This is a genomic window from Micropepsis pineolensis (assembly GCF_055392125.1).
The window spans coordinates 918984-975353 of the sequence record NZ_AP042408.1; the positions used below are offsets into that span (position 1 = coordinate 918984).

Genomic DNA, 56370 nt, shown 5'->3' on the forward strand with positions numbered 1-56370 from the left:
CTGGCCATTGCCGGGGCGCACCGGGCCGATGTGCACCGCTTTGCGGCGCTGGATGGCTATGCCTATGGTGCGGCCAGGGGGGTGTGGACCGAAGGCACCGCGCAGGCGGCGCTGTTCATGGCCAATGCGGGGAATATGGTCGCCTATCGCCGGTTACTGACGGCGGTCGAGAAGCGCCACGACCGGGCGGGCTTCTATCGGGCCGCCGATAAAAATCTTGCCACCGGTTTTCAGCTTGCCGCTGATCCTTCGGTGCGGCGCGAGTTTTTCCCCATTCCCCATCTGGGTGCTACTGCCTGGGCAGCGCTGGCTGAAATGCGGTTTAATCCGTTCACGCAAAGCACGGTTCCTGCCCCGTAATTTTAAACTGAAGAAGCGTTTTGCGCAAAAACGATCAAGCGCGTCCTGATCGCTCTGTCCTAAGGTCGTGGCCATGAAAGACAAGACATTCGTCTCGTATGAACGACGCCTGCTGGTTGTACTTAACTATATCGGTACGCATCTCGACAACACTTTACCTTTGGACGAATTGGCGAAGATGGCTTGTTTTTCCCCGTATCACTTTCATCGTGTGTTTACGGGCATGATGGGCGAAACACTGAAAGAGTATGTCCGCCGTCTCAGACTGGAGAGGGCGGCGCTTCAGCTCGCTTCTGATGCTGTGCCGGTGACGAACATTGCCTTTGATGCCGGTTACGAAAGTCACGAGGCATTCACGCGTGCTTTCCGGGCGGCATTCGGGCTTAGCCCCAGTGCCTATCGCACGCAGGCCGGTGGCACAGGCATCGAGGCTCCGTCAGGCGTCCATTATGAGAAATGCGGTGTTGTTTCGCATCTTCTCAGCCAAAAGGAACCCGTTATGGACGTTTCCATCAAGCATATTGATCCTGTGCGGATTGCATATGTCTCCCACGTCGGCCCTTACGATGAGGTCGGTCAGGCCTGGGGGGCTCTCTATAAAGCCTTGTTCTTCCGTATGCTGATCGGTGGACGTAAGCCTAAGTGTTTCGGCATCGTCTATGATGATCCGGATGTTACCGACCCGGCGAAAATTCGCTACGACGCCTGCGTTAAAGTCAGTGAAAAATACCGCCCCGGTAAGGGTGTCGGTGCCAGAACGCTTGACGGTGGTGATTACGCCGTCACTGTTCACAAAGGACCGTATAATGAGGTCGGTAAAATGTATGCGGCACTCTACGGTCAATGGCTACCGCATTCTGGTTACGAAATGCGCGATGCTCCAGCGCTGGAATTTTATCTCAACGATCCCCGGAAAACCGCTCGAGAGGATTTACTGACTGAAATATACGCCCCGGTACGCAAATCGACATAGCATTTGTCGCTCGCCAAACGGGCGGAATGGCTTGTTTTTCGCCCTATAACTTTCATACTGTGTTTCGCGGACATAATAGACGAAACGATGAAACGTCGATGCGTGTCAGGGATGTTTTCGCAATCAACCGGAGCCGGTCATGGATGTTTGCATCAAGCATCTTGAACCGATGCGGATCGCTTATGTCACCCATGTCGGCCCCTATGACGAGGTCTGGCAAGCCTGGGGCGTTTTGTATAATGCGTTTTTCGTCCGCATACTTTTTAGTGGGCGTAATCCGAGATGTTTCGGCATCGCCTATGATGACCCGGCGGTGACCGATCCGGCGAAAATTCGCTACGACGCCTGTGTGAAAATCAGCTCCAATTCCCGGCCCGGCAAGGGTATCCGCGCCAGAATGTTCGAGGGTGGCGATTACGCCACCCTGATGCACAAGGGGCCGTATAACGACGTCGGCAAGGTTTATGCGGCGCTCTACGGGCAGTGGCTGCCGGATTCAGGCTACGAAAAACGCGATGGCCCAACGCTGGAATTCTATCTCAACAATCCACGCAAAACGTCACCAGAAGATTTGCTGACAGAAGTGTATGCGCCGATACGTAAGGTGGAAGCCGCGGGCTGATCGTGTATGAAGGCCTGCGGCTTCAAAACGCCAGATCGCGGGTGCCGGTCTGAATCAGTTCGAGCCGCTCGGCGGTTTTGCGTTGCAGCTTCGGATTGGGAATCTGTTTGAGATACGTGGCGATGACCTTGGCGCCAATCTCGCGCGTTTTCGGCGAGGCGAAATCCTCCAGATATTCCTTGAAGGTCATGATGGCGTTGGGCTGACACAGATTCTGGATTTCGCCCACCTTGGCCAGCGACATAAAACGATCCCCGGTGCGTCCGTTGCGGTAACAGGCGGTGCAGAACGACGGCAGGAAACCCGCCTCACAAATTGACTGGATCACTTCGTCCAGCGACCGTTCGTCATTTACCTTGAACTGGGGTGGTTGGGTCGGGTCACGTTTTTTGATCTCGTCATAATAACCGCCGACGCCGGTGCAGGAGCCACCCGACAATTGTGAAATGCCAATGCGCAGGATGTCGTCACGGAATTCCTGACGCTCGCGTGTCGAGATGATCATGCCGGTATAGGGTACCGCCAGGCGGATGATAGCGATCAGCTTTTTGAATTCCTCGTCCGATACCAGATAGGGGAAGCTGTCGAGGTTGATGCCACCGGCGGGGCGAATGCGCGGCACCGAAATGGTGTGTGGACCAACCCCATACTCGGCTTCCAGATGCAAGGCGTGCTGCAACAAGGCCAGCATTTCATATTTATGATCGTATAGCCCGAACAATACACCGGCACCGACATCATCGATGCCGCCTTCCATAGCGCGATCAAACGCCGTGGTGTGCCAGTCGAAATCATGTTTGGGCCCCATCGGGTGGACGCGGGCATAGGTCGGGCGATGATAGGTTTCCTGGAACAGGATATAGGTACCAACCTCAGCCTTGTGCAGCAGGGCGTATTCTTCAATCGTGGTGGCAGCGATATTGATATTGATGCGCCGGATATTGCTTTTCTTGACATCAACGGAATAGACCGCGCTGATCGCATCCAGCACATAGTCTATCGGGCAGTTTTCGGGATCTTCGCCGGCTTCCATGGCGATGCGCTTATGGCCCATCTCCAGGAGAATGCGGGTCTCCTCCTTGATCTCCTCGGCACTAAGTCGGCGGCGCTTGAATGTATGCCCGGCGCCATAGCCACAATAGACACAGCGGTTGATACAATAGTCGCTGACATACAGCGGGGCGAACAGCACCAGACGATTACCATAGATCGCCTGTTTAATGGCGATGGAGGTCTTATAGATTTCCTGGATCAGATCGGGGTCTTCGACATTGAGCAGTACGGCCACCTCGGATAGGTTCAACCCGTCTGCCAGCGCGGCTTTTTTGATGATAGCCTCGGCCTCGTTATTCGAGACGCGTTTCTTGCCTTCTGCAAGGGCAGCCATGATGGCCGCGTCATCGATAAAACTTGCTGTGCTGAAGGCCATATCACTCTCCTGCTAAAGGATGCCGGGGCCGGACCCCGGTTTGCCATGAACCATTCCTATACGAAATTGAGTCCGTGAGAGACTAGTTTTCGCGCAGCTGTGGTGCAAAACACAATATTGCATGGTGGGCAGTAAAAAGGTCGCAGCGCGTTGCGGGGGGGGGCTTGCAGGCGGCGGTGGCGCTTGCGTGGCCGGTGCCGCAGGGACTAAAATCCCCAGCTGAACGAAGGGGGAATCCGTATGCGGAGCGTGCGTTGCGTTTGTATCTGCGCCAGTATTGCCGTCTCGCTGCTGGTAACACGGGCTGCGGCGGCGGATGATCTGTGGGCCATGGCGCTGGGTGCCGATCAGGCCAACCGCGCTGGTTGCTATGATGACGCGATTGCGACCTTGTCGGATATTATGAAACACTATCCCAAAGCTGGCAATATCGATCTGGCTTACGGTCTGATTTGTGAAAGTTATCTGGCTAAGCGCCGCAATACCGTGGCGCAAAGCTATTGCTCGGCAGCCATTTTGCGCAACCCCCATGCCCCGCGCTATTTCGCAGCGCGGGCCTTGGCCAATTATCGTCAGGGCAACTCGCTGGAGGCCCGCCATGACTGTGATGTGGCGCTGGCATTGGGTGGGCAGAAGCCCTGGCTCCTCGGGTTGAAAGCCCGGTTATTGTGGGAGGATGGCGAGATTCCCGCCGCCCGCGCTATGGCGCAGTCGGCGTTGGTGCAGGATGCCCGTGAGGTTAATGCGCGTTTTGTTATCGCCGCTAGCCGCAGATCGGCAGGGGGTAAACCCGACAGCGCCAATGCACCATCGGTCGGGCCGCGGCCACGAGACGTGCTTGCTACCGCTGCGGCACCCGATCTGCCCGACGTCGATCCTCAGCCCCGGCCACGACCGGCGTTACCATCGGCATTGACGCTGAACTGCAAGCATCCCGCAGAGGAGGCCGAACGCCTGATCTGTGCTGATGCCCATTTGCGGCATCAGCAAGCCACCATGATGTTGCGTCTTGATCGCGCCCTTGATGCGGTGGCGGATGAAGCCGCGCTGGCCGACGATCAGCGTCAATGGATCACCGGTCAGCGCAACCTGTGCAGCGACAAACGCTGTCTGGAGGCCGCCTACATCGGGCGCATGGCGATATTATCGCTGCTCAGCTGGGACTGAATGGCACTGGACCAGCCTTGCTCCTCAACCAGGATGCGTGGGTTGCCATGCACTTTGTTTTCAAGCAACTGCGAGGGGGCAATCTCGCTTTGGGCGGCGACCAGCAACATGGTAGGTGCGCCATGCTCGTTGGCAAAGGGAATGATGATGCGGTGGAAATGGGCCTGGCTGCCACCGGGCCATTGCAGAATGCCGATGGCATAGGCGGGATGTCTGGCATGGATCACGGCGTCATAGTCCGCGCGGCGACCTTTGAGGTGCGGATAGGATTCCACTTCGCTTAAGCGTTCGCCCGTCAGGTCCATGCCATAAAACAGCTGCCAGCAATGGCCGCAATAACCGAAGCGATAATCGCGCCCGTCCTCAAGCACATCGACGACATAGTAATAGCCGTAGAGCCAGGACAGTTCATCCTGTTGAAAGGTGTCGCGCTTGGGCATGAAGCCCTGCTTCGTGTGCCGGGTAAAATGCTGCGCCAGTCGCAACAGATTGGGGTGGATGTCTCGGCTGTCACCCACGGCATGGGTGTAGGATTTAACCATCATTTGGACCACCTAAGCGGTTGACGAATTGAATACAATGCGCGCAATACGTGAATAATCCGTAGATGGTGTATGATAGATTTTATATTGCTCTGGTTGTGCTGAATTCGTACAGAAAGGTTAACAAGTTGTCAGTGGACAGGCCAATTTGCTTTTAATGTCATCTGACTGGTAAAATGGAACTGGTTCGCAAGCCGCGCCTTGCAAAAAATGTCTTATTAATCAGCGCAGGTAATAATCGCCGACAGTGATTCTTAAAGTAAGCTTGGCGCGATCGGTCGGAGTGCTATCGGGATGGCGATGGAAATTAAGGGTACCAGCAACGTCGATCGTGCGGTGATGCGCCGTGCTGCGGCCAAATCGGGATCGTCGGGTAGTACCTTCAGCCTTTCTGAGGCTAGCGAGCCTCAGGCGCAGCCGATGTCGGGATCTTCGCCGCTGACGGCACTGGATTCCATTTTAGCGCTGCAGGAGATGGAAGACGCCACGCAAGGCCGTTCGCGTGGTCTGAAGCGGGGGCAGGATCTGCTCGACATGCTGGACCAGATCCGCGATGGGCTGCTTTCTGGCGGTATCCCGCGCGAGACCTTGTCCAAGCTGGCGCAGGCGGTATCGCAGCGTCAGGACGGCTTCGCTGATCCCCAGCTTCAGGGCGTGCTGGACGAGATCGAGCTTCGGGCGCAGGTCGAACTGGCCAAGCTTGAGATGAGCGAAAAATCGGCTTTATAAGCCAGGATGGACAGAATGGGGCACGGCGGAAGGGATGCCTTTCGCCGTGTTGTTGTGTGAGGGGATATGAAACGTCTGTACGGGCTGGATGCGCTTCGCGGCGTGGCGGCGCTGGCGGTTGTGATCTGGCACTGGCAGCATTTCTATGACATCTCCGGGGTGTGGCTGAAGGGCTGGCATTACGAGGCCGAACCCTTCTTTCAAATGCTGTGGCCGCTCTATTTGCAGGGCTGGGCTGCGGTGGATATCTTCTTTGCCCTGTCTGGCTATGTCTTCTTCTGGCTCTATGCCGAAAAGGTTGCGGCGGGCAAAATTCCCGCCACAGCCTTTGCTTGGAAGCGGCTGTCGCGGCTTTATCCGCTGCATATCCTGTCTTTGTTGCTGGTCGTGGTGCTGCAAGCGGCGTTTCATGCCCGGACCGGTGGGCATTTTGTTTTTCCCGCCGACAGCTGGCAGCGTTTTGGTGCCAGTCTGCTGTTAGCGCAGCAATGGCTGCCGCCGACCATCGAGCAGACCTTCAACGGCCCGGCATGGACGGTGTCGGTCGAAGCCGGGCTTTATGTGCTGTTCTTTGTGCTGTGCCGACGGGGCCTTTGCGGCCCGAAAACCGCTTTAAGTGTCGCGGCGGTAGGCGTTGCGCTCTACCCGTGGAACGAATGCATTGCGCGCGGCATGGTCGGGTTCTTTCTGGGCGGGGTGTGCTTTTTCATCGTGCGGTGGGTGATGGCACGAAAAGACGCAGCGCGCTGGGCATGGGGCTGCATCTGGCTTACGCTGTTGTTATGGCTGGCGACGCTGACCGAGGTCGGTCGTCATCCCTTGTACATCTGGGCCGAAGCGCTGACCGATTATCTGGGGGCCGATGATTTTTATGCCGAATACAGTTCAGGCATCTTCCATCAGCTCTATGTTTTCACGGTGGTGCCGGCGAGTATCATCGCGCTGGCGCTGCATGAAAGTGTGCTGAACAGTGGGCGCATCGGGGGGCTTTATCGTTTCCTGTCGCGGTTCGGCGATATTTCCTACGCCACTTATATGCTGCATTTTCCCTTGCAGATCGTCGTGGCGCTGATTGTGCTGCATTCTGGCCTTGGCACCAGTGTATTCGAGCATGATCTGACGCTGATTGCGTTTTATGTCGTGCTGATCGCACTGGGTGCGTTGGTCTGGCGCTATTTCGAGCTGCCGGTCCAGCAATGCCTGCGCCAGTTCCATAAATAAGACGCTTAGTTCGCCAGCCGGTTGGACAGGGTCGAGCCGATTTCCGCCGGGCTGGGGGCAATGACCACGCCAGCAGAACGCAGCGCCTCGATCTTGGCGGCGGCGTCGCCCCGGCCGCCCGAAATGACCGCCCCGGCATGACCCATGCGGCGGCCCTTGGGGGCGGTCGCCCCGGCGATAAAGCCGACCACCGGTTTGCGATGGCGCGAGGCTTTAAGAAAGTCTGCCGCGTCCTCTTCGCCCGCCCCGCCGATTTCCCCGATCAGCACGATGCTTTCGGTTTCCTCGTCGGCCAGAAACATCTCGAGAATATCGACAAAATCGCTGCCTTTGACCGGGTCCCCGCCAATGCCGACACAGCTCGACTGGCCCATGCCGACGGCGGATGTCTGTGCCACCGCTTCATAGGTCAGTGTGCCGGAACGCGAGACGATACCGACCGAGCCGCGTTTGTGGATATAGCCCGGCATTATGCCGATCTTGCATTCGTCCGGTGTGATCACACCGGGGCAGTTAGGCCCGATCAGGCGCGAGCGGGTGCCGGACAGCGCCCGCTTGACCTTGACCATATCCAGCACCGGTATTCCCTCGGTGATGCAGACGATCAGCTCAATCTCGGCATCAATCGCTTCCAAAATGGCGTCGGCGGCCGATGGCGGCGGCACATAGATCATGGTGGCGTTGGCACCGGTGGTCTCGCGGGCTTCGATCACGGTATCGAATACCGGCAGATCAAGATGGCGGCTGCCATCGCGGCCCGGGGCCACCCCGCCCACTAACGTGGTGCCATAGGCAATGGCCTGTTCGGAATGAAAGGTGCCCTGTTTGCCAGTAAAGCCCTGGCAGATCAGGCGGGTGTTGCGGTCTACAAGGATCGACATCGCGTGCTTCCTTCAGCCGTGGGCGGCGGGGCCAACCGCCGCAACGATTTTACGGGCCGCATCGGCCAGATCATCGGCGGCAATCAGCGACAGGCCGGATGCGGCCAGCGTTGCCTTGCCTTTATCGACATTGGTTCCCGCCAGACGCACTACGACAGGCACCTGAAGCTGGATTTCCCTAGCCGCGGCGATAACACCTTCGGCAATGATATCGCATTTCATGATCCCGCCGAAAATGTTGACCAGAATGCCTTTGACCTGATGGTCGGCCAGGATCAGGCGGAAGGCCTTGGTCACCTGTTCGCGGGTGGCCCCGCCGCCGACATCGAGAAAATTGGCAGGTTCCCCGCCATAATGCTTGATGATGTCCATCGTCGCCATGGCAAGGCCGGCACCATTGACCATGCAGCCGATATTGCCGTGTAACTTGATGTAGGACAGTCCGGCGGCGGCAGCTTCGGTTTCGGTGGGTTCTTCTTCGGTCGGATCGCGTAATGCCTGCACTTCGGGGTGGCGGAATAGCGCGTTGTCGTCGAAGGAGATCTTGGCATCGAGCAGGAACAATTCGCCATCCTTGCTCTGGACCAGCGGGTTGATCTCAAGCAGGCTCATATCCTTGGCGATGAAGGCATCGTACAGCCGCTCGACCAGTGTCATGCCCTGATGGGCGGCATAATTTTTCAAACCCAGCACGGCGATGATCTTGCGCCCGATATGCGGGCTGTAGCCGATGGCCGGATCAATCGAGAAGCTGCGTATCCGGCCATGGCCCTGCTTCTCAATATCCATGCCGCCGTCGGGCGAAACCAGAAAGGTGATGCGTGCCGTGCCGCTGTCAATCAGCAATGACAAATACAATTCGCGTTCGATGTCGGTGGTCTGCTCGATATAGACCTGATGCACGATCCGCCCTTCGGCCCCGGTCTGTGCGGTGACAAGTGGCTTGCCGATCATGCGGGCGGTCAGGGTGCCGACCTCGTCGATGGTGCGGGCGATTTTGACCCCGCCCCCTTTGCCGCGGCCACCGGCATGGATCTGGGCTTTGACCACCCAGGCATGACCGCCAAGCTTGCGGGCGGCGGTCATCGCCGCGTCAGCGCTGCTGGCGATTTCGCCGGGAAGAAGGGGAACACCGTATTCGCGTAAAAGTGCTTTGGCTTGATATTCGTGAATATTCATCGCCGGTCCCTTTCCACGCGCGAGTGTGCGGTGCTGACGTAAAAATCACAATATGTGATTTTGAAACAAACCTGATAACAGTCTGTAAACTTTAATCGCGTGGCTGCGGTGTTCCGTGAAAAAAATGATCCGCCTGATTTTGATACAGCTTTGTTTCGGCCCCGCTGGAATTGGGCTTGGGCAATGGCGTGGGCTGCTTCATTATGGCCGTCATCATGTGTCCGTATCTGAGGCCAAACATCGGCCATAATGACCGCGCATAGAGCCGACTGGCAGGAAACCTTATTTCTTAAGCGACAGAGCCATGAATTCGCGCCCAGATGAACATCCGGCCGACGAACCCGCCCCCGAACAAACGGTGGCCCGCGTGGTTCCTCTGTGCACCGGGGCGATCCTCATCGCCTGTGTGTTGGTCTATGTCTGGGAAGAGCGCATTGGTCTGAATATGAGCCAGGCCTTCGATGCTTATGGCTTTATTCCCAAAAGTCTGATGTCGCCCCAGTATGTGCCGCCGGAAGACGCCCATCTGTCGGCCCCGGCCACTGTCATTACCGCCATGTTTCTGCATGGCAGTGTCTGGCACCTGGTTGGCAACATGCTCTATCTGTGGGTTTTCGGCAAAAGCATCGAAGCCGCGATGGGGCACGCCCGCTTTGTGCTGTTCTATCTCGTCTCTGGGGTGGTGGCGGCGATGACCATGGCCTTCATGGACCCCGCGTCGGGCATTCCCATGGTCGGTGCGTCGGGGGCCATTTCCGGTTTGCTCGGGGCCTATCTGCTGCTGCATCCCCGGCGGCAGATCGAAATCTATGTGCCGATCGGCATCATTCTTTATCCGGTGCGGATCGGGGCAATCTGGGTGGCGGGTGCCTGGTTCGCCATGCAGCTCTTAAGCGCTGCGACCATCACCCCCGACAGTCCCGGTGTGACCTGGTGGGCCCATATCGGCGGCTTTCTGGCTGGCATGGCGCTGACGCCGTTCCTGAAATCATCCAGACTGACGCTGCTGGACAGGGGCAAAACGCACTAATCGGCAGGCAGATTATTCGCCGGTCAGGGTGGTCTTGTCGGTGCGCTGCATGCTACCGACCGGGTTATCGACCGGGTCGTTGTTGAGCACGGTATGTTCGAGCAACATGCGGCGCTGGCGATCCTGCTGCTGGCGGATGTCGTATTTCTCGATCAGGGCGCGGTAATCGTCAAATTTCTGCAAATCGTCGGTCAGCCGCTGGGCGCAACGCTCGAACGGTAGGCGCATTTCTTCGGTGCACCACAGATCAAAATCCATCCGTTTGACCGGATAGATGCCCTGTGCGGTGGCAAGACCGGTGATAACCGACAGCGCCATCACACCAACAAGGCTGGCGACAATGCGGGGGGCAATTTGCTTCATCCTGGGGTATCCTTGGCGTTAAAGGGCTTTAAAACCGGCTTCCCCCCGAAAGCCGGTTCATTCTAACAGCAAAGTGTTACTGAGCCCCATCCCCACCATTTTGCTTACGGGCGGCTTCACGGGCCGCCTTGGCGTCGTCAGCGGCCTTTTCGGCGGCGGCTACGGCGGCCGAGGTTTCGCTTTCAAGCTGCGGCAATGTCTTGTCGAGCGAGGCGCGGCAACGGTCGGCGGCAGCCTTTTGCGCTGGTACCGCAGCGTTCAGCATCCAGCAATCATAATCGGTCTGGGTGCGGGCTGCATCGCGCGGGAAGGCGTCACGGCCGTATTCCAGGGCGCGCAGCATCCGGTCGCGAATCTCGTGCGAGGCCGGATCGGTTGCCGGTTCCGGGTCGATAAACTCGTCCTTGGAGGCCATCACGGCCTTGCTGGCAAAACCGTTGGCCAGATCCGCAATCGGCTTTTCAGTTTTGTTCAGCGACCAGGCTGCGTCGTAATCGAACACCTTGTGGGCGGCGGCACCGACATCACCGAAGGAATGTGCCAGAAAGGAATAGTTTTGATAGAGCGCCATGTTAAAGGCCGAACCCTGCGGTTTGACATAGTTCAAATCGTCCAGCGGGGTTGCGTTAAGGCAGCCGCCCAAGGCCAGGCTGGCGCCTAAAAGCAGGGCTAAAATGCCGGCGCGCCGGGGGGAGCAAAACTGTCTGGCTTGGGTCATCCACATTCTCCGAGAAAATTTGTCAACAATGTTCGGCGCGCCTAACGCACCCCCTCTATACCGGTTTGCCTGCGCAAGGTTAAGTGTCAGTTTGGGCGGATAAAATTTCTGAAAATACCGGCTTCGTGTAAACTCGGCTTTAGGACCGGTTCGGTGAAGCTGGTCGGATGTGCATTCTGGCATAGGATAGTGCACGAGAATCAAGGTGTTGGGGGGAGCCGCGATGGCTGACACGCAGGAGGTGATTACCAGAATTCAAGCCGATCAGCGGCGGTTCCGCCGGGTGCGGATCGAGCAGCTGGGCAAATTGTTTTTGCCCACCTTATCGCAGGAGATCACCTGCACGGTGGTCGAGATGTCGCCCGGTGATGCCTGGGTTCAGGTCGGTTTTGCCCTCAGTCAGAATGAGAAGATTGTGCTCTATGCTGATGGTCTTGGCCGTTTTGAAGGGGTGATTGCCCGCGTCGATGGTGGGGATTTGTCGCTGCGCTTCACCAGCTCACCGCAGAAACGTGAACGTACCGCCGAACAGCTGACCTTGTTCATCAACAAGGGGGTGGTGGACGATACCACCCTGCGTCGCCACGAACGCATTGCCGTGGCCGGTATTGTGCGGCTGGTACGCAGCGATGGCCAGCTCACCCCGTGCGAGGCAACCGATTTATCCGTCAGTGGCCTGTCGCTCAAAACCGATTTGCGCCCGCCAGTCGGGGAATTTTTGCTGGTCGGCCCGCTGGCGGCGCGGGTGGCCCGCCATCATGGGGCGGGTATCGGCCTTGAATTTGTCGGTCTGGTTTTCTCCTCGTCTGAGGATGCCAAGGCCAAACTGGGGCTGGGATAAGCGGTTAATTCCATGCGCTATGGGGTGGCCCGATTATGGCAAGATCGGCTCTGACCTTCGACAGCCGAATCGGTTAGGTAGCGCTGCCCGTTTGTGGCCATAAGGGCTTATGTGATTCGGGCGGGTAGGCTTTAAGGTGTTATATGACGATTTCTCCTGAAAATACCGTAGGGCGGGGCGCCACGGCGGTGGTTTTTGATGTCGAGTTTACCGCCTGGGAAGGCTCTATGGCGGCGCGCTGGCTACGCCCCGGTGAATTCAAGGAAATTGTCCAGATCGGTGCGGTGCGGGTGGATGCCGGGTTTATGCCGCTGGAGCGCTTCGATCTTCTGGTGCGGCCGCGGGTGAATCCGGTGTTGTCGACCTACCTTGAAGAGGTGATCGGTATCACCAACGCCGACATCACCGCCCATGGCGTACCGTTTGCCGAAGCCTATCGGCAGTTTACGACCTTTTGTGGCGGGCTGCCGCTGCTGGCTTATGGCCGCGATGATCTGGTGCTGGCACAGAATATCCGCCTCAACGACATCGATGCGAACTTGCCGCCTTACACCAATATCATTGGCTGGGCCCTTGATCAGGGTATTGATGTGCGAAAAGGCCATGGCTGCGATGTTGGCCCAAAGGCCGGGGTGGCGTTTCAGGGCCATCCGCATAACGCACTCGACGATGCGGTGTCGCTGGCGGCGGGGATTGCCGCCGTGATGGCCACGGGGGCGCCATCGCCGCTCGCCCCCAAGCCGCAACACGATCCCGATGCCGACTATATCCTCGATCTGCTCGAGCTGATGCCGCATCCCGAAGGCGGGGCGTTTCGCGAAACCTTCCGCGATGAACCGGGGGCCGATAACCGAGCGCGGTCAACGGCGATCTATTTTCTGCTGCGCGCGGGCGAGGTTTCCCGTCGTCACCGTATTGATGCTGCCGAGGTCTGGCACCATTACGATGGTGCCCCGGTCGAGCTGGTCATCGAGCGTGACACAGGTTCAGAGACCGTCATTCTGGGCAGCGATCTGGCGGCCGGTCAGCGCCCGCAACAGGTCGTGCCCGCTGGCGTCTGGCAAAGCGCCAGATGCCTGGGTGGCTACAGCCTGGTCGGCTGCACGGTGGCCCCGGGGTTCGAGTTCTCGCGTTTTGAGATTGTTGATCGCCCGTAAGAGTGCCGTAAGGGTGACGGAGGTCAGTTCGAAACCGGTGCCTGTAACAGCTTGCCCATGGCAAAGGCGATGGCGCGTGACGAGGCCCGGCCCATAAAAGCCTGTTGCGGATTGAAGGTCACAATCAGCGTGCGTCCGGAAAGCTGGATGGTCGGTTTGTGGCTGGGCTGAAGACGTACCACCGAAACCCGCTGGGCAAAGGCTGCCCGCGCCGCCGGGTTGGCGGCGAGCCGGATGATACCGCGGGCGGTATTTTCCAGCGTATCGTAGACAAGGCTGCGCCAGTTGGCATCGCCGGCATAGGCATTCCAGTCTGCGTTAAACGAAATGCGCACCCCGCTGACATAGGCGATGTGCGAGGCTTCATCGTCTGCCGCGCCCATCAGCTGGGCAAAGGTGACATTCGGTGGTGCGATGCCTTGCGCGTCGCCGGTGCGCATGGCGGGCAGGCCGTCGGGCTTGTTGTCGGTATAGAGGGTCATGGCCCCCCAGCCGGCGACCTGAATGGCGGTCGCCCCGGAATCATAGCGCAGCACCCGCCCGCCCAGCGGGCCGTAATCGGCATACAGCACATAGGTTTCGGGATCGCCCGCTACCCGCATCAGATATTCGCCGTGATAGCGCGCCAGCTGGAAATGCACAGAATCACCGGCGACAAAATCGCCTGACGAGATCGTGCCAAAATGCTGCTGCGACAGCCGGTCGTTCATTTCGGCATATGCCGGCGCAGCCAAGCCTCCGTAGAGGCTGGCACAGCAAAAGCTGGCGCACAGCAATAGGACGAACCTGCGTCTTAGCATTATAGCGAAATCTCTCACTGCAGCGGTTTGACACCACTGCTGTTTCCCACCCTGCTGGCCTCTTGGGGGGCCTCCCATTTTCGGTCATTCCATCCGGCTTAACGGCAAATGACAAGCTGGAAAAGGAATCAGGCATTTTTATGCTCATTTGTGTGGCGGCCGAGCCTTATTGCTGTGTGGCTATGTCTAAGCAGCTGTTTGGAAAATAGCCGCCATGGCTAACGGCTGGTCGCGCCGCCTTGGGGGGCGGGCCGTGGGTGCGCGCTGCGGGCAGGGTGTCAGGGTGATGTCAGGCACCACCGCTTGCGCCAGAATCGGCAGCATGCCGTAGCAGGTCTTTAAGAGAAATGCCGGAAAGTTGGCGGAAATGGGGCTTTGCCTTGGCAGACGCCTTGAATTTGCGCTACATCTGGCAACGAATTTTATTTAGGGCAGGGGCGCTATGGCCAGTCTCGACAGCTACAAAACCCGGCGGACGATGACCGTCGCAGGCAAATCCTATGTCTATTACAGCTTGGCAGCCGCCGAGAAGAACGGGCTTGCCGGGGTATCACGGCTACCTTTCTCGCTTAAAGTTCTGCTCGAAAATCTGCTGCGCAATGAAGACGGGGTTTCCGTCACCGCCGCCGACATCAAGGCGGTGGTTTCCTGGGCGCGTAAGCGGACGTCCAATCACGAGATCGCCTTTCGTCCCGCCCGTGTGCTGATGCAGGATTTCACCGGCGTGCCGGCCGTGGTCGATCTGGCCGCGATGCGCGATGCCATGAAGGTGCTGGGTGGCAAGGCGCAGAAGATCAATCCGCTGATCGATGTCGATCTGGTGATTGACCATTCGGTGATGATCGACCAATTCGGCACCAAATCGGCGCTGAAACAGAATGTCGCCATCGAATATATCCGCAACAAGGAACGCTATGCCTTCCTGCGCTGGGGCCAGCAGGCTTTCAAGGGCTTCCGCGTTGTGCCCCCCGGCACCGGCATCTGCCATCAGGTCAATCTGGAATATCTGTCGCAGGTGGTCTGGACCCGCAAGGAAAAGGACAAAAAGGGCAATCCGGTCACGGTGGCCTATCCCGATACGCTGGTTGGCACCGACAGCCACACCGTGATGGTGGGCGGGCTTTCGGTGCTGGGCTGGGGTGTCGGCGGCATCGAGGCCGAGGCCGCCATGCTGGGCCAGCCGATTTCCATGCTGATCCCCGAAGTGGTCGGCTTCAAGCTGAGCGGGGCGTTGCAGCCCGGGGTGACCGCCACAGATCTGGTGCTGACGGTAACGCAGATTTTGCGCAAATTCGGCGTAGTCGGCAAATTCGTTGAATATTTCGGTGCCGGTCTGGATGCCCTGTCGCTGGAAGATCGCGCCACCATCGCCAATATGGCGCCGGAATATGGCGCGACCTGTGGCTTCTTCCCGGTCGATGCCGAAACCATTGCCTATTTGAAAAAGACTGCGCGCAAGAATGACCGCATTGCGCTGGTCGAAAAATACGCCAAGGCACAAGGGTTGTTCCGCAAGAAGTCCGATCCTGAGCCCAAATTCACCGCTGTGCTGGAGCTGGATCTGTCGACGGTCGAACCGTCGATCGCGGGGCCAGCCCGCCCGCAGGACCGGGTGGCGCTGCCTTTCGTGGCCGATGCTTTTGAAGGCGCGCTGACCAACCTCTATAAAAAGGGTGACGAAGCCGACAAGCGTGTGCCGCTCGAGGGCATGAAAGAAACCCTCGGCCATGGCGATGTGGTGATTGCCGCCATTACCTCCTGCACCAACACCTCGAATCCGTCGGTGATGATCGGCGCTGGTTTGATGGCGAAAAAGGCCGTTGAACGCGGCCTCAAGGTGCGGCCATGGGTGAAGACCTCGCTCGCCCCTGGCAGTCAGGTGGTGACCGAGTATCTCGCCGCTTCGGGACTGGACAGCTATCTCGACAAGCTGGGCTTTAATCTGGCCGGTTATGGCTGCACCACCTGCATCGGCAATTCAGGTCCGCTGCCGGATGCGGTGGCCAAGGCGATTTCAGAAAATGATCTGGCGGTCTGTTCGGTGCTGTCGGGCAACCGCAATTTTGAAGGTCGCGTCCATGCGCAGGTGCGGGCCAATTATCTGGCCTCGCCGCTCTTGGTGGTGGCTTATGCCCTGGCCGGTACGGTCAATGTCGACCTCACCACCGATCCGATCGGTCATGATCGCAAGGGCTATCCGGTCTATATGAAGGATATCTGGCCCAGCCCGCAGGAAATTGCGGCGGTGGTGGGCAAATGCGTCACCGCCAAGGCCTATAAGGCGCGTTACAAGGATGTGTTCAGCGGCGATGCGCTGTGGCGTAAGGTCAAAACCACGGCGGGGGAGACCTATGCCTGGGATGCGGCCTCGACCTATGTCAAGCATCCGCCCTATTTCGAAGGCATGGGCAAGAAGCCGGTGCCGGTGACCGACATTGTCGGGGCGCGGGTGCTGGCGCTGTTTGGCGATTCCATCACCACCGATCACATCTCGCCCGCTGGCGCGATCAAGGTGTCGTCCCCTGCCGGTGTCTATCTCAAGGATAAGGGGATCGAGCCCAAGGATTTCAACTCCTATGGTTCGCGCCGTGGCAATCACGAGATCATGGTGCGGGGCACCTTCGCCAATATCCGCATCAGGAACGAGATGATGGGCGGCAAGGAAGGTGGCAACACCATTCACTATCCTTCGGGCGATGCGCTGCCGATCTATGACGCGGCGATGCGCTATGAAGCCTCTGGCGTGCCGGTGGTGGTGGTTGGCGGCAAGGAATATGGCTGCGGTTCGTCGCGCGACTGGGCCGGCAAGGGGCCCAAGCTGCTCGGCGTGCGGGCGGTGATTGCCGAAAGTTTCGAACGTATTCACCGTTCCAATCTGGTCGGGATGGGCGTGGCGCCGCTGACCTTTACCCCCGGCAAGGGCCGCAGCGACTATAAGCTGACCGGGGCCGAGGTGATCGACATTCCGCTCACCGGTAAGCTGAAACCCCGCATGACGGTGACCGCCACCATCCATTATGCCGATGGCAAAAAGGCCGCGCTGCCGCTGACGCTGCGCATCGATACCGCCGACGAAATGGCCTATTTCCAGAATGGCGGCATTCTACCCTATGTGTTGCGCAATCTGGTGGGCTAAGATATTTCCATTTTTCTTACGGTGATGCACGCCGCGATCCTTATCGGGGCGCGGCGTTTTATTTTCTCTTTTGTGTATCGTATATCTTTACCTGTGCGGCCTTTCTGCCACTATACCCGTATGGCGTGTTACAGTGTTTCGGGGGGCTGGGGATGCGGTGGATTTTTGCGTGGCTGTGTGTTGGCATGGCCGCTTGGGCAGGGGGCGCCGCCCCCTATGAGATTGTCTCTAATCATACGGATATCGAGGTGTTGGCGGACGGCCGCTACACTGAGACGCGCGAAATTCGCTACCGCATCCTGACACAGGACGGCATCAGCAAAATGCATGCGCAGGGAATTTCCTTCACCGAGGGATTTCAGCGCCTGACAGTGAGTGCCGCCTATACTCAGAAAGCTGACGGGCGGCGGATCGATGTCCCCACGCAAAACATACTCAAAGGTCTAGGACAGGCCTCGCAGGAAGGGTTTCAGGATCATCGTCTGATGACGGTTTACTTCCCCAACCTTGAGGTGGGTGACTGTATTGTGCTGTCGACGCTCAAATGGCAAGACAGGCCCTGGTTTGAGGGGGTGTTTGATTTCGCTGCTGTCTTTGACCGATCTGTGGCGCAGAAGGACATCGTTTATTCGATCACGGCACCGGAAAGTATGTCTCTGACTATAGACGATGGCGGCATGACGGCGGGGGCGGTGCTGCGCGGCGCGGGCAAGCTGCGGCGGGAGTGGCGCTATAGTAACGACAGTCCCCTGCTGGTCGAGGATGATGCTGTCGCTCCGACAGATTTCTCCTCGCATCTCTTCGTCAGCAGTTTTGGCGGCTACAAGGCGCTGGCGGCGGCGTATCGTACACGCTCTGCCGACCAAAGTGTACCGAACGCCGAAATAAGGACATTGGCTGATACTCTGACCAAAGGTATTCAGAACAAGCGCGAGCAGGCGCGGATTTTGTACGACTGGGTGTCAACCCATATTGCCTATGTCGGTATTGTGCTGGCGGATGGTGGATACACGCCGCATCCGTCAGTGAGTGTCCTGGCCAATCTGTATGGTGATTGCAAAGACCATGTTGCTTTGCTGGAAGCCTTGCTGGCCGCCAAACATATCGCATCGAGCCCCGTGCTGATCCGTGGTGGCGCGCCAGGCTATCTTGCCTCGCCGGTTGCATCGTCGCAACATTTTGACCATGTCATTACATATCTGCCTGAATTTGATCTGTACGCCGATTCAACAGCCGAATTTTCCCCTTTCGGAACTTTGCCAGACAGTGATGCCGGCAAAACAGCGCTGCGCATTGATACCGGTATATTAGCACGCACTCCGGTCAATCGGTCGCAAAGCTCGACGCTTATGCTGGACGGTATGGCGGCAATCGATAGCACGGGTACGCTGACCAGCCACAGCCGCATGGTGGCAACGGGTAGTCTTGGTATGCAGTTGCGCGCGGCGATGCAGTCGATCCCCTCGACCAAGGAAGACGATATTCTGCGGTTTTATTTTGGTCCGGGGGCCACCGGCTCCATTGAGCGGGGGACCCCACGAAATTTGACTGATCCCTATGAAACTAGCACAATGCTGAAAGTTCCCAATTTTCTATCTTGGTCGGGGCCGACTGGTTTGCCGAGCAGATTTGCTTTTTTGCCGCTCAGTATGCTCGACGTGCTGACCGGCGGCTTGCCGCCAAGCCGCAGCACCGATTATGTCTGCCCCTCTGGCCGTATCCGCGAAAGGGTCACACTCTCGCTGCCGCCACAGGGACGTTTTGTTTCCATTCCGGAGACACAGACTGTGACGGCACCGGATATCACGCTCTTCCTAGCGTATCGAAAGATTGACACCCAAACCGTGGAACGCGACATAGACCTGAAGATAGATCATGGCGAGGCATTTTGTACCAAGGCCTATTACACGGCGCTGCAGCCGGAGCTGGCCAGAATGGTACAGACGCTACGCCGTCAGATCATCGTTCAGGCTGATGGCGGCCCGCTGGCCAATTTCGCTGTGGCCAACAAGGAAAATAAGAAATGAAGCAGACTTGGCATTTGGCCGTTCTGATGGCGTTTTTTTTGCTTCGGGCGTGCTGGCATCGGCTGCGGAGTTGTCGAGTTGTGGTGGGGCCGGGTTTGTGCCTGCCCGCGCAGCCAATGCGCATGTTGCTGGCGATTATCCACCGTTATCTCTGGTCCTGCACGAGGAGGGCACAACGGTACTCGCGTTTGTTATCGACGAAACTGGAGCGGTGACGGAGCCTAGCGTCGCTGTCAGTAGTGGTTCTTTACGTCTTGATGCCGCCGCTCTGGAATCCGTAATGCAAAACTGGCACTACGTGCCCGCCATGAGGGACGGCAAGCCGCTACGCTGTCCGTGGAAGGCCCAGGTGGTATGGGATATTTCCAATAGCAATGCAGACGCCTCACTCGACATGTTGCGCAAGTTTGTCACCGTGATTGAGGCTAAGCCGTCCGATTTTCCGATCGGGGCATGGGATCGCGGCGAGCATGGCGATGCAGGCTTCCGCGTGATGCATATGATCGGACAAAGCGAGCCCGGGATCGAGATGGTGAAACCCTCAGGGTTTGTCGATCTCGACACGGTGTCGCAGGTTATGGTCCGCCAGAAAGTCAAGACGGTGCAGTGCACGCTCAATGGCGCAGAGGCGGCTTGCCAAATGCTTGTCGTGGTGGCCTGGAGACATCCGCCTGCGGTTACGCCGCCACCCGTTTCCCCGGTATCGCCACAGTCCACAGCGCCTAAGCCGTAAGACGGGTTTAGACCAGATTACATATTTGAAACACTCGCGGGTTGTTCTGTGTCGGGATGGGCGCTGTGGGTGTGATTGGTGTCGTGGTCCAAAATGTACGCATTTGAATGATGCGTGGCAGAAATGTCGGCGTGGCGAAAAATGTCAGCGTGCGTCCAGCAGAGTGATGGAATCTTTCCTTCTTGCGCTCTATATCCGCGCGCTTACAGGCAAACGGTATCGATGCGATGCGCATAGGAAAGACGCTGTTGTGGTTGCTGACGGCCACGGCGGTGTCGATGGCAGTAGGGCTGTCGGACACGGCCTTTGCAGCCGAAACCCCACCCTATGAAGTGGTAAAGGATCACGTCGACATCATTTTGGCGGCGGACGGCACCTTTGTTGAAACCCGCGAAGAGATTTACCGGCCTTTGAACGCGGCGGGCGTCAAGCTTTTGCAGCAGCGCCAGCTCACCTATACCCGCGGATATGAAAAGCTCGACATACTCTCGGCGGTGACGCGCCGGGCGGCTCGTGATGGTGTGGTTGCCAATGACCCATCGGCAAAGGATCAGGCTGCCAGCATCAACTTAAGCTATGGCCAGGGCACGCTGCGCAGCTTCTTCGGCAATGATGTAATCACGCTGGTCTATCCCAATTTGGCGGTGGGCGATTGCGTGGTGCTGGTCAGCCGTCTGCAGCAAATTTCGCCGTGGTTTGTTGGTCATTTTGATCTTGGCCGGGTGTTTTCCCGTACGGTGGTGTCGCATGATGTGGTCTATCGGCTTGCGGCACCGGCGGCGATGGATCTGCACATCGACACGGTGGGCTTAGCCGGTGGTGCCGAGGTGACGGAGGGCGATGTCAAACATTGGCTTTGGCAGTTCGACAATTCCAGCCCGGTTCCGGTGCCAACCGACGCGGTGAGCGAGGCAGATTTTGCCCCCCACCTCAACATCAGCACGTTTACCAATTATGCCGGGGTGGCAGCGGCCTATCGTGCGCGTGCGGCAGGCAAGGCTACAGTCAGCCACGATATTGCCGCTTTGGCCACCAGTCTGACCCGTAATACCACCGACCGGCGTGAGCAGGCCCGGCTGCTTTATGACTGGGTTTCAACTCACATCACCTATATCGCGATCGAGCTGGGCGCCGGCGGCTTTACCCCACATTCGGCCGCCGATGTGCTGGAGAACCGTTTCGGCGACTGCAAGGATCATGTCGTGCTGCTCGAGGCATTACTGGCGGCCAAGGGGATCGAGTCATCCCCGGCGCTGATCAAAGCTGGCGAAAACAGCTATCGGCTGGCGGATGCTGCGTCACCGCATGCTTTTGACCATGTCATTACCTATGTGCCGGAATTTGATCTGTTTGCCGATGCTTCCGATGGCGACGCGCCTTTCGGTATTTTGCCGTATGCCGATATGGGTAAGCCGGTGTTGTTGGCCAGCACGGGGCAGGTGCTGCATACGCCGGTGCCCGCAGGGGATTCCGAGGTCCAGATCGACAGCACGGTTGTGATCGATGCCGCCGGTAATGCTACCGGCCATTCCGCCATCAGCGCCGCCGGGGCTTATGGCATCACGCTGCGCCACCTGGTTCGGGCGATGGATCATGATAAACAGACCGCCTGGATGCATCTGCTGGTTGGCCCCGAGGCTGAAGGCAAGATTACCGGCGGCGTGCTGTCGGAATTGCAGGATCCCTATAGCGTAACCGCTGAATACCGTTTGGCACAGGTGCTGCATTTTCCGGGGCCTGCGGATTTGCCAGTCAGTCTGTCGCTGCGGCCGATTTCGTTTGCCGATCTGGCTGGCCGGGGCCAGCCCAGCCGCCGCAGTAACGATTACGTTTGTCCCTCGCTCCGGGCGACCGAAAAGCTGACGCTTGTTTTGCCAGAAGGGGGCAGCTTTTCCTTATTGCCGACACGTGCCACTGTTGACGTGCCGGGCGTTCGTCTTCGGGTCGAATATAGCCAGCCCAATACATCGACCATGGTGCGTGAAACCGCGCTGGTGATTGACCATCCGGCAGCAAGCTGTACACCGGCCTATTATGCCCAGGTGCACGAAGAACAGCAGGATATGGTTGATATTCTGGCCCAGAAAATCCGCTATCGCGGGCCTGCTGTGGGGGCTGTTTCACCCTGACAATGGCATTATTCCAATCAAAACGAAGTGACTGGCGGCCTGTGCGACGCCGCCTTATGGTCGGGCTATGAAACGCGTCTTTTCAGCCATGGCCGTATCGGCATTTCTGATCGCGGGCGGGGCCTGGGCTGGCCCGGCCCGGCCGGTCGTGGTTGAATTGTACACGAGCCAGAGTTGCGGTTCCTGCGTGTCGGCCGATCAGCTGCTGGCGCGTCTGACCAAGCGGCACGACGTGGTCGCGCTGACTTTTGCGGTCAATTATTGGGACATTCTGGGCTGGAAAGACACCATGGCGTCTGACGCGGCGACGCGGCGCCAGAAGGCCTATGCCGCCGTGCTTGGCAAGGGGGGGGTCTATACCCCGCAGATGATTGTCGATGGCACGATTGATGTCGTCGGCAGCCGTCCGGACGATGCGTTTTCGGCCATTGGTGAAGAACTGGTGGCGGTTACCAAATGCGAAGACAAGCATTGCAACCGCAAGCATCCTCCGGTGGCGGGGGATGTGCCCAATGCGGTCGGCATTGATGCCATTCATATGGATGACGGCACCGTGCGCATTGCCCTTGCGGCGGTACCGGCGGGCACGCGCCATTTCGATGCCACGGTGTGGTTCTTTACCTTACGCCGTGCGGTGACGGTCAAAATTGGCGGTGGTGAAAATCAGGGTAAGACGCTGAGCTATCACAATGTGGTGCAGGATATTAAAGCCGCTGGCAAGTGGAACGGCGCGGCTGCGGGCTACACGGTTTCCTATGAGGGGCTTAAGGCTTCCCCGCAGGACGATGTCGCTATCGTGGTGCAACAGGGTGGTTTTGGTCGGGTGATCGGGGCACGATTGCTCGAACCTGCGCATAAATGATGGCGATGAACAGCCAGATTCTTGCCGCCTGCGTGTTGGCTTTAGCCGGGGCGGCGACGCTGGTACTGGCCGCGGGCACCCGCATTGCGGTGCGATTTTATCTGCATCTGGCGGCGGTGCTGTCCGTTGCGCTGGCGCTGGCGGCGCTTTTGTCGATTGCGCCACGGGCGGTCGCCTGGATCGTGTTCCCGGTTATGAGTTTGGCGCTGGCTTTGGCTGCCAAGGCGGGGTTTCGCTATGCGGTCCGCCCCGGTCTTGCCGCCGCTCTGCTGCTTTTTTTCGCCGTGGCCGGAATTTGGGCAGCCTTTGGCGGACCGGTATGGGTTGCCGTTCTGCCGGCGCTGGCGGCGGTGTTTGGCATGCTTGCAATCGCCCGACGGGGCCTGTTGGCGGGCCGTGGGGCGAGCATTTTGCTGGCCGCCGGTGCTGGCGCGCTGGCCGCCGCCTTGTTGGCGGTGACCGCTGAAACCCTGACGGCGGGGCCATATTGGCTGGCCCCCGGGGCTGTGGGGCCCGAGATTTGGGCAAACGCCGCTTTGGGTGAGTCTGTCGGCACAACGCTGATGGCCCCGATTCTTTTTGGTGCCGCGGGGCTGTTGGGCTGCGCGCTGGCGGTGGCGCGGATCTGCGATACCTTGGTTCTGATGCCCCCCAAGCCGGCGCGCCGGGGGGGACGACGCTGAGGGTTGGTGATGGTTTCTTGATGATACTGCGTAAATTTGTTTGTTGTGTACTTTGTAATGTTGTTTTTCGTTACAAAGTTTCAGCCAGAGTCGCTACTGTCTCGTGATTGCTGATTTCCGCGTGTAGAGAAGAACCGTTCATTTCTTTGGCGCATTGTACAAAAGGTTTTGGCTGGGCCGGCCTGGGGTAATTTGCAGTGAAAGACCCGTTGCAGCAGAGCAAAATTATGGGTGATGCCAGACTTCCGACCATTGCCGAGGAAATTGAGACTTTAAAAGTGGCTTTGGCCGCGGCTAAAGCCGCGATTTTTGACTGGTCGCTCGATAGTGATCAGATCCATTGGTCTGGCTCAGTCGATATTCTGCCCAGTCAGTTCGGCGGTGTCGTGGAAACACGGGGTGTCGATTTTCTCGATGCTGTGCTGCCAGCCAGCCGGGCGCGGTTGTCGGGTTTGCTTGAGGCCCATATGGCTGCCGGCTTGCCGCTGCAGACCGAAATCGAGATGGGCTCGGCGATGGGATCGCTGTGGTATGCGCTGTCAGCGGTTCGTATACCGGGCCTCGGCGGCCTCGGCGGGCGTATCACCGGTATGCTGCGCGAAATTACCGAACAAAAACGTCAGTTTCAGCGCCTTGACTATCTGGCGGCGCGGGACGAGCTGACCGGGCTGCTGAACCGCACCTCGCTGCGGGCCGAATTGAGCGAGACCATTGAGGCCGCGCAGAACGGCAACCGGCATTGCGCCTTCATGGTGGTGGCCATCGACTGGCTTGGCATGATCAATGATACCTATGGTTTCGATGCTGCCGACGAGGTCATTGTCGAGGTTAGTCAGCGTTTGCTGCATACCTTGCGTTCGGGCGATGTCATCGGCCGTATGGCTGGCAACAAAATTGGCATTATTCTGAGAAGCTGCGGGGATTTCGAAGTTCCGGTGGTGGCTGATCGCTTACGCAGTGTGGTGCGCGGCAGCCTGATCGAAACCCATAAGGGCACCGTATCGATCACCTGTTCGGTGGGTGCGGTCTGGCTGCCGGGTGGGGCTGCCAATAGCCAGGAAGCCATGCTGAGCGCCGAAGAAGCGCTCGACCGGGCGCGCGATCATGGCCGCGACAGCTATCATCTTTATCGGCCCTCGCCGCAGCGTGACAGTAGTCGCCGCCGCATGATGAGCATGGCCGACGAATTACTGGCGGCGCTGAAAGAGCAGCGGCTGGTGTTTGCCTATCAGCCGATTGTCGATGCCCATAGCCGCGACGTGCTGGAATATGAGTGTTTGCTGCGGATGATCCGCGAGGATGGCACAGTGGTTGCTGCCGGCGAGTTCATTTCGGTGGCCGAACAGCTTGGGCTGGTGCGGCTGATCGACTGGCATGCGCTGGAGATGGTGATCGAGCAGTTGGAGAATTCTTCCAACATCTGCCTCAGCGTCAATGTTTCCGGCACGACGTCGGGCGATACCGCGTGGCTGCAGTCGTTCGTCAATTATGTCAACCTGCATTCCTCGGTCGCCAAACGGCTGGTGGTCGAGCTGACCGAAACCGCCGTGCTGAACGAGTTTGAGGAGAATGCCCGCTTTGTCTCGCAACTGCGCGAACTGGGCTGCCGCGTTGCCATCGACGATTTTGGTGCCGGCTATACTTCGTTCCGTAATCTGCAGAAGATGAAAGTCGATTTCGTCAAGATTGACGGCACCTATATTGCCGGGCTGGTGACCACGCCACAAAATCAGGTTTTTGTCCGCACGCTGGTTGATCTGGCCAAAAGCTTTGATTTGAAAATCGTCGCCGAATGGGTCAGCAGCGAGGCCGAGGCCAAGATGCTGGAAGCGTTCGGGGTCGATTGTTTCCAGGGCTTCTATCTGGGCGAACCGATTCTTGATCCCCAATGGCAGCATTGATCGCGAAACGCTGCGGTGCGTTTTTCGTGTCTGGCTGTGTGGCGTTGATTCCGCCCCGTGGGGTCAGACGGAATCTTTGCTGGTCTGATTGCTGCCCTGTGCCAACAGCGCGGCCATCTGCTTGCGCATCTGCTCAATCTCGTTTTTGAGATTGCCGATTTCCTCAGCCGAGCGGGCCGATTGCTCACGGATAACCATCGGGGTGGTCTGCTTGGCCTGATGGCCAGCACCGCCCTGAAAGGTTTCGGCAGGCTGTAACAGATCAACCGCGCGTTCGATCATCTCGCGGCTTTGGCGGGTTTCAACCTCCAGCGCTTCATAGCTGCCGCCAAGGGCTTCAGCCAGATGATCGCGCATGGAATCGCGGTTACGGGCAAAATTATCGATCGCCAGATCCAGATAACCGGGCACGAACAGCTGCATGCTGTCGCCATAAAAACGGATAATCTGGCGCAGAAAGCGGATCGACAAGAGGTTTTGCCCCTTGGTTTCCTCTTCAAAGATGATCTGTAAGAGAACCGAACGGGTAATATCTTCGTTGGTCCGGGCGTCGTGAACCTCGAACGCGGTACCCTGCTTGACCATTTCGCTTAAGTGATCAAGCGTCACGTAGCTGGAGGTATTAGTGTCGTAAAGCCGCCGGTTTGCGTACTTCTTGATAACGACTGAATAACCGGCCCTTGGTGTATGTTCCGCCACGCTTTTATCCGTCGGGTTGCCAGCGCGCCGTCCCAAAATGGCTTGAAAGAAAAGCCAGACTTCAGGGCGAAGCGTTAAATCTGTTACCTACGATGAAGGCGGGTGTTTTCCCCACTGCAACTGCAAATCGGGTTGCATTTGTCCTTCATCCACTACATCAACATGAGCACTTCTGCCTTGTCCAGCTTTTTTGTGCAGGTGCAGCACGCAGATCAGGCTGAAGCTGCTTATTTTTTGGCCAAGCCTTGAAAGTAATAAGCATTTTAGTTTTTTGCAAAACTGCGGCATTCTGGTGCGGGTGCAGCATAGGGAGTGGGCCGTGGCGATAGAATTGGATGTATCGGGGCTGTCCTGTCGCCGTGGCGGTCGTCTTCTGTTTGCGAATCTGTCGGTTAAGCTGGCGGCAGGGCAGGCTTTGGCCCTGCAAGGGGCCAATGGCGTGGGCAAAACCTCGCTGCTACGCCAGATGGCAGGGTTTCTGCCCTCGGATGGGGCCATTTGTCTGCATGTCGATGGCCAAGCCATTCGCGATGACGAACAGCGCGGCAAATTTATTGGCTGGCTTGGCACCCAGGAGGCAATCAAACCCAGCCAAACGGTGCAGAACCATTTGGCATTTTTCGCCCGTCTGCAGGGTGCCGCGGTGAGCAGCAATACACCCAGAGCGTTTGGTGCCGCGCTACTCGAGCGTTTCGGGCTGCAGGGCGACTGGCTTTGCGGGCGTTTGTCGGCGGGGCAGCGGCGTCGTCTCGGGCTGGCCCGGCTTGTCCTGCTGGCCCGGCCCCTGTGGCTGATGGACGAGCCGCTGGCCTTGCTCGACGCGGCGGGGCAGGCGCTGGCGCAGACCCTGATGGCCGGGCATTTGGCAACTGGCGGCATGGTGATCGCGGCGGGGCATGAGCCGCTGGAGATTCCGTGCCTGCGGTTGCCGTTGGTGGCGGCAGCATGAACGGCTTCGCCCTTCTGGTCCGGCATGAAATCCGGCTCAATTGGGCGGCCGCCGGGCCATGGCTGGCGGTAGGATTCTTTTTATCGGCGGCGGCCCTGATGCCACTGGGCATTGGTTCGGATGTCCGGCTGTTGTCGCGCATTGCTGCCGGGGCATTGTGGGTGCTGGCGGCATTGTCGGCGTTACTTTCGCTCGATCGTTTGTTTGCTGCCGATGCCGAAGATGGCACGCTGGATTTGCTCGCCTTATCGCCCCTGTCGCTCGAGGAGATCGGGGCGGCCAAGATTCTCGCGCACTGGTTATCGACCGGGGTGCCGCTGGTGGTGGTGGCGGCGTTGCCAGCCTTGTTGTTCGATCTGCCCATGCCGGCGACGAAAGTCTTATTGCTGTCCCTGCTGCCGGGGACTTTGGCCATCAGCGCCTTGGGGGCGATTGGTGCGGCGCTGACACTGGCCACCCGTCGTGGTGGCTTGTTGCTACCTCTGATTGTTTTGCCGCTGATGGCGCCAGTGGTGATTTTTGGCGCGGGGGCGGTGCTGGCCGTGCAATCCGGGCTGGATAGTGGGGCATTGTATTTTCTGGCGGCGACCTCGCTACTCGCGGTACTGCTGGCCCCCTTCGCGGTGGGGGCTGGGCTGCGGCTGCATCTGGCGCAATAAACCCAGTAAAAACAGGGCCTGAAAATGTGGCCAGAAAATATGCCCCGGGCTGATCTCTGACGTTCCGTTTACCGATGATTTGCTCTAATTTGCCGCGCCATGGAGTACTCTCATTCGCGTTTTCTCGTCTGGAGCGGACGGCTGCAGCCCATTGTCGGCATCGCGGCGCTGGTCGTGCTGGCCTATGCCTTGTCGCTGGCGTTTGCTGTGCCGCCCGATGCCCGCCAGGGCATGGCGGTGCGGATCCTGTTCGTACATGTGCCCGCCGCCTGGACGGCGATGCTGAGCTTTATCGCGCTGGCGCTCTGCTCTGTCGGGGTGCTGATCGGGCGCGGTCAGCTGGCCGATATTGCGGCCGAGGTGCTGGCACCGCTGGGGGCGCTGTTCACCGCGCTGGGGCTGATCACCGGTTCGCTATGGGGGCGGCCGATGTGGGGCACCTGGTGGGTATGGGACGGGCGGCTGACTTCGTTTTTGCTGCTGTTGCTGATCTATCTTGGGCTGATGGCCTTGCGTGGTGCGCTGGGTGAAACGGAACCCGCTCGTGCCGCCAAACCCTGTGCGGTGCTGGCGATTGTCGGGGCGGTTGATCTGCCGGTGATCTTCTTTTCGGTGCAGTGGTGGACCACGCTGCATCAGGGCTCCAGCATCATCCGCAAGGGCGGGCCGACGATGGCGCCGGTCTTTCTGCATCCGTTTTTGCTGATGGCGCTGGGCTACACCCTGCTACTGGCATGGCTGGTTATCATACGTATGCGGACAGTTTATCTTTCACGCTACCATACCGCGCAGACCGAGGTTTAGACGATGACCGGTGCCGCACTGAGCCATGCGTACGATGGATATATCTGGGCCGCTTACGGCATCAGTGCGGTGGCGCTGGTCCTGTGCGCGGGTCTGTCCTGGTGGTTGTACCGCAGGACATTTCGCCGGATTCAGACTTTGGCAATAAAGTCCTGACATAACGGACCCATGTCGATCAGTACCAGTAATCTTCTTGTCACATCGCAGATGCCGAGCCCGACGTCCGGGCTTGGGCAAAGTGCCAGCCGTGCGTCACAGTCCAGCAGCACCACGGCGAGTGATTCGAGCCAGTCCACGCAGGCAGAGAGTAAGGATTTTCAGCCCCTTGACTTCCCGCAAGCGGCCTCGCCTGAAGTGTCGGCCCTACGCAAGGCCGCGATGAGTGGCAGGACGATTGCCCCCGGTTCCGTGGTCAATATTCTGGTCTGATGGCTGCGCCGCGTCGGGTGCGCTGCGGCAGATATGGAAAAAGCCCTGCCATAAAAGACAGGGCTTACCATTGCGGGAAATCTATAAAATCTTAGCGACGACGCTTGGTCTTGGGCTTTGGCTTCGGATCGGCCGCATAGGCTTCACCAGCCGCAGCAATCAAACCCAGCGCCTTGATGAAGCGGCTGCGTTCTGACGTCGGCAGTGCTTCGAGCAGCGCCTTCTCCGCCCGGTCGGCGGCCTGACGGGTCGAACGCAAGGCCTTGCGCCCTGTGGTGGTCAACGCGATGGCGTTCGCACGAGCATCGGCTTCGGTCCGTTCGCGGGACAGAAGGCCACGTTCCAGCATGCGGCGAACCATCTCCGCCAAAGTGGAACGGTCAATGCCGGTGATTTCGACGAGCGCCGTCTGGCTGGCACCTTCATTGTTTTCGAGTGCCGACAATACGGTGAATTGCTGTTTGGTAAGTTCGCTTGCACCACTCTCATGCGCATAAAGATCGCCATAAAACTGCTGGCAGCGCTTGATGAGATAGGATGGTGCCTCTGCGAGCTCGAACCCCCCGTTCGGCTTACGCTGACCCTTCATACGTCACCTCTGAATATCAAAAGCTTGAACCATCTTCGCTCGACGCGCCCCCGCGGACGTCGGATCGACCGCCCTACTGCGTAAAATTAATCGCATACGGAACAATAGACGGATGCGGTGCGTCCGGCAACGGTGATCTTGCACTCATTTGTCGCCGAATGCGGCATGTACAATCTTTCATCGTGGGGACGAGGGGGGCAATCGCCCGCGCCGCAAGCCTGTCGCAGCGCATAAAAGCCTTTAATTTAAAGGCGATATTAATAATCAGGGCAGGATTTGCGCCACCACCGCCGGTGCTGGGCCTGGGCGAAAATGCCGCTTTAAGAACCTTGCGGCGTTTCGTCCTCGATCTGATTTTTCATCATGTAGGGGGCCTGACTGATGGCAAACACAAAGGTCAGCGCCATGGCCCCGAATAGATGGTAGTTCATCCAGGTGTCACGCGTGAAATTGCGCCAGACCACTTCGTTCAGCAGCGCCATGACCAAAAAGAAGCCACCGAAACGAAAAGCCAGCCCGCGCCACGCCCGATCCTTAAGCGGTACTGTGCCGCCCAGGATCGATTTGACCAGCGGTCGGCCGACCAGCTCGCTGACGATTAACACCAGTGCCAGCAGGCTATAAACAAAGGTCGGCTTCATTTTTATGAAGGTATCGTCCTTCCAGTACAGCGTCAGTCCGCCCAGCGTGCCAACCACAACTGCAGTGAAAAGCGGCACCGGAGCAATTTTCTTTTCCAGCACATAGCAGGCCACCAGCGCCAGTGCGGCCGCGACCATAATCGTGGCGGTGGCGGCGAAAATGCCCGACACCTTGTAGGCCACAAAAAACAGCAACATAGGGGCCCAATCGATAATCAGGCGCAAATTCTTTTTCATTATGCTTCCTCGGTCAGGGCTTTGGCGAAGGCCGCTGCGTCGAAAATCTGTAAATCATCCTGCCCCTCACCGACACCGATAAAGTGGACCGGCAGCTTAAAGCGTTCTGCCAGCGCCACCAAAATGCCGCCCTTGGCGGTGCCATCCAGCTTGGTCATCACCAGACCGGTCAGCGGCACCGTGGCAGAAAACGCTTCAACTTGTGAGATGGCGTTCTGCCCTGTGGTTGCATCCAGCACCAGTAAAGTGGCGTGGGGTGCCCCGCCATCGGTTTTCTTCAGCACGCGAACGATTTTTTCCAGCTCGGCCATCAGCCCGGTTTTATTCTGCAAACGCCCGGCGGTATCGACCAGCACAACATCGGCCCCGGTCTCGCGGGCGTGTTTGACCGCATCAAACGCCAGGCCTGCCGCATCGGCACCGGTCTGGCGCGCAATCACGTCTGCTCCGGCGCGCGTGCCCCAGACCTGCAACTGTTCTGTGGCGGCAGCGCGAAAGGTATCGCCGGCAGCCAGCACGACCTTGTGGCCTTCACGGGTCAGTCGGGTGGCGATCTTACCGATGGTCGTGGTTTTACCGGTGCCGTTGACGCCGGCGATCAGCACAACAAAGGGTTTCTTCGTCGGATCAGGCCGAAAGGGCACGGCAATGGGCCGCAGGATTTTTTCGATCTCTGCCGCCAGCAGGTTGCGCAGTTCGCTGGTCGAGATGTCGCTGTCATAGCGCTCCTTCGCAATGGCAGCGGCAATGGCGGCTGCCGGGGCGGGGCCCAGATCGGCGCGGATCAGCGCATCTTCCAGCGCCGTGATGGTTTCTGCGTCGAGTTTTTTTCGTGTCAGCAGGCCATTTAAGCCCAGCGCATCGGCACTTTTGCTCAAACCCCGTTTTAACCGGGAAAAAAAACCGTGTTCCTCATCACTCATGACTGGATATCCGCGTGCAAATGACCATTCCCCGCCTTAACGATGCGTCCGCTGACAATCGCACCGGCTTCCAGCGGTTTTGTGAAGACTACCGGCAGAAAGCTGCGTGTGCGACCCAGTCCCGGCTTTTCGACCAGAATTTCCTGCTCGCTGCCGACATGGCGCTCCAGCGTGGTTGCTAAGGCTGCCTCGCCCTTGCTGCGCAAGAGCCGGGCGCGGTCTTTGACCAGAGCGCGGGGCAGTTGTGGCATCTTGGCCGCCGGGGTGCCGGTGCGGGCGCTGTATGGGAAGACGTGCAGCAGGGATAGTCCGGCATCGTCGATCAGTTTGAGCGAGTTTTCAAACATCGCATCGGTTTCGGTGGGAAAGCCTGCGATCAGATCGGCGCCAAAAATAACATCGGGACGCGCTTTGCGGACATCGTCACAGAACCGCACCGTATCAGCGCGGCTGTGACGGCGCTTCATGCGTTTTAAAATCATGTCATCGCCGGATTGGGCCGATAGGTGAAAGTGCGGCATCAGGCGCTCTTCTCCGGCAATCACGGCCATCAGGGTTTCGTCGGCTTCAATGGAATCGATCGAGGATAGCCGTAAGCGCTTTAAGTCGGGCAGGCGCTTCAGCAAGGTGCGCACCAGAAGACCAAGGCTCGGCGTGTCGGACAAATCCGCGCCATAGGACGTCAGATCAACCCCGGTCAGCACAATCTCGCCATAGCCGTTTTCGATCAGCCCGCGGGCCTCGGCAACGATGGCGTCCAGCGGAACGCTGCGCGACGGGCCGCGGCCAAAGGGAATGATGCAGAAGGTGCAGCGATGATCGCAACCATTCTGTACCTGTAAAAAGGCGCGGGATTTGCCGTCGAAGCCGGGGACAAAATGCGGCTCGGCGGTGTCGATGGTCATGATGTCGCCAACCCGGGTGCGGTCGTTGGCACCCCGGGCGTAATTGGCCGCGTTCATCTTCTCGGCATTGCCCAGCACCAGATCGACTTCGGTCATGGCGGCATAGGTATCGGGGATGATTTGCGCGGCGCAGCCGGTGACGATGATGCGTTTGTCCGGCTGTTCGCGTTTGATTTTGCGGATCGCCTGATGGGACTGGCGCACCGCCTCGGCCGTCACCGCGCAGGTGTTAACGACAATGGCGTCTTCGATGCCAGCGGTTTTGAGACGCTGCTTGATCGCTTCGGATTCATAGGCGTTGAGCCGGCAGCCGAAGGTGACAATATCCGCTTCGCTCACGCAGTCAGCCCATTGAGTGAGATGTCACCGGCAAACACCTGTGTTGCCGGACCGGTCATGATGACATGGCCATCGGTGACAGACAGTTCCAGTTCACCACCATCCAGCTGCACCCGCACATCAGCGCCAGTCAGGCCGCGCCGGAAGGCGGCAAAGGCGGTGGCGCAGGCACCCGATCCGCAAGCCTCGGTGATCCCGGCGCCTCGTTCCCAGACCCGCATCCGCAAATGGTCGGGACCGATCAGGCTGACAAATTCGACATTGGTGCGCTTGGGGAAAAGGGGGTGGGTTTCGATCCGCGCGCCAATGGTGGCAACATCGGCGGCTTCGGCATCATCGACAAACAAAACACAGTGCGGATTACCCATCGAGACCGCGGCCGCTTCCCATTTGTCCCCCGCGACATCAAGGACAAAACGGTTGGTATCGACCTCTTGCGCCAGCGGGATCACGTCCCACGCGGTGTGGGCGATGCCCATATCAACGCTGATCAGGCCCGCACCGGCATCGCTGCAGCGCAAGGGGCCACCCAGTGTGGCCAGTGTCACCTCGCGCTTACCGGTTTCGGCCAGCAGCAGTCGGGCAACACAGCGGGCGGCGTTGCCACAGGTTTCGACTTCCGAACCATCGGCGTTGACAATGCGCATGGTGGCATCGGCACCATCCCGCCCGGGGGCGATGACAATGATCTGATCGCAGCCAATGCCGCGTTTGCGCGAACCAAGCGCGCGGGCGATGGCAGGCGTCAGCGTCAGGGTCTGCCTGCGGGCGTCGAAGACGGCAAAATCGTTGCCGAGTCCATGCATTTTGAGAAAAGCGGCCATGGGCGCCTTATAGGCTATCGATGCGGGCGCTGCCAAGCACCGGCGCGCCGCACACTATTCCTATCTTTTATAGGGTTTAAGATTGGGTGTCGTTTACGAAGTGACGTCGAGCAGGGCGCCCATCATGCGGTCGGCGGTTTTGAATACCGAGGCATTGGCCTTGTACGAGGTGGTGTCGCTCAAGCTCGAAACCACGGCGGATTCCAGCTGGCCATTGTCATCCGATCCCGTCGTTGTCGACTGGACGATGGTGGTTGCGTCTTTTTGGAAACGGGTGGCGGTATTCTGCAGGCCCGTCGCCGCAATACTCATTGCATCGCTCATGTGGTTTTCTACCGCAAAATCCGTGCATCACACGCACGTGGCTGACACCAAACCTTATCGTAATCCTATACCAAAGTCTGCGATCTGGCGAGAAGATCGAATTCCCATACTGCAGCAGAGGGTTAGACGGTTACATCGATGCTGTGGGCATCGTCATCGTCTGCCAGACCGCCGTCGTCCTGGGTGCCATTACCCAACAGGGTGTCTGTTGCAGCAGCTTTATCTTCTGTCGGGGGAGCGGTGCGCTTGTGTTTATGGCCGGTCTGATCGGGTAATTCGCCATCATCCTTCAGCTCGGGGATTGGGATGGCGCCGGCAACATTATTCTTCACGGCGTTATGGAGCCGTATCATCTCCTCGCGGCGATCAACCGACGATATGGGGAAGAAGTCGCTCATAGGCTGTATGTTAAGCGTATATGGAGAAAATGTCAAAGAATTTTGGTCGGGATAAGACCGCATTCCTTGCCGGTTACATGACGTAAACGTCCTATGACACCGCTGCGATATGGGGCAGATCCGGGTGTGCGGCGTTTTTTTTTAAGGTGTCAATTGCCGCATGCCGCAGGGCTCTGGCGGTTGCATACCGCCCGCCGGGGAAGGGATTTTCTTTTATAGTCTCTTGTTTTATAAGTAAATTCGTCAGGGGAGGGTTGCCCCGGCTCCGGCTGGCAGCCCGATCGGGCCTGCCCGATACACCTTATTTTATGTTTATGGTTAAATGATTAGAAACGTAAGTCGGGCGAAGTTCGTCCGCAATCGGTCTTGAGTGTGGGGATTTAAGCAGCGTAATGACCAAGATAGCGTTGTATCTGCTCTATGCGTTGGTGGCTGTTGGGGCGGGGTGTGAGATTGGTCTTTATAGCAATCCGCTGGGGGGTGCCGGCGGCGGGCTGCTGGCCTTTCTGATCTGTATGCAGCTTCATAACACGATCCAGCTACGCCATTACCGCCACAGCCATGAAACCGAGATTCGCGCATTGCGCGAAGCTGGGCTCGGGCTTGAAAGCGCACTGGGGCTGACCCATTCCAAGCTGAACGATGTCGCTGAAGCGCTGGAAGCGCGCACCTCGGCGCAGAACCGTAAGATCGTTTCCGAATTGCGCGTGCTGGAAACCCTGATGCGCGAGCAGGGCAGCCGCTTTGCCGCCGCCAAAGCGCAGGTCATCAGCGCCAGTGGCTCCAAGCCGTTTGAAGCGCTTAATGATGCCGATATGCTGGAGGCGGTGCGTGACAGTCTGGTCGAAAACCGCATCGATCTTTTGCTACAGCCGATTGTGCAGCTGCCTCAACGCAAGGTCCGGTTTTACGAAGCCTATTCGCGGCTGCGGGCGCAGGATGGCCGGATCATTCTGCCCAAGCAATATCTGCCGGTGGCAACCCCTGCCGGCCTGATGTGTGTGATCGACAATCTGTTCCTGTTCCGCTGCGTTCAGATCGTGCGCCGTCTGATGAAGAAGCATCGTGATATTGCGGTGTTCTGCAACATCTCCGCCGACACGCTGAATGATGCCGAATTTTTCCCGCAATTTATGGAATATGCCGAGCAGAACCGCGATCTGGCCCCCCATATCGTGTTCGAATTCGCCCAGAAGACCGTGATGAAATCGACGCGGGATGCTCAGGATAATTTGCGTTATCTCGCCCGGCTCGGCTTTGCCATGTCGATGGATCATGTTGATGATCTCGGCTGCAATTTCAAACACGTTCAGGATCTCGGCTTCCGCTACTTCAAGGTGCGCGCCGGGCTGCTGGTCGAGGATGTCGGGGCGGCTGGTTCCGATGTTGCCGCCGAAGATTACAAGAAGCTGCTGGCTCGCCACGAGATGGAACTGATCGTCGAATGGGTCGAGGACGAAAAGACGGTCCTGCAAATCCTCGATTTCGGTGTTGATTACGCCGAAGGCTATCTGTTCGGCGAGCCGCGCGCCGTGCGCGATGATGCGCTGGGGCTGGCTGGTTCCCGCTCGTCCGATCCGGCGGGCGCGGCCCAAGGGGGCAAAGACGATGCCCCCGGCAGGATCATACCTTTACGCAAAGTGGTCTAATCTGTCGCGCAATCTGGGCGCAAGATTGATGGCTGCGATCGGGCCGGTTAGAGTGCGCCGCCCCGGCCGGACCTTACCCGGCGGAGCTATGAGGCGAATTTTGAGCGATATTCCTATTCTCTCCGGTCTTGGCGACATCGCCGGAGCTTACGACGCGATTATCTGTGATGTCTGGGGGGTGCTGCACGACGGCGTGCGGGTTTACCCTGCCGCCGCGACGGCGCTGAAAAACTTCCGTGAAAATCACGGCAAGGTGGTGCTGCTGTCCAACGCGCCGCGTCCGCCGGACCATACCGCCCGCCAGCTGGCCGCGATGGGCATGCCCGAGGGCTGTTATGATGCCATTGTCACTTCGGGCGGGGCATCGCGCGATGATCTGATCGCCCGCAGCGCCAAGGGCACGGTGAAGCTGCTGCATATCGGGCCAGAGCGCGATACCCCAATTTTCGACGGGCTGAATGTCAAACTGGTCGATGTTGAAGACGCCGATGTCATGCTGCTGACCGGGCTAGATGATCACGATACCCAGACGCCGGACGACTATGCCGATGTTCTGGCGGCGGCGAAAAAGCATAATCTGCCCGCCATCTGCGCCAATCCGGACATTCTGGTGCCGATCGGCGACAAGATCGTCTACTGCGCCGGGGCGCTGGCCCGGGCCTATGCCGAATTGGGCGGTCAGGTGATCTATTATGGCAAGCCGCATCTGCCGGTCTATGAGATGGCGTTGAAAGCGGCCCTGTCTGAGAAGAAGGTTCTGGATAAGAAAAAAATCCTCGCCATTGGCGATGCGCTCGAAACCGATCTGGCCGGGGCGGCGGGGGCCGGGCTGGATGCGTTGTTTGTCACCTCGGGCCTGCATGCCAAGGATATTGGCACCTTGACGCCCGCAGCGGTTTCAGCCTTCCTTGCCGACCACCACACCACGGTCTCAGCCGCTATCGACATGCTGTGCTGGTAACCATTTTCAGGATCTGTGCATGACGTATTATAGTGACGAGATTGAGCCCGGTCTGGCGGAAAGCTTCACCAAGACGGTGACCGAGAAGGAAATCGCCCTGTTCGGCGAGGTTTCCGGCGACATGAACCCGGTGCATTTCGATCAGGCTTTCGCCGAGACCACGATTTTCAAGGGCCGCGTTGCCCATGGCATGCTGTCGGGCAGCTTCATCTCGACGGTCATCGGCACCAAACTGCCCGGTCCGGGGGCGATCTTCATCAGTCTGGATATGAAGTTTCTCGCCCCGGTGCATATCGGTGATGAGGTTGTCACCACCTGCACGGTGCGCGAGGTGCTGCCCAAGCGTCGTATGGTCCTCGATTGTGTCTGCACCGTGGGCGATAAGACTGTGATCTGCGGCGAAGCGGTGGCGATGGCACCGATGCGTCCCAAATCTGCCTAACACCAGCCCGCCTGAACGTTCGCCTGAAAGTCAGCCCATGAAAATTTACCGCCACATCGCAGATATCCCGGATGCCTTTCGTGGCGCGGTGATTGCCATCGGCAATTTTGATGGCGTGCACCGCGGTCACCAGGCCCTGATCGGGCGGGCGCGGGCGATGGCCGAGGAACGGCATGCCCCGCTGGCGGTGATGGTGTTCGAGCCGACGCCGCAAGAATATTTCAATCCCGGTGCAGCCCCGTTTCGCCTGACCCCGTTCCACGCCAAGGCGCGGGCGATTGCCGATCTGGGGGCCGACGCCCTGATTGCCCCGCCGTTTGATGCCACGATCGCGCGCCAGTCGGCGCAGGATTTCGTGCTGGATCTGCTGATTAGCCGGTTGATGGTCGGCGCGGTGGTGGTGGGGCGGGATTTCCGCTTTGGCGCCGGTCGGGCGGGCGATGCCACCCTGATTGCCTATATGGGGGCCGAAGAAGGCTTTTCGACGGAAATCGTCGACCCGGTGTTGGCGGATGCGGGGGATGACGAAAAGATCTCCTCTACCACGATCCGGCAGGCCTTGGCCGCTGGCGAGGTGGAACTGGCGGCGGGCTGGCTTGGTCGACCCTTTGCCATTGAAGGTACGGTCGAACATGGCGATGCCCGCGGCCGGACATTGGGCTTTCCCACCGCCAATATCGGGATGGGCGTCTATGTCCGACCGGCGTTTGGGGTTTATGCGGTGCGCGCCAGCCTGTTCTGTGAAGCGGGCACGGCGCGCCGCCTCGATGGGGTGGCCAATCTGGGCGTGCGGCCGATGTACAAGACGGTTCAGCCGCTGCTGGAAGCCTTTTTGTTCGACTTCGACGAGGATATTTACGGTCGCCGCCTTTCGGTTGAACTGGTATCGCACCTCAGGCCCGAGATGAAATTCGGCTCGGTCGATCTGCTGATCGAGCAGATGAACAAGGACAAAGCCATGGCCCGCACCGTGTTAAACCGGGGCTAACCTGGCTACGGGCACTGGACCGTGACCGGCGGGCTTGCTAGGAAGGACGCGCGTTAGAGGCGTGCAAGGATGCCTGTTTTCCTGGGACTGATACGAATTAACCGCCCGGCTTCGTAAAGGCTGTCAGCCTTTGTGCGAAGACCGGGCCGTGTTTTTCGCGTTGTTGCCCCCCGTATTTCCCTTTTAATTTCCAAGGTTTCGTTATCATGTCCGAGAAGAATGAGGCCGCCGGTACTGATTACCGCGCCACCCTGTTTTTGCCCCAGACCGATTTTCCGATGAAGGCGGGGCTGCCCGCCGCCGAGCCCAAATGGCTCGCCCGTTGGAACGAACAGGATCTCTACAGCGCCATCCGGGCGGCGGCTAAGGGCAAGCCGCTGTTCATCCTGCATGATGGCCCGCCCTACGCCAATGGTGAGATTCATTCCGGCACCGGCCTTAATAAGGTGCTCAAGGATTTTGTCATCCGCAGCCAGACCATGATGGGCAAGGACGCCCCGTATGTTCCGGGCTGGGATTGCCACGGCCTGCCGATTGAATGGAAGGTCGAAGAACAGATCCGCAAATCCGGCAAGACCAAGGAGCAGGTTCCGGTTATCGAACTGCGCCAGATGTGCCGCGATTTCGCCAAGGGCTGGATCGACAAGCAGCGCGAGCAGTTTAAGCGCCTGGGTGTCATGGCGCTGTGGGACCACCCCTATCTGACGATGAATTTCGCCGCCGAAGCGACGATCGCGGGCGAGCTGCACAAATTCGTCGATGCCGGTTTGCTGTACCGTGGTTTCCGCCCCGTGATGTGGTCGCCGGTGGAAAAGACCGCGCTGGCCGAGGCCGAGGTCGAATATCAGGATCGGGAATCTACCACGATCTATGTGAAATTCCCGGTGGTGGCAGCCGCCAGCGCCGGTGCGGCGGTCGATCTGAACGCTGAACCGCTCTATGTCGTGATCTGGACCACCACGCCGTGGACCATTCCGGCCAACCGTGCCATCGCGTTTTCGCCGACCATGGACTATGCGGTCTATGAGGTGACGGCAGCGGAAGAAGGCTCGCTCGCCAAAGTCGGTGAAAAGCTGGTGCTGGCCGATGCGCTGGCCGAAACCGTGGCCCGCCACGCCAAAATGTCGGTCGAACGCAAAATCAGTATTGATCCGGCGTTCCTGACCTGTGCCCATCCGCTGCGCGGGAGCGGCTATGAGTTTGACGTCAATCTCTATTCCGGTGATCACGTCACCGCCGATACCGGCACCGGCTTTGTGCACACCGCGCCGGGACATGGCGAGGAAGACTTTGAACTGATCCTCGAAAAATGCGGCAAGGATTATCCGGCTAAGAATCCGGATGCCTTCAATGTCGTCAACGCCGAAGGGGCTTTTGCCCCCCATGTGCCGCTGTTTGCCGGTAAGCACATCCTGTCGCGTGACGGCAAAAAAGAAGGCGATGCCAATAAAGCGGTGATCGAGGCGCTGACCGAACGAAACGCATTGGTTGCCACCGGCAAGCTGCGCCACAGCTATCCGCATTCGTGGCGATCCAAGGCGCCGGTGATTTTCCGCGCCACGCCGCAATGGTTCGCCGCGATGGATCTGCCGTTCAAGGACGGCAAAACTCTGCGCCAGCTTGCGGTGCAGGGGCTGGCCGATACCCAATTCTATCCCGAACAAGGGCGCAACCGCATCGGCTCGATGGTCGAAGGCCGCCCCGACTGGGTGCTGTCACGCCAGCGTGCCTGGGGCGTGCCTCTGGCTCTGTTCGTCGAAAAGGCCACGGGTGCCGTGCTCAACGACAAAGCCGTCAATGACCGCATCATCGCCGCCTTTAAAGCAGAAGGTGCCGATGCCTGGTTCAAGGACGGGGCCGCTGCCCGCTTCCTTGGCGATGGCTATAAGGTGGAAGACTACGAGCAGGTCAGCGACATTCTCGATGTTTGGTTCGATTCCGGCTCGACCCATGTCTTCACGGTGGAGCAGCCGGTCGACAGTCACTGGACCCAGGCCGACAAGATCGATCTCTATCTGGAAGGTTCGGACCAGCATCGCGGCTGGTTCCAGTCGTCGCTCCTCGAATCCTGCGCCACCCGTGGCGAGCCGCCCTACAAGGCGGTGCTGACCCACGGTTTCGTGCTCGATGAAAAGGGCCGCAAGATGTCCAAATCGCTCGGCAACACCGTGTTGCCGCAGACGATTGCCGATCAGAACGGTGCCGATATTCTGCGTCTGTGGGCGGCGTCGTCCGACTTCACCCAGGATTTGCGCATCGGTGGCGACATCATCAAGTCGAATGTCGATGCCTATCGCCGCCTGCGCAACACCATCCGTTTCATGCTGGCCAATCTGGCGGGCTTTACGGATGCCGAGCGCATCGAGGCCGACAAAATGCCCGAGCTCGAGCAGTATATCCTGGCCAAGCTGGCCGAGATCGATGTGATCGTGCGTGAGGGCTATAACAGTTACGATTTCAACCGGGTCTACAACACGGTGTTTTCGTTCTGCACCAACGAGCTGTCGGCCTTCTATTTCGATATCCGTAAAGACGCGCTTTATTGCGATGCGGCTTCCAGCCTGCGCCGCCGCGCCGCCCGCACGGTGACCGAGGAAGTCTTCCGCCATGTCGTGACCTGGTTCGCGCCGATCCTGTGCTTCAGCATGGAAGAAGCATGGCTGACCCGCTTCCCCGATGCCGCCAGTGTGCATTTGCAGGGCTTCCCGGTTATCCCGACGGGCTGGGCCAATGCCGCCCTGACCGCCAAATGGGATCGCATCCGGGCGTTGCGCCGTGTCGTCACCGGGGCGCTGGAAGTGGCCCGCCGTGATAAGGTGATCGGGGCCTCGCTCGAAGCCGCACCGACCCTGTTCGTGGCCGATGAAGCCGATGCCGCGCTGTTCGCCGGGCTGGACCTCAAGGAAATTGCCATCACCTCGGCGGCGCAAATCGCAGTCGGTGCCGGGCCGGACGATGCTTTCCATCTGGCCGATGTGCCGGGCGTGGCGGCGAGCTTCGCCAAAGCGGAAGGGGCCAAATGCGCCCGCTGCTGGATGATCCTGCCGGAAGTGGGTGAGAATCAGGCCCACCCTGATCTGTGCCCGCGCTGCGCCGAAGCGGTGAGCGAAAGCGGGGGCGCAGTATGACGGCGTCCTCCCGTGCCAGAACGCTGGGCCTGCTTACCGCGCTTGGCGCACTGATTCTCGATCAGGGTTCCAAGAATCTGCTGCTCTATGGTCTGGGCTTTGCCACCATGCCGCCGGGCGTGGCGATTCCGCTGTTGCCCTGCTTTAATCTGGTCATGGTGTGGAATCCGGGGGTGACATTCGGGCTGTTTGCCGCAGGAAGTCAGCTTTCGACCTATTTTTTGGCCGGGTTCCAGTTTCTGGCGGTTTGTGCGCTTTATCTGTGGCTTTGGCGGGCGCGGGGGCGGCTTTTAACGCTTTCCATCGGTCTGGTCATCGGCGGGGCGATCGGGAATTTGATCGATCGGCTGGTTTATGGCCGGGTTGCCGATTTTTTTCACTTTTACGTTTCCGGTTTCGACTGGTATGTCTTCAATATCGCGGATACGGCGATTGTGTTTGGCGTCGCCGGCCTCATCTATGATGCGCTATTCGGTGCGAATGCTTCCGGGCACAAGCCAGCTTAAGGAGTTATGACCATGCGTTTGTCGTTTAAGGCTTCCTATCTGGCGCGTGCTGCCCTTGTGGCTGTCGTCGGCGTGTCGCTGTGCAACTGCTCAAGCCTGCGTAAGGCCGCTGGTATGAACAAGATGCCGCCGGATGAATTCACTGTGCTGACCAAAGGGCCGCTGATCATGCCGCCCGATTTCGGTCTGATGCCGCCGAAGCCCGGCGCTGCGCCGACCAATCAGTCCGATCCGGCGACCAATGCGCAAGCCTCGCTTTATGGCACGGATCCGGCGGCGATTGCTGCCTCGATGCAGGGCCCGGCCAGTTCGGCGGAAAAACTACTGCTGGCCAATGCCGGTGTTGCCAATGCCGACCCCGATGTGCGTCAGCATCTGGCCTCTGATCTGAAGTCGCAGCTGGCCACCGACGACAGCTTCACCAAGGACATTCTGTTCTGGCAGGAAAAGAAGAAACCCGAACCCGGCAAACTGGTCGATGCCGATGCCGAGGCCAAGCGTATCGCGGCCCAGCGGGATGCGGGCAAAGCCGTTAACGGCGGCGCGGGCCCCAAGCCGGATGAAGATGATTCGGGCTGGTTCGACGGCTGGTTCGACTGGCTTTAAGCCGGTACCACATCCGGTACCTGTGGTGGGCGGATTTCGTCCCCCACTGGTACCGTAAGTATATGATTTCCATCGCTTGCAAAGCGGACAGGGCCTCAAGGCTCTGTCCGTTTCGTTTCGCTTAAGGCAAGATGGCCCTCATGACGTCGCATACGAAAAACCGCTTCCGCCTGATTTTTGCTCTGGTTGCCGCCTTTGGGCTGGTAACTGGTGCCGCACTGGCTGCGCCCAAAGGGGCCGCCAAAGCCGCCGAAACGCCGCGGCCGTTCCAGTTTGCCCTGCAGAACGGTTTGCAGGTCATGGTGCTGACCGACCGGCGTGCCCCGGTCGTCACCCAGATGTTGTGGTTTCGCACCGGTTCGGTCGATGATCCGCCCGGCCTGTCCGGCATGGCGCATTTCTTCGAGCATATGATGTTCCGCGGCACCAAGGCGGTGCCGGGTTCGGGCTTTGCACAGGCGGTGACGCGTGCCGGTGGCGAGGACAATGCGTTCACCACACCCGACTACACCATGTTTTACGAGCGGGTCGGTAAAGAGCATTTGCGCCAGATGATGCATCTGGAAGCTGACCGCATGCGCGATCTGGTTCTGACCGAAGCGGCGGTGGCCACCGAACGCGATGTTATTCTGGCCGAACGCCGCCAGCGTATTGATAATGATCCATCGGCGCTGGCCGAGGAACAGGCCGCTGCGGCGCTGCATCTGTCTCACCCCTATGGCCGCCCGACCATTGGCTGGGCCGAGGAAATCCGCCATATCGGCCGGGCCGAGGCTGCCGATTTCTATTACCGCCATTATGCGCCCAACAACGCCCTGCTGATCGTGGCGGGCGATGTCAGCCCCGAGGACGTGCGCGCAGCTGCCGAAGCCGAATATGGCCCGCTGCCGTCGCGCAATCTGGTGGCACGGACGGACTATGCGCAAGCCCCGCGGCTGGGGGAAACCCGGCTGAACCTGTCCTTGCGGTCGGTCAAGGTTCCGGCTTTTTTACGGCTCTATCGGGTGCCGAGCTATGCCGAAGCCGCCCCCGGCAAGGCCGAAGCGCTGGAGTTGTTCGCCCGCATGCTTGGTGGTGACAGCGCCTCGGCGCTCTATCGCATTTTGGTGCTGGAACGCCATCTGGCGACCAGTGTCGTGGTCGATTATGATGGCTATGCCCGTGACAGCGGCACCTTGTCGATTTCCGCCGAACCGCGCCCCGGTGTACCGCTTGAGGTGCTCGAGCGGACCATCGATGAAACCATTGCCAGCTTTGCCCGCCGTGGGCCGGGACAGGGCGATCTTAACCGCACCAAAAAGCAGATGGTGGCGGGCGTGCTTTTGCGGCGCGATAATCAGTTCGAGATGGCATCGGCCTTTGGCCGGGCGCTGATGATCGGGCTGACCGCGCAGGATGTCCAGCTGTGGCCGGCCCGGATTCAGGCGGTCAGTGCGGATGGTGTCAAAAAGGCGGCCGCAGGTCTGTCACGCAAAGAAGCGGTGAGTGTTCTGCTCACGCCGGGGCGGTGACGGCGATGCCCCGGCTGCTGATGACTGCCCTGATCGGTCTTGCTTTGGCGTTCAGTCCGGCGGCGGCGATGTCGGTCAAGGCGATCAAGGCCCCCAAGGGCAGTGTGGTCTGGCTGGCCGAGGATCATACCGTGCCGGTCATTGCCATGACCGCCAGCCTGCCCGCAGGCTCGGCCTATGATCCCTCGACCAAGGCGGGGCTGGCCGCGATGGCGGCAGCGCTGCTCGAAGAAGGCGCGGGCAGCCTTGACGGCGATGCGTTTCACAATGCGCTCGACGAACGCGCGGTCGAACTGACCGCAACGCCCGATCGTGACCGGCTGGTGATTTCGCTGAAAGTGCTGTCGCCCGATGCCCGCGAGGTTTTTCGTATGCTGGGGCTGGCGCTGTCACGCCCGCGGTTTGACTATGACGCCATCACCCGGGTGCGGCTGTCGATGATGCAGGATCTCGACCGCGAGCATGAAGACCCCTCGGCCGTGGCGTGGAACAGCTTTTTCGCGCTTTATTTCGGGGCCCATCCCTATGGCCATCCGGTCGAAGGGGCCAAGCCCGCGCTGGCTTCGATCAGCCGCGAGGATTTGCGTGGCTTTGTTGCCAGCCATTGGGTGGCGGGCGATATCAAGATCGCCATTGCGGGCGATGTCGATGAAAAGACCGCCGCCGCGCTGGCGCGGTCGGCGTTCGGGGCGCTACCGCTGCGGCCGGTTCCGGCTGTGGCGCTGCCGCGGTTTGTCGGCGCGGCAGGCCAGCATGTTATGGCCATGCAGGTTTCGCAGTCCGATACCATTTTCGCGCTGCCCGGCTTTACCCGGCGTGACCCGGATTTTCTGGCCGGACTGATCGCCAACACCATTCTGGGCGGGGCCGAAGAATCTCGCTTAAGTCGGGCGCTGCGGGAAAATCGCGGGCTGACCTATGATGTGTCGACCGATTTGATGACCTTTGCCCGCGCCGGTCTGGTGCTGGGCGAGGTGCAGACCAAACCCGAAAAGGTCCGTGCCATGCTGGCCATCGTGCGCCAGTCGTTGCGCCAGTTCGCCATGACCGGGCCGACGGCGCAGGAATTTACCGACGCCAAATCCTATGTCCGTGGCTCGTTCCCGCTGGCCTTTGCCTCGAACGAGGATATCGCCACCACGCTGGCCGGGTTCATGGCGGATGGATTGCCGGTCGATTATGTCGAGCGCCATGGGGCGCTGATCGATGCGGTCAGTTTCGAGGATGTCAAACGTGCCGCGCGCCGACTTTATGCCTCGGACAAGCTGACCGTGGTGGTGGCGGGGTCTGCCCCGGCCCAGAAGCGCTCGAGCAACCCGTTCCGCGAATGATGCAGTCTTGACCCAAACCGCTATAATCGCCCCATGAAGATTCGTCGCTTATCCGAAGGTACTGTCAACCGTATCGCTGCCGGTGAGGTGGTCGAACGCCCCGCCAGCGCGGTGAAAGAGCTGGTGGAAAACGCGCTGGATGCCGGGGCCAAAGCCATCGAGATCGCAGCTTCGGGCGGTGGGGCCGAGCTGATTGCGGTGGCCGATGATGGCGAGGGGATGACGCCGGACGATCTGGCGGTGGCGATTGAACGCCACGCCACATCGAAGCTGAAGGAAGACGATTTAACCCGTATTTTTACTATGGGTTTTCGGGGCGAAGCCCTGCCGTCGATTGGGGCGGTGGCGCGCCTTGCCATTGCCAGCCGCACCAAAGACGGCGATGCCCATGCTATCCGGGTGGAAGGTGGCACGGTTTATCCGGTGGTGCCGGAAGGCTTTCGTGCATCGGGCCAGCATGGCAGCCGGGTCGAGGTGCGGGATTTGTTCTATGCCACCCCGGCGCGGCTGAAATTTCTCAAAAGTCAGCGCTCGGAAGATCTGGCGATTCAGGATGTCGTCCGCCGTCTGGCGATGGCGCGGGCCGATGTGGCGTTCCGCCTTGATCTTGATGGTCGGCGCGTGCTCGATCTGCCCGCCGAGGCCGATCTGTTTGAAGGCCGACTTAATCGGCTGGGCCGTTTGATGGGCCGCGATTTTGCCGACAATTCGGTGCCGGTGTCGGCGCAGCGTGAAACGGTGGCGATCAGCGGCTTTGCCGGGTTGCCAACCTATAACCGCGCCAATGCGTTGATGCAGTATATGTTCGTCAATGGCCGACCGGTGCGCGATAAACTGCTGGTCGGTGCGGTACGCGGCGCCTATGCCGACTTTCTCGCCCGTGACCGTCACCCGGCTTTGGCCTTGTTTATTGAATGTGATCCCGCCTTCGTTGATGTCAATGTGCATCCGGCCAAGGCTGAGGTACGTTTTCGCGACAGCGGGCTGGTCCGTGGGCTGATTGTTTCCTCGCTCAAAGTCGCCATTGGCGCGGCGGACCGGCGCACTTCGACCACCGTGGCCGAGGCCGCACTGTCGGCCCTGCGCCCGCACAGCGGTTTAAGCTATAATCCCGGCCCGCGTCTGGATCTTGGCGTGCCGCCTGCCGGTGTGGCCGAAACCCGACGCAGCTTTTCCTTTCAGGCCCCTTTGTTTACCGCACCGCCATCGGCCCCGCCAGGTGTGCCATCCGAAACGTCCGATTGGGCTGTGGATGGTTCTGCGACCGGTTATGGCGACAACCTTCCGCAAGCGGATGACGTGCCAACCCTGCCTCAGGCACCGGCTTCGGCATCTGAGTATCCGCTGGGTGTCGCCCGCGCCCAATTGCACAACACCTATATCGTGGCGCAAACCGCAGACGGCATCGTCATTGTTGATCAGCATGCCGCCCATGAGCGCCTGACCTACGAGAAGATTAAAAAGGCGCTCGAAAGCGGCGGGGTGGTCCGCCAGCCCTTGCTGGTGCCCGAGGTGATTGATCTGGACCCGGCCGAGGTGACACGGGTGGCCGCCCATGCCGACGAGCTGGCCGAGCTGGGTCTGGTGGTCGAGGCCTTCGGGCCGGATGCGATCTTGGTGCGTGAAACGCCGGCTTTGTTGGGCCAGAGCGATGTTAAGGCGATGATCCGTGATCTGGCCGATGATCTGGCCGAGCAGGGCGCCGCCCACTCGCTGAAGGAACGCCTGTACGAGGTTGTCGCGACTATGGCCTGTCATGGCTCGGTCCGGGCCGGGCGGCGTCTGGTCCCTGAAGAGATGAATGCCCTGCTGCGCGAGATGGAGGCGACCCCTCATTCCGGTGAATGCAGTCATGGCCGCCCGACCTATATCGAGCTGAAGCTGGCCGATATCGAAAGGTTGTTTGGCCGGCGTTAGTCTGACGCTGTAAACGTCCGCAGGCAGACGGTGTTTTGCGTCAGCGCCGTCACATATTTATGACGAAGCCTATAGCGAAGCCATGGGCGGCTATTTATGGCGGCGTCCGGGCTTGGCACTTTTGCGTTTGGGCTTGGCCGTGCGCTGCGCTGTACGCTTCTCTTCTTCGGGGGGAGAGATCAGGTCGATCACCGTCGTATCCAGTGCCCAGGCTAAGCGTTCCAGCAGCTGCAGGGTTGGATTGCGTTTTCCGCGTTCCAGCGCGCTCATATAGCTGCGCGCAACTTCGGCCTCAAGCGCCACGGCTTCTTGCGAAAGGTCGTGCAGCCTGCGCAGGCGCCGTAAGTTTTCCCCGACTTGTCTTAAGATGTCCATGGCTGAAGACAAGTCGATTTGTGTCTTTTGTAACAACGCAATATATATGACAGTGTGTTTACTATATAGTACATAGGGGGCCGGGAGGTACCGTGGGATGTTGCTAGAAGGCGCTGCTACATGGCCGGCATTGCCGCCAGAACTGACGGCTCTGCAAGCGTGGTGGACGGATAAATGCGACCATGGTGCGAAGTTGCCCGCAGGTGGTTTTGGCGTTGATATGCTTGAGCCGTGGCAGAATAATGTCGCATGGATTGAACGTATTCTTTCTGGCCGGTTTCGCATTGACTATTGCGGTCTTAGCCTGATCCGCCGCCTGGGGCGGGAAGCCACTAACAGTTATGTTGATACGCTGGCTAGTGACATCTTTACGCTTCTGCAAGAGGCACTGACGCGTTGTGTCGCATCCGGTGCGCCGGTGGTGATGCGCCCCTATATAGCCCTTGGTGATATGCGTGCGGATCATGTCGATCTGGTGCTGCCTTTTGGTGCGGCCAAAAGCGTCAGTACGCTATTGTTTGCCAGTTATGAACTGGCGTCACCCTTCTGATCGGTCGTAGGCGGAGTATCATGCCGCTGCCAGCCTTCCGATGTTAAGGTTTCCAATGGGGTGAAACGCGCCTTGTAGCGCATTTTCACGCATTCTTGGACCCAATAACCAAGATAGACATAGGGCAGTCCCATCGCCTGCGCCCGCCGGATATGATCCAGAATCATAAAACTGCCCAGACTGCGCCGGGTCAGGCCGGGGTGGAAGAAGCTGTACACCATCGACAGGCCATCGCTTAAGATGTCGGTCAGCGCCGTGGCTATCAGCGGATTTTCCTGGGTGTCGCCAGAAAGCCCACCGGCGCCACCGATCTGGCGGTATTCAAAAATCCGGGTTCTGACCGGCGTTTCCTCAACCATAGCGGCGTATTCGAACAGGCTCATATCGTTCATGCCGCCATCGGCATGACGGGTGTCAAGATAGGTGCGCAGCAGGGCGTATTGCTCGCGCGTCGCCTTAGGGTAGGTTTCCCGGCTGACCAGATCGCGGCTGCGGCGCAGCACCCGGCGCTGGTTGGGGGAAAAGACAAAGTCGTTGACCAGAATGCGCACCGAAACACAGGCATGGCAGCCATCACAGGAGGGCTTATAGGCAATGGTCTGGCTGCGGCGAAAGCCCGATTGGGTCAGCGCATTGTTGAGCCCCTGTGCCAAGGGGCCGTCGAGTCGGGCGAAAATCTTGCGCTCCTGACGGCCGGGCAGATACGGGCAGGAGCCTACCGGGGTCAGATAAAATTGCGGAACGCAGGTTTGGCGCTGGTCGGTCACGGTTTCGTCCGAATGGTCTTGCCTTACTCGCAGACCAAATGATGTGGTCCAGTACATTCGACAACCAAACGCCTGACCTGGCCAGTGGGCCGGTCAAAAAAACTATAGCCGGCGACCCACCGGAACGGGGGGGGCTTCGCGCATCAGCAGAATACTGAGGCGGCGGTTGGCCGAGGCATTGGGATCTTCCGGCAGCAGCGGTTCCGAACCGGCTTTGCCCGACACCTCATAGATCCGATCCTGCGACAGACCGGCCGAGGCCAGCACCTGCCGGCCGGCATTGGCCCGTTCCGCCGACAGTTCCCAATTGGTCTTGTTGCCGGGGCCGTCATAGGCCGCCGCCTGGGTATGACCGCTAATCGAAATCCGGTTGGGCAGGCTGTTGACGATCTTGGCAATGGCGATCAGCAGCTTGCGTGTGTAAGGCATGGGGGCCGAGCTGCCGGTCTGGAACATCGGACGACCGTCCTGATCGACCAGTTGGATGCGCATACCTTCCGGGGTCTGGTCGAGCAGCACCTGCTTGGAAAGCTGGGCAATGTCGGGGTTGTCGTGGATGGCCTGACGGATGGCCTCGGCCGCGTGGGCAAAATCGCCATCCTGGGTCGAGGATGAATTGGTATCGCTGTTGGCGTTGCCCTGGGCGTTGGTCTGCGCCCCCTGCGAGGAGGCAATGCCGCCACTGACCGAACCGTTCTGCGCCGTCTGCGCATTGTTATTCGGTGATTTCGGACTGTTCTTCTGCATGTTGGAGGCGGTACCGCCCGCCCGCGAATCGGATTCGCCCATGATCCGCCCACCCAGCACGCCACCTGAGCCGCCCACCGTCTGGGCAACATTTTGCGGCGCAAAATAGTCGGCGATGCCCTTTTTCTGGTCCGGGGATGTCTGATTGATCAGCCACATCAGCAGGAAAAACGCCATCATGGCGGTAACAAAGTCGGCGTAGGCCACTTTCCAGGCACCGCCATGGTGCCCGTGCCCGCCCTTAACCACGCGTTTGATGACGATTACTGGTTCGGCCATTACATTCTGCTCCACGCACGGGCTGCTTACTGCTGCCCACCCCATCATGCCGTGCACGCCTTAAACAAATCTTTACACATGAAAAAACAGCCCTGTGGCGGGCTGACACATTAGTTTCATCAAACTGTCGCTTTGGTGTTACCGCCCCTTGTCATTGCTGCCCCACACAAGGAACGACGCCGCCAGTGTGCTGTTCTGTTTCATTTGTCGGTATTTGCCCAGGCGGGTTCCATAACTTTTTTCGAGAGGGTCATATGAAGGGGAAGTCCGTATTAATGGCCGGTGTTGCCGTGGTCGCACTTGTTGCGATGGGCCAAGCCGGTTTTGCTGCCAAAAAAGCGACCGAGAAAAAGGCTGACACGACGCCTGCCGCGACCGAAACCGCGACAGCGGCCCCCGCTGTCCAGCAGGGACCGACCAACGCCGAGCTGGCGGCACGCGTTCAGGCTCTCGAAGATCAGTTGCAGACCCAGGAAACCAAGGCACAGTCCGATCATTCGCGCCTGTCTGCACTGGAACAGAATTTCAACGATACCACGGTAAGTTTTGCCAACGCCCGTCCGACCATCTCCAGTGGTGACGGCCGCTTTACCATGGCGATCCGCGTCCGCTTCCAGGACGATCTGGCGAACTTCATGCAGGATTCGCCGACCAAAGCCTCCAATACGGCCGAATATAAGGATCTGGGCTCGGGCTCGGTGGTCCGTCGCGCCTTCTTCGGCGTCGAAGGCAAGGCCTTTGACGATTTCTGGTACGAACTGCGCTTTAATGGCGGCGGCTCGCAGAGTGAAGCGACCGCTCTCAGCATCGCCCGTATCGCCTATACCGGCATTCCGCATGTCCGCATTAATGTTGGCGTGATCGAGCCGGCGATGACGCTGGAAGGCACCACATCGTCGGGCCAGCTGATGTTCATGGAACGGCCCTCGATTGATGCCATTGCCACCAGCACCTATGGCGGCGCCGATGGTCGTCGTGGTGTCGAACTGGCCTATCAGTACGAAAATCTGCTGCTGCCGGGCGATAACTTTGTGCTCACCGGTGCCTATACCGGCAGCACGGTTGGCTCCACTTCGGGCCATGGCAACAAGGGTGACGAGCCGACCCAGTTCCTCGGTCGTCTGTCCTATCGTTTCTGGAGTGATGGCGTCTCTAACGCCGTGCTGGGCTTTACGGCCGCTTCGGCTGACACCTGGAAGGGCAGCAGCGCCACCAACAGCGCCGTCTTTACCCTGAAGGATACGCCGGAAATCCGTGTCGATAACACCGCGCTGATCACCACCGGCTCGATCGCGGCGCGTCATTCGACGATGTATTCCTTCGACGGCAGCGCCAACTGGGAAAACTTCTATATCGCTGGCGAATACACCAAGTTTGAAGTTGATCGCACCTCGGCGACGGGCGGCGGCCATCCGAACTTCTCGGGCTGGTATGCCGAATGGTCGTGGATTCTGACCGGCGAAACCAAGCTTTACAACGTCAATGCCACCAACAACGAAATTGGCGGCTGGGCCGGCCCGAAGGTTGCCAGTCCCTTCTCGTGGAGCGGTGATTCCTGGGGTGCCTGGGAACTGGTCGCCCGTTACAGCAATACCGACCTCAACTGGAACCCGGATATCTCCAAGGGCATCCGTGGCGGCGAGCAGAAGATCTTCACTGTCGGCATTAACTGGTATCTCAACAATGTGGTCCGCCTTGGCCTCTATGACGAAGTTGTCAGCATCGACAAGCAGAAGGCCTACAACAACTTCACCCAGATCGGCCAGGACATGAATGTCTTCGGCGTGCGCCTGCAGTTCTCCAACTAAGCCGATCCTTGACGGTTCTCACTCTTGAAAAGAGGTAAAATGATGAACGTAAATATGAAAACCCTCCTCTCGGCCGTTGTCGGGATTGCTTCGGTGGCTGCCATCGCCACCAGCACCCTGGCGGCCGATATTTCAGGCGCCGGTGCCTCGTTCCCCTATCCGATCTATGCCAAATGGGCTGGGTCCTATAAGGCGGCCAGCGGCGTTGGTCTGAACTATCAGTCGATCGGTTCGGGCGGCGGTATCGCCCAGATCAAAGCCCGTACGGTGGCTTTTGGTGCATCTGATGCGCCGCTGAAAAGCCCCGAGCTGGCCAAGTTTGGTCTGGCCCAGTTCCCGACCGTGATCGGCGGCGTGGTGCCGGTGGTCAACGTGCCGGGTGTTGCCCCCGGCCAGCTGGTGCTGGACGGCAAGGTGCTGGCCGACATTTTCCAGGGTAAAGTCACCCAGTGGAATGCCCCGGAAATCAAGAAGCTGAACCCCTCGGTCAATCTGCCAGCGACCGCGATTTCGGTGGTGCACCGCTCCGACGGGTCGGGCACGACCTTCATCTTCTCGACCTATCTGTCGCGTGTCAGCGAAGGCTGGCGCAAGGATGTTGGTGCGGCCACTTCGGTGGATTGGCCTACGGGCGTTGGCGCCAAGGGCAACGAAGGTGTTGCCGGTAACGTGGCCCAGCGCGCCGGTTCGATTGGCTATGTCGAATATGCCTATGCCAAGCAGAACCATCTGAAATACACCCGCATGGTCAACAAGTCGGGCAAAGTGGTTGTGCCGGATGCGAGCACCTTCAAGGCTGCTGCTGCCAATGCCAATTGGGGCGCGGCTGCCAAAGACGGTTTCTATATCATCCTGGTCGATCAACCCGGTGAAACCAGCTGGCCGATCACCGCGACCACCTACATCCTGGTCTATAAGCAGCCGTCCGATCCGGTTGCCACCGGCAATGTGCTGAAGTTCTTCAAGTGGGCCTTTGAAAAGGGCGATGATGCGGCGCTGAAGCTCGATTATGTGCCGCTGCCGGAAGTGGCCGTGAAGGAAATTGAAGCCAGCTGGAAAGAAATCAGCGTCAAGTAAGTGCGTTGTTCTCGTTCCTCAGTGTGTATCTGGTGTTTTTCGTGAACTGGGGCGGCGTGTTGCCGCCCCTTTTTCTCTTGCGGCAGGAATATGCAGCAGGGGCGTAGCGCATAAGCGGCTTTACCCGTGGTTGCGCCACTCTTTATGATGATGCTTCGGCTAGCCCTGGGAGGCTTTACGGCAATGCGGATCGGTTATGTTTTCGTCGCGATAGCGGCGCTTTTCGGACTGTGCGGGGCGGCGTCGGCTGCGGGGGCGGGCTTCGGCGTTGGTGCAACCTTTCCCTATCCGGTCTATGCGGCCTGGGCGGATGGCTACAACAAGGCCAGTGGTCAGCGTGTGAACTATCAGTCGATTGGTTCGGGCGGTGGGATTGCCCAGATCGAGGCAGGTACTGTGACCTTCGGCGCGTCGGATGTGCCGCTGTCGGCTGCCGAACGGGATAAATTTGAGCTGGTGCAGTTTCCCACCATCATCGGCGGCGTAGTCCCGATCGTGCAGCTCAAAGGGGTGGCCCCGGGGCAATTGATCTTAAGCGGGCCCGTACTGGCCGACATTTTCCGCGGGGTGATCCGCCACTGGAATGATCCGGCGATCAAGGCGCTCAATCCGGGGCTGGCCTTACCAGACCGGGCGATTGCCATTGTCACACGGTCCGATAAATCGGGTACGACCAATACCTTCACCGCGTATCTGGCCCGCTTCGTTGCGGATTGGAGCAAGACAATCGGTGTCGGTATTGCTGTCAATTGGCCTCAGCAGGTTATTGGGGCCAAAGGCACCGAAGGGCTCGCCAACCATGTGATGCATGCCGAAGGGGCGATCGGTTTTGTCGAATACACCTATGCTAAACAGAACCGGCTCGGCTATGTCCGCTTGCGCAACAAGGCGGGCAAGATCGTGGCACCCGGTGCCGCCAGCTTCAGGGCTGCCGCTGCCGGGGTTGACTGGGGCGTGGCCGGTGCGCGGCCCGACGAGGCCGTTGATATGCTGGATAGTGCGGCAGACGGCGCCTGGCCGATTACCGCACCGAGTTATGTGCTGATGCGTAAAAAGCCGACTGATAAGGCGGACGCCGCCTCGGTACTGGCCTTTTTTGATTGGGCCTTCAGCCATGGTGATGGCGCCGCCGAGAAACTCGACTATGTGCCGCTGCCTGCTGCCGCCAAGGCGCGGGTACGTCAGATCTGGAAGCAGATCGGCGATGCCGGGCAATAGTCTCTCGTCCATAGTTTGACTGTATTGGTATTTTTAAAGCGGCCTGCATCCCAACCAATGCGGGCCGTTGCTATTTTCTAGCGCTCTGGTCAGACATACCACAAAAAAGCCACATATATTTCAAAATTCCGCCACTCCTTATGGTGAGTTATAATAAGCAACGTTATGATATGCGTGCTTATCTTAACGCGTGTAAGGACCCTATGCTTCACGACACCGAAAACGACCTTTTCTATCTGGTGCATGATGTCGCCCATCTGATGCGGACGAAGTTCGATCAGAAAGCGCGGGAATGGGGCATGACACGGGCGCAGTGTGTTATTTTGGTACATCTGCATTTTAAACCCGGCATGACCCAGAACGAGATGGCGGCCCATTGCGAGATTGAACCCATCACGGTCGCCCGTCTGGTCGACCGGCTGGAGGCCAGTGGTTTGGTGAAACGCTGCCCTGATCCGTCCGACCGGCGGGTTAATCGGTTGCATCTGCTACCGGAGGCGGAACCGATCCTGGTTCGTATTAAGGCGTGCCGGGACCAGTGGAGTGCCGATTTGATCGGGGATTTGAGCCCTGTGGATCAGGCTGGGGCAATCGCTGCCCTTAAGCACATGAAGAACAAGCTTTCACCGGCGGGAATGATGCGTTGCCAGGAAATGCTGGCCTCGGTCCCGTCTGCTGAACCTAAGGAAAAAGACGTATGAGTGTTCCGCCTAATCGCCGTGATGAAACCTATTACAGCAAAATTGTGCCGCCGCGTGCCGGGCTGGGTGAACGCCTGCGGGATCTGCTGCAGGACAAGTCCCGTCTGCAGCGTATCGGCATGATCGGTGGTGTCGTCGTTGTGGCAGCGGTTTCCGCCGCGTTCTGGCTTTCGGGGGGGCGCTATTCGGGCACCGATAACGCCTATATCCGCGCTGCCAAGCTGATGGTGACGACGGATGTGTCGGGCATTGTCAAAACGGTGGATGTCCGTCAGGGCCAGTTTGTGCACAAGGGCGATATTCTGTTCACCCTTGATCCGCAGGCCTTTCAGATTGCCGTTGATAATGATCAGGCGGCGGTTGATCAGACGGCCCTCGACCTCAATGCGCTGAAAGCGACCTATCAGAGCGAGGTCGGTTCGATCAATGCGCAGCAGGCCACCGTCAAACTGAACGAGATTACCTATAAGCGTTATCTTGCGCTGGCGAAAAGCAATGCGATCTCGGCCCAGCAGATGGATGATGCGCGCCAGGCCTTGCGTGGTGCACAGGCAACCTTAGTCACCCAGCAACAGGCGGCCCAGACCAATCTGGCCAAGCTGAAGGGCAATCCCAACCTGCCACTGGAAAAATATCCGGCCTATACGCAGGCCAAAGCAACGCTGGCTGAAGCCAAGCGCCAGCTGTCCCATACCGTGGTGCGCGCGCCGTTTGATGGCGTGGTGGGCGAGGTCGACTCGCTGCAGCCCGGCACGCTGGTGGTTTCCTCGCTGTCCTCCTTCACCACAACCAGTTCTGTCGGCATGGTTTCTTCGACGGATTTGTGGGTCTCGGCCGATATGAAAGAAACGGACCTGACCTATGTGCACGAGGGTAATGATGTCGAATTCACCGTGGATACCTATCCAGGCCATGTCTGGCACGGCACCGTTGAAGCCATCAGCCGCGCCAGCGACAGCGCCTTCTCGGTGCTGCCTGCGGAAAATTCTTCGGCCAACTGGGTGAAAGTGGTGCAGCGCATTCCCGTCCGTATCAAGATCAATTCCCGTCCGGGTGATCCGCCCCTGCGCGCCGGGATGAGTGTTCTGGTCAGCATCGACACCGGCCACCGTCGCTGGTGGCGGATGATCTACGGCGATTGACCGGCACCATCATGAACCCTCCGTCAGAGTCTTTTTCACACTCCGCATACAGCAAAGTCGAGCTGGCCATGGTCGTGGCCTGCTCGATGGCGGCGGTATTGATGCAGACGCTGGACAGTACCATCGCCAACGTCTCTTTGCCGTATATGCAAGGTGGTCTGTCCTGTTCGCGTGACCAGATTACCTGGGTGTTGACCAGCTACATCGTCGCCGCGGCCATCATGACCGCCCCGGCGGGCTGGATGGCCACCCGGTTTGGCAAAAAGAATGTCATGATTCTTGCCGTGGCGGGGTTCACTATTGCCTCAGCTTTGTGTGGCATGGCGACCAGTCTGGGCGAGATGGTGGCTTTCCGTATGTTGCAGGGCACCTTTGGTGCGGCACTCGGACCATTGTCACAATCGATTATGCTCGATCTGTATCCAATCGAAAAGCGCGGCAAGGCAATGGCGATCTGGGGCATG

General features: G+C 59.1%; 55 protein-coding genes and 1 pseudogene (2 of these 56 running past the window's edge). 38 read left to right on the forward strand and 18 right to left on the reverse strand.

All coding sequences use genetic code 11. The features are described 5' to 3' along the window. The 3 genes from ACZ5RI_RS04150 to ACZ5RI_RS04160 all read left to right on the forward strand — a co-directional run. Positions 1–360, forward strand: partial view of a hypothetical protein gene (locus tag ACZ5RI_RS04150; RefSeq protein ID WP_464515546.1) — the final stretch only. The gene continues 846 nt to the left of window position 1, outside the view; 360 of the gene's 1206 nt are visible here — the last part of the coding sequence; its start codon lies beyond the left edge, outside the window; its stop codon occupies positions 358–360. A 73-nt stretch (positions 361–433) separates the two neighbouring features. Continuing rightward, entirely contained in the window at positions 434–1333 is a 900-nt protein-coding gene (locus ACZ5RI_RS04155; protein WP_464514845.1) for an AraC family transcriptional regulator, read from the forward strand. 139 nt (positions 1334–1472) lie between these two features. Next, complete coding sequence (locus tag ACZ5RI_RS04160) at positions 1473–1955, forward strand: AraC family transcriptional regulator (RefSeq protein WP_464514846.1); 483 nt, start codon at positions 1473–1475, stop codon at positions 1953–1955. Positions 1956–1977: 22 nt separating this feature from the next. Here ACZ5RI_RS04160 and hydG read toward each other — a convergent pair whose 3' ends face one another. Continuing rightward, positions 1978–3384 carry a [FeFe] hydrogenase H-cluster radical SAM maturase HydG gene (gene hydG, locus ACZ5RI_RS04165; RefSeq protein ID WP_464514847.1) on the reverse strand — a complete coding sequence of 469 codons (1407 nt, stop codon included), beginning with the start codon at positions 3382–3384 and terminating at the stop codon, positions 1978–1980. A gap of 240 nt (positions 3385–3624) precedes the next feature. On the opposite strand from hydG, the gene ACZ5RI_RS04170 reads away from it, so the two are divergent. After that, a complete protein-coding gene (locus tag ACZ5RI_RS04170) occupies positions 3625–4551 on the forward strand; it encodes a hypothetical protein (protein ID WP_464514848.1) in 927 nt (308 codons plus the stop codon). On the opposite strand, the gene ACZ5RI_RS04175 is transcribed toward ACZ5RI_RS04170, so the two are convergent. After that, complete coding sequence (locus ACZ5RI_RS04175) at positions 4506–5096, reverse strand: PAS domain-containing protein (protein ID WP_464514849.1); 591 nt, start codon at positions 5094–5096, stop codon at positions 4506–4508. The two genes, ACZ5RI_RS04170 and ACZ5RI_RS04175, sit on opposite strands and share 46 nt — an antisense overlap. Positions 5097–5387: 291 nt before the next feature. Here ACZ5RI_RS04175 and ACZ5RI_RS04180 point away from each other — a divergent pair, with 291 nt between their 5' ends. Both ACZ5RI_RS04180 and ACZ5RI_RS04185 read left to right on the forward strand, forming a co-directional pair. Continuing rightward, the gene (locus tag ACZ5RI_RS04180) at positions 5388–5822 is read left to right on the forward strand and encodes a flagellar assembly protein FliX (protein WP_464514850.1); all 435 of its coding nucleotides are present in this window, start codon (positions 5388–5390) and stop codon (positions 5820–5822) included. Between the two features lie 66 nt (positions 5823–5888). After that, entirely contained in the window at positions 5889–7043 is a 1155-nt protein-coding gene (locus tag ACZ5RI_RS04185; RefSeq protein ID WP_464514851.1) for an acyltransferase family protein, read from the forward strand. A 5-nt stretch (positions 7044–7048) separates the two neighbouring features. Here ACZ5RI_RS04185 and sucD read toward each other — a convergent pair whose 3' ends face one another. Together sucD and sucC are read right to left on the reverse strand one after the other, a co-directional pair. Further along, positions 7049–7924, reverse strand: a complete 876-nt coding sequence (gene sucD, locus ACZ5RI_RS04190) for a succinate--CoA ligase subunit alpha (RefSeq protein WP_464514852.1) — start codon at positions 7922–7924, stop codon at positions 7049–7051. A gap of 12 nt (positions 7925–7936) precedes the next feature. After that, on the reverse strand, positions 7937–9103 hold the full coding sequence (gene sucC, locus ACZ5RI_RS04195; RefSeq protein ID WP_464514853.1) for an ADP-forming succinate--CoA ligase subunit beta: 1167 nt from the start codon (positions 9101–9103) through the stop codon (positions 7937–7939). Between the two features lie 304 nt (positions 9104–9407). On the opposite strand from sucC, the gene ACZ5RI_RS04200 reads away from it, so the two are divergent. Beyond that, positions 9408–10133, forward strand: coding sequence for a rhomboid family intramembrane serine protease (locus ACZ5RI_RS04200; RefSeq protein ID WP_464514854.1), 726 nt, complete (start codon positions 9408–9410; stop codon positions 10131–10133). Positions 10134–10145: 12 nt separating this feature from the next. Here ACZ5RI_RS04200 and ACZ5RI_RS04205 read toward each other — a convergent pair whose 3' ends face one another. Both ACZ5RI_RS04205 and ACZ5RI_RS04210 read right to left on the reverse strand, forming a co-directional pair. Further along, positions 10146–10496, reverse strand: coding sequence for a hypothetical protein (locus ACZ5RI_RS04205; protein WP_464514855.1), 351 nt, complete (start codon positions 10494–10496; stop codon positions 10146–10148). Positions 10497–10572: 76 nt separating this feature from the next. Next, positions 10573–11214 carry a hypothetical protein gene (locus ACZ5RI_RS04210; RefSeq protein WP_464514856.1) on the reverse strand — a complete coding sequence of 214 codons (642 nt, stop codon included), beginning with the start codon at positions 11212–11214 and terminating at the stop codon, positions 10573–10575. Between the two features lie 223 nt (positions 11215–11437). Between ACZ5RI_RS04210 and ACZ5RI_RS04215 the strand changes: the two genes are divergently transcribed. Next, positions 11438–12055 (forward strand): PilZ domain-containing protein, encoded by a 618-nt coding sequence (locus ACZ5RI_RS04215; RefSeq protein ID WP_464514857.1) that lies wholly within the window; start codon positions 11438–11440, stop codon positions 12053–12055. Between the two features lie 143 nt (positions 12056–12198). Further along, on the forward strand, positions 12199–13212 hold the full coding sequence (locus tag ACZ5RI_RS04220) for a cupin domain-containing protein (protein ID WP_464514858.1): 1014 nt from the start codon (positions 12199–12201) through the stop codon (positions 13210–13212). 23 nt (positions 13213–13235) lie between these two features. On the opposite strand, the gene ACZ5RI_RS04225 is transcribed toward ACZ5RI_RS04220, so the two are convergent. After that, complete coding sequence (locus tag ACZ5RI_RS04225; protein ID WP_464514859.1) at positions 13236–13946, reverse strand: DUF4908 domain-containing protein; 711 nt, start codon at positions 13944–13946, stop codon at positions 13236–13238. 508 nt (positions 13947–14454) lie between these two features. On the opposite strand from ACZ5RI_RS04225, the gene acnA reads away from it, so the two are divergent. From acnA to ACZ5RI_RS04260, 7 genes are all read left to right on the forward strand, one after another. Beyond that, complete coding sequence (gene acnA / locus ACZ5RI_RS04230) at positions 14455–17148, forward strand: aconitate hydratase AcnA (RefSeq protein WP_464514860.1); 2694 nt, start codon at positions 14455–14457, stop codon at positions 17146–17148. Between the two features lie 152 nt (positions 17149–17300). Beyond that, the gene (locus ACZ5RI_RS04235) at positions 17301–19175 is read left to right on the forward strand and encodes a DUF3857 domain-containing protein (RefSeq protein WP_464514861.1); all 1875 of its coding nucleotides are present in this window, start codon (positions 17301–17303) and stop codon (positions 19173–19175) included. 7 nt (positions 19176–19182) lie between these two features. Continuing rightward, positions 19183–19908, forward strand: a complete 726-nt coding sequence (locus ACZ5RI_RS04240) for an energy transducer TonB (protein ID WP_464514862.1) — start codon at positions 19183–19185, stop codon at positions 19906–19908. A 227-nt stretch (positions 19909–20135) separates the two neighbouring features. Next, the gene (locus ACZ5RI_RS04245; protein WP_464514863.1) at positions 20136–22037 is read left to right on the forward strand and encodes a DUF3857 domain-containing transglutaminase family protein; all 1902 of its coding nucleotides are present in this window, start codon (positions 20136–20138) and stop codon (positions 22035–22037) included. Between the two features lie 67 nt (positions 22038–22104). Next, on the forward strand, positions 22105–22899 hold the full coding sequence (locus ACZ5RI_RS04250) for a DUF1223 domain-containing protein (protein ID WP_464514864.1): 795 nt from the start codon (positions 22105–22107) through the stop codon (positions 22897–22899). A gap of 5 nt (positions 22900–22904) precedes the next feature. Continuing rightward, on the forward strand, positions 22905–23582 hold the full coding sequence (locus tag ACZ5RI_RS04255) for a hypothetical protein (protein ID WP_464514865.1): 678 nt from the start codon (positions 22905–22907) through the stop codon (positions 23580–23582). 227 nt (positions 23583–23809) lie between these two features. Then, a complete protein-coding gene (locus ACZ5RI_RS04260; protein ID WP_464514866.1) occupies positions 23810–25483 on the forward strand; it encodes a putative bifunctional diguanylate cyclase/phosphodiesterase in 1674 nt (557 codons plus the stop codon). 63 nt (positions 25484–25546) lie between these two features. On the opposite strand, the gene phaR is transcribed toward ACZ5RI_RS04260, so the two are convergent. Further along, positions 25547–26182, reverse strand: coding sequence for a polyhydroxyalkanoate synthesis repressor PhaR (gene phaR, locus ACZ5RI_RS04265; protein ID WP_464514868.1), 636 nt, complete (start codon positions 26180–26182; stop codon positions 25547–25549). Positions 26183–26501: 319 nt separating this feature from the next. On the opposite strand from phaR, the gene ccmA reads away from it, so the two are divergent. The 5 genes from ccmA to ACZ5RI_RS04290 all read left to right on the forward strand — a co-directional run bounded on the left by ccmA (position 26502) and on the right by ACZ5RI_RS04290 (position 29023). Next, positions 26502–27131 carry a heme ABC exporter ATP-binding protein CcmA gene (ccmA, locus tag ACZ5RI_RS04270; protein ID WP_464514869.1) on the forward strand — a complete coding sequence of 210 codons (630 nt, stop codon included), beginning with the start codon at positions 26502–26504 and terminating at the stop codon, positions 27129–27131. Next, positions 27098–27790, forward strand: coding sequence for a heme exporter protein CcmB (ccmB, locus tag ACZ5RI_RS04275; RefSeq protein WP_464514870.1), 693 nt, complete (start codon positions 27098–27100; stop codon positions 27788–27790). Before ccmA ends, ccmB begins: the two co-directional genes overlap by 34 nt. 99 nt (positions 27791–27889) lie before the next feature. Next, positions 27890–28594 (forward strand): heme ABC transporter permease CcmC, encoded by a 705-nt coding sequence (gene ccmC / locus ACZ5RI_RS04280; protein WP_464514871.1) that lies wholly within the window; start codon positions 27890–27892, stop codon positions 28592–28594. Positions 28595–28597: 3 nt separating this feature from the next. Continuing rightward, the gene (gene ccmD, locus ACZ5RI_RS04285) at positions 28598–28750 is read left to right on the forward strand and encodes a heme exporter protein CcmD (RefSeq protein WP_464514872.1); all 153 of its coding nucleotides are present in this window, start codon (positions 28598–28600) and stop codon (positions 28748–28750) included. Positions 28751–28762: 12 nt separating this feature from the next. Then, positions 28763–29023, forward strand: coding sequence for a hypothetical protein (locus ACZ5RI_RS04290; protein WP_464514873.1), 261 nt, complete (start codon positions 28763–28765; stop codon positions 29021–29023). A gap of 91 nt (positions 29024–29114) precedes the next feature. On the opposite strand, the gene ACZ5RI_RS04295 is transcribed toward ACZ5RI_RS04290, so the two are convergent. From ACZ5RI_RS04295 to ACZ5RI_RS04325, 7 genes and pseudogenes are all read right to left on the reverse strand, one after another. Beyond that, on the reverse strand, positions 29115–29612 hold the full coding sequence (locus ACZ5RI_RS04295; protein ID WP_464514874.1) for a MarR family winged helix-turn-helix transcriptional regulator: 498 nt from the start codon (positions 29610–29612) through the stop codon (positions 29115–29117). Positions 29613–29932: 320 nt separating this feature from the next. Then, entirely contained in the window at positions 29933–30490 is a 558-nt protein-coding gene (ispZ, locus tag ACZ5RI_RS04300; protein WP_464514875.1) for a septation protein IspZ, read from the reverse strand. After that, positions 30490–31416, reverse strand: a pseudogene (ftsY, locus tag ACZ5RI_RS04305) (signal recognition particle-docking protein FtsY); the annotation flags it as partial. The pseudogene ftsY and the gene ispZ, both read right to left, overlap by 1 nt. Beyond that, positions 31410–32657: a tRNA (N(6)-L-threonylcarbamoyladenosine(37)-C(2))-methylthiotransferase MtaB gene (gene mtaB / locus ACZ5RI_RS04310; protein WP_464514876.1), complete on the reverse strand. Its 1248-nt coding sequence runs from the start codon at positions 32655–32657 to the stop codon at positions 31410–31412. The pseudogene ftsY and the gene mtaB, both read right to left, overlap by 7 nt. Next, positions 32654–33481, reverse strand: coding sequence for a diaminopimelate epimerase (dapF, locus tag ACZ5RI_RS04315; protein ID WP_464514877.1), 828 nt, complete (start codon positions 33479–33481; stop codon positions 32654–32656). Before dapF ends, mtaB begins: the two co-directional genes overlap by 4 nt. Before the next feature lie 93 nt (positions 33482–33574). Beyond that, positions 33575–33805: a hypothetical protein gene (locus ACZ5RI_RS04320; RefSeq protein ID WP_464514878.1), complete on the reverse strand. Its 231-nt coding sequence runs from the start codon at positions 33803–33805 to the stop codon at positions 33575–33577. Between the two features lie 122 nt (positions 33806–33927). After that, complete coding sequence (locus ACZ5RI_RS04325; RefSeq protein ID WP_464514879.1) at positions 33928–34203, reverse strand: hypothetical protein; 276 nt, start codon at positions 34201–34203, stop codon at positions 33928–33930. 392 nt (positions 34204–34595) lie between these two features. On the opposite strand from ACZ5RI_RS04325, the gene ACZ5RI_RS04330 reads away from it, so the two are divergent. The 10 genes from ACZ5RI_RS04330 to mutL all read left to right on the forward strand — a co-directional run bounded on the left by ACZ5RI_RS04330 (position 34596) and on the right by mutL (position 47242). Continuing rightward, the gene (locus ACZ5RI_RS04330) at positions 34596–35852 is read left to right on the forward strand and encodes an EAL domain-containing protein (protein WP_464514880.1); all 1257 of its coding nucleotides are present in this window, start codon (positions 34596–34598) and stop codon (positions 35850–35852) included. A 100-nt stretch (positions 35853–35952) separates the two neighbouring features. Next, positions 35953–36813 (forward strand): TIGR01459 family HAD-type hydrolase, encoded by an 861-nt coding sequence (locus ACZ5RI_RS04335; protein WP_464514881.1) that lies wholly within the window; start codon positions 35953–35955, stop codon positions 36811–36813. Between the two features lie 19 nt (positions 36814–36832). After that, positions 36833–37255, forward strand: coding sequence for a MaoC family dehydratase (locus ACZ5RI_RS04340; protein ID WP_464514882.1), 423 nt, complete (start codon positions 36833–36835; stop codon positions 37253–37255). A 37-nt stretch (positions 37256–37292) separates the two neighbouring features. Further along, the gene (locus ACZ5RI_RS04345) at positions 37293–38243 is read left to right on the forward strand and encodes a bifunctional riboflavin kinase/FAD synthetase (protein ID WP_464514883.1); all 951 of its coding nucleotides are present in this window, start codon (positions 37293–37295) and stop codon (positions 38241–38243) included. Between the two features lie 206 nt (positions 38244–38449). Then, positions 38450–41371 carry an isoleucine--tRNA ligase gene (gene ileS, locus ACZ5RI_RS04350; RefSeq protein ID WP_464514884.1) on the forward strand — a complete coding sequence of 974 codons (2922 nt, stop codon included), beginning with the start codon at positions 38450–38452 and terminating at the stop codon, positions 41369–41371. Next, positions 41368–41877, forward strand: coding sequence for a signal peptidase II (gene lspA / locus ACZ5RI_RS04355; protein WP_464514885.1), 510 nt, complete (start codon positions 41368–41370; stop codon positions 41875–41877). The genes ileS and lspA overlap by 4 nt, the downstream gene beginning before the upstream one ends. 12 nt (positions 41878–41889) lie before the next feature. Beyond that, entirely contained in the window at positions 41890–42483 is a 594-nt protein-coding gene (locus ACZ5RI_RS04360; RefSeq protein WP_464514886.1) for a DUF3035 domain-containing protein, read from the forward strand. A gap of 140 nt (positions 42484–42623) precedes the next feature. Further along, a complete protein-coding gene (locus tag ACZ5RI_RS04365; protein WP_464514887.1) occupies positions 42624–43994 on the forward strand; it encodes a M16 family metallopeptidase in 1371 nt (456 codons plus the stop codon). A 5-nt stretch (positions 43995–43999) separates the two neighbouring features. Continuing rightward, positions 44000–45325 carry a M16 family metallopeptidase gene (locus tag ACZ5RI_RS04370; protein ID WP_464514888.1) on the forward strand — a complete coding sequence of 442 codons (1326 nt, stop codon included), beginning with the start codon at positions 44000–44002 and terminating at the stop codon, positions 45323–45325. 33 nt (positions 45326–45358) lie between these two features. Then, positions 45359–47242, forward strand: coding sequence for a DNA mismatch repair endonuclease MutL (gene mutL / locus ACZ5RI_RS04375; RefSeq protein WP_464514889.1), 1884 nt, complete (start codon positions 45359–45361; stop codon positions 47240–47242). Between the two features lie 90 nt (positions 47243–47332). Here the strand turns inward: mutL and ACZ5RI_RS04380 are convergent, their stop codons facing one another. Continuing rightward, positions 47333–47617, reverse strand: coding sequence for a helix-turn-helix transcriptional regulator (locus ACZ5RI_RS04380; protein ID WP_464514890.1), 285 nt, complete (start codon positions 47615–47617; stop codon positions 47333–47335). A gap of 97 nt (positions 47618–47714) precedes the next feature. On the opposite strand from ACZ5RI_RS04380, the gene ACZ5RI_RS04385 reads away from it, so the two are divergent. Beyond that, positions 47715–48167, forward strand: a complete 453-nt coding sequence (locus ACZ5RI_RS04385) for a hypothetical protein (RefSeq protein ID WP_464514891.1) — start codon at positions 47715–47717, stop codon at positions 48165–48167. On the opposite strand, the gene ACZ5RI_RS04390 is transcribed toward ACZ5RI_RS04385, so the two are convergent. After that, on the reverse strand, positions 48143–48934 hold the full coding sequence (locus ACZ5RI_RS04390) for an arginyltransferase (RefSeq protein ID WP_464514892.1): 792 nt from the start codon (positions 48932–48934) through the stop codon (positions 48143–48145). The genes ACZ5RI_RS04385 and ACZ5RI_RS04390 overlap by 25 nt on opposite strands. Positions 48935–49036: 102 nt before the next feature. Beyond that, positions 49037–49960 carry a flagellar motor protein MotB gene (locus ACZ5RI_RS04395; RefSeq protein ID WP_464514893.1) on the reverse strand — a complete coding sequence of 308 codons (924 nt, stop codon included), beginning with the start codon at positions 49958–49960 and terminating at the stop codon, positions 49037–49039. A 254-nt stretch (positions 49961–50214) separates the two neighbouring features. Between ACZ5RI_RS04395 and ACZ5RI_RS04400 the strand changes: the two genes are divergently transcribed. The 6 genes from ACZ5RI_RS04400 to ACZ5RI_RS04425 form a co-directional block, all read left to right on the forward strand. Further along, positions 50215–51768 carry an OprO/OprP family phosphate-selective porin gene (locus tag ACZ5RI_RS04400; protein ID WP_464514894.1) on the forward strand — a complete coding sequence of 518 codons (1554 nt, stop codon included), beginning with the start codon at positions 50215–50217 and terminating at the stop codon, positions 51766–51768. Between the two features lie 42 nt (positions 51769–51810). Continuing rightward, the gene (gene pstS, locus ACZ5RI_RS04405) at positions 51811–52845 is read left to right on the forward strand and encodes a phosphate ABC transporter substrate-binding protein PstS (protein WP_464515547.1); all 1035 of its coding nucleotides are present in this window, start codon (positions 51811–51813) and stop codon (positions 52843–52845) included. 183 nt (positions 52846–53028) lie between these two features. Next, on the forward strand, positions 53029–54063 hold the full coding sequence (pstS, locus tag ACZ5RI_RS04410) for a phosphate ABC transporter substrate-binding protein PstS (RefSeq protein WP_464514895.1): 1035 nt from the start codon (positions 53029–53031) through the stop codon (positions 54061–54063). 203 nt (positions 54064–54266) lie between these two features. Beyond that, positions 54267–54764 carry a MarR family winged helix-turn-helix transcriptional regulator gene (locus ACZ5RI_RS04415; RefSeq protein WP_464514896.1) on the forward strand — a complete coding sequence of 166 codons (498 nt, stop codon included), beginning with the start codon at positions 54267–54269 and terminating at the stop codon, positions 54762–54764. Continuing rightward, positions 54761–55906: an HlyD family secretion protein gene (locus ACZ5RI_RS04420; RefSeq protein ID WP_464514897.1), complete on the forward strand. Its 1146-nt coding sequence runs from the start codon at positions 54761–54763 to the stop codon at positions 55904–55906. Before ACZ5RI_RS04415 ends, ACZ5RI_RS04420 begins: the two co-directional genes overlap by 4 nt. An 11-nt stretch (positions 55907–55917) precedes the next feature. Then, positions 55918–56370, forward strand: partial view of a DHA2 family efflux MFS transporter permease subunit gene (locus tag ACZ5RI_RS04425; RefSeq protein WP_464514898.1) — the beginning only. It continues 1116 nt past the right edge of the window; the window shows 453 of its 1569 coding nt (coding positions 1–453); it begins with the start codon at positions 55918–55920; the stop codon falls past the right edge of the window.

Excerpts from the sequence above, each read along its gene's own strand:
- ACZ5RI_RS04420 (WP_464514897.1), top strand. The coding sequence starts at position 54,761 with ATGAGTGTTCCGCCTAATCGCCGTGATGAAACCTATTACAGCAAAATT.
- pstS (WP_464515547.1), top strand. The coding sequence starts at position 51,811 with ATGAACGTAAATATGAAAACCCTCCTCTCGGCCGTTGTCGGGATTGCT.
- ACZ5RI_RS04370 (WP_464514888.1), top strand. The coding sequence starts at position 44,000 with ATGCCCCGGCTGCTGATGACTGCCCTGATCGGTCTTGCTTTGGCGTTC.
- acnA (WP_464514860.1), top strand. The coding sequence starts at position 14,455 with ATGGCCAGTCTCGACAGCTACAAAACCCGGCGGACGATGACCGTCGCA.
- sucC (WP_464514853.1), bottom strand. The coding sequence starts at position 9,103 with ATGAATATTCACGAATATCAAGCCAAAGCACTTTTACGCGAATACGGT.
- ACZ5RI_RS04400 (WP_464514894.1), top strand. The coding sequence starts at position 50,215 with ATGAAGGGGAAGTCCGTATTAATGGCCGGTGTTGCCGTGGTCGCACTT.
- lspA (WP_464514885.1), top strand. The coding sequence starts at position 41,368 with ATGACGGCGTCCTCCCGTGCCAGAACGCTGGGCCTGCTTACCGCGCTT.
- ACZ5RI_RS04385 (WP_464514891.1), top strand. The coding sequence starts at position 47,715 with ATGTTGCTAGAAGGCGCTGCTACATGGCCGGCATTGCCGCCAGAACTG.
- ACZ5RI_RS04380 (WP_464514890.1), bottom strand. The coding sequence starts at position 47,617 with ATGGACATCTTAAGACAAGTCGGGGAAAACTTACGGCGCCTGCGCAGG.
- ccmC (WP_464514871.1), top strand. The coding sequence starts at position 27,890 with ATGGAGTACTCTCATTCGCGTTTTCTCGTCTGGAGCGGACGGCTGCAG.
- ccmD (WP_464514872.1), top strand. The coding sequence starts at position 28,598 with ATGACCGGTGCCGCACTGAGCCATGCGTACGATGGATATATCTGGGCC.
- sucD (WP_464514852.1), bottom strand. The coding sequence starts at position 7,924 with ATGTCGATCCTTGTAGACCGCAACACCCGCCTGATCTGCCAGGGCTTT.
- ACZ5RI_RS04290 (WP_464514873.1), top strand. The coding sequence starts at position 28,763 with ATGTCGATCAGTACCAGTAATCTTCTTGTCACATCGCAGATGCCGAGC.
- ACZ5RI_RS04365 (WP_464514887.1), top strand. The coding sequence starts at position 42,624 with ATGACGTCGCATACGAAAAACCGCTTCCGCCTGATTTTTGCTCTGGTT.
- ACZ5RI_RS04255 (WP_464514865.1), top strand. The coding sequence starts at position 22,905 with ATGAACAGCCAGATTCTTGCCGCCTGCGTGTTGGCTTTAGCCGGGGCG.
- ACZ5RI_RS04220 (WP_464514858.1), top strand. The coding sequence starts at position 12,199 with ATGACGATTTCTCCTGAAAATACCGTAGGGCGGGGCGCCACGGCGGTG.
- ACZ5RI_RS04205 (WP_464514855.1), bottom strand. The coding sequence starts at position 10,496 with ATGAAGCAAATTGCCCCCCGCATTGTCGCCAGCCTTGTTGGTGTGATG.
- ispZ (WP_464514875.1), bottom strand. The coding sequence starts at position 30,490 with ATGAAAAAGAATTTGCGCCTGATTATCGATTGGGCCCCTATGTTGCTG.
- ACZ5RI_RS04295 (WP_464514874.1), bottom strand. The coding sequence starts at position 29,612 with ATGAAGGGTCAGCGTAAGCCGAACGGGGGGTTCGAGCTCGCAGAGGCA.
- ACZ5RI_RS04185 (WP_464514851.1), top strand. The coding sequence starts at position 5,889 with ATGAAACGTCTGTACGGGCTGGATGCGCTTCGCGGCGTGGCGGCGCTG.
- hydG (WP_464514847.1), bottom strand. The coding sequence starts at position 3,384 with ATGGCCTTCAGCACAGCAAGTTTTATCGATGACGCGGCCATCATGGCT.
- ACZ5RI_RS04415 (WP_464514896.1), top strand. The coding sequence starts at position 54,267 with ATGCTTCACGACACCGAAAACGACCTTTTCTATCTGGTGCATGATGTC.
- ACZ5RI_RS04160 (WP_464514846.1), top strand. The coding sequence starts at position 1,473 with ATGGATGTTTGCATCAAGCATCTTGAACCGATGCGGATCGCTTATGTC.
- dapF (WP_464514877.1), bottom strand. The coding sequence starts at position 33,481 with ATGGCCGCTTTTCTCAAAATGCATGGACTCGGCAACGATTTTGCCGTC.
- ACZ5RI_RS04325 (WP_464514879.1), bottom strand. The coding sequence starts at position 34,203 with ATGAGCGACTTCTTCCCCATATCGTCGGTTGATCGCCGCGAGGAGATG.
- ACZ5RI_RS04345 (WP_464514883.1), top strand. The coding sequence starts at position 37,293 with ATGAAAATTTACCGCCACATCGCAGATATCCCGGATGCCTTTCGTGGC.
- ACZ5RI_RS04175 (WP_464514849.1), bottom strand. The coding sequence starts at position 5,096 with ATGATGGTTAAATCCTACACCCATGCCGTGGGTGACAGCCGAGACATC.
- ACZ5RI_RS04170 (WP_464514848.1), top strand. The coding sequence starts at position 3,625 with ATGCGGAGCGTGCGTTGCGTTTGTATCTGCGCCAGTATTGCCGTCTCG.
- ACZ5RI_RS04200 (WP_464514854.1), top strand. The coding sequence starts at position 9,408 with ATGAATTCGCGCCCAGATGAACATCCGGCCGACGAACCCGCCCCCGAA.
- ACZ5RI_RS04180 (WP_464514850.1), top strand. The coding sequence starts at position 5,388 with ATGGCGATGGAAATTAAGGGTACCAGCAACGTCGATCGTGCGGTGATG.
- ACZ5RI_RS04260 (WP_464514866.1), top strand. The coding sequence starts at position 23,810 with ATGGGTGATGCCAGACTTCCGACCATTGCCGAGGAAATTGAGACTTTA.
- ACZ5RI_RS04395 (WP_464514893.1), bottom strand. The coding sequence starts at position 49,960 with ATGGCCGAACCAGTAATCGTCATCAAACGCGTGGTTAAGGGCGGGCAC.
- mutL (WP_464514889.1), top strand. The coding sequence starts at position 45,359 with ATGAAGATTCGTCGCTTATCCGAAGGTACTGTCAACCGTATCGCTGCC.
- ACZ5RI_RS04245 (WP_464514863.1), top strand. The coding sequence starts at position 20,136 with ATGCGCATAGGAAAGACGCTGTTGTGGTTGCTGACGGCCACGGCGGTG.
- ACZ5RI_RS04340 (WP_464514882.1), top strand. The coding sequence starts at position 36,833 with ATGACGTATTATAGTGACGAGATTGAGCCCGGTCTGGCGGAAAGCTTC.
- ACZ5RI_RS04360 (WP_464514886.1), top strand. The coding sequence starts at position 41,890 with ATGCGTTTGTCGTTTAAGGCTTCCTATCTGGCGCGTGCTGCCCTTGTG.
- ACZ5RI_RS04320 (WP_464514878.1), bottom strand. The coding sequence starts at position 33,805 with ATGAGCGATGCAATGAGTATTGCGGCGACGGGCCTGCAGAATACCGCC.
- ACZ5RI_RS04155 (WP_464514845.1), top strand. The coding sequence starts at position 434 with ATGAAAGACAAGACATTCGTCTCGTATGAACGACGCCTGCTGGTTGTA.
- ACZ5RI_RS04235 (WP_464514861.1), top strand. The coding sequence starts at position 17,301 with ATGCGGTGGATTTTTGCGTGGCTGTGTGTTGGCATGGCCGCTTGGGCA.
- ileS (WP_464514884.1), top strand. The coding sequence starts at position 38,450 with ATGTCCGAGAAGAATGAGGCCGCCGGTACTGATTACCGCGCCACCCTG.
- ACZ5RI_RS04215 (WP_464514857.1), top strand. The coding sequence starts at position 11,438 with ATGGCTGACACGCAGGAGGTGATTACCAGAATTCAAGCCGATCAGCGG.
- ACZ5RI_RS04210 (WP_464514856.1), bottom strand. The coding sequence starts at position 11,214 with ATGACCCAAGCCAGACAGTTTTGCTCCCCCCGGCGCGCCGGCATTTTA.
- pstS (WP_464514895.1), top strand. The coding sequence starts at position 53,029 with ATGCGGATCGGTTATGTTTTCGTCGCGATAGCGGCGCTTTTCGGACTG.
- ACZ5RI_RS04250 (WP_464514864.1), top strand. The coding sequence starts at position 22,105 with ATGAAACGCGTCTTTTCAGCCATGGCCGTATCGGCATTTCTGATCGCG.
- ACZ5RI_RS04330 (WP_464514880.1), top strand. The coding sequence starts at position 34,596 with ATGACCAAGATAGCGTTGTATCTGCTCTATGCGTTGGTGGCTGTTGGG.